We start from the raw sequence: 56,733 nt of genomic DNA, 5'->3' as shown, positions 1-56,733 counted from the left end.
CCCGGGTTCCTGGCCGGCTGGGGATTCGTGGTCGGAAAGACGGCCAGCAGCGCCGCCATGGCGATGACGTTTGCCGCCTACGCCGCGCCTCCGGGATGGGAAAGGCCGGTGGCGATTGCCGCCGTCGTGCTCCTGGTGGCCGTGAACTACCGGGGCGTGACCCGCACGGCGGCGCTGGCCCGGGTCATTGTGGCGGCCGTGCTCGTTGCGCTGGCCGTGGGCGTGTCGGCAGCCTGGGCGGGCGGCCCGTCCGGCGGAGGGGGCCGGTTGTGGGGCGCCGGGGTCCTCTCGCACGGCTGGTACGGGATCCTGCAGTCGGCCGGGCTGCTGTTTTTCGCCTTCGCCGGCTACGCACGGATCGCGACCCTCGGCGAGGAGGTGAAGGACCCGCGCCGGACCATCCCGCGCGCCATCCTCGTGGCCCTGGCCATCGCGGCGGTGGTCTATGCTGCCGTCGCCGCCACGGTCCTGGCCGCCCTGGGGCCCGACGGCGTTGCCGCCGCCCCCGCGCCCCTCGCCCAGGCGGTGGCGGCCGGCGGGTGGGCCTGGGCGGCCCCCGTGGTCCGGGTCGGCGCGGCGCTGGCCTCCCTGGGCGCGCTGCTGGCGCTCGTCGCTGGGCTGGGCCGGACGTCGCTGGCCATGGCGCGTGAATCCGACCTTCCCCGCTGGCTTGCCGCCGTGCACCCCACGTTTCAGGTGCCGCACCATGCCGAGCTGACCCTGGGCGCGGTGATTTGCGTGATCATTGCCGTTGCGGACCTGCGCGGGGCCATCGGATTTTCCTCCTTTGGCGTGTTGGTGTACTACCTGGTGGCCAACGTTTCGGCGTTCACCCAGGACCGGGCGGCCCGCCGCTACCCCCGGTTCCTGCAGCTGCTGGGCGCGGCCGCCTGCCTGGTCCTGGTGGCCACGCTGCCGCTGGAGGCGGTCGTGGCGGGCCTGGTCATGTTTGCCGTGGGAACCGGCTACCGGCTTTTCCGGCTGCGCCGCGCCCGGGGCTGAGGCACGGGCAGCGCGAACGGGCACTTGACAGTGATGTTTGCGGGCATCCGCGTCAGGTGCCGGTTCGCGCTACAGGCTGATGCTGCCCACCGGCATGGAGGAGTCGGGTGCGAACGCGAGGTTGCTGGGCGCCACCCCGTTCATGACCAGCTGGGCGCCAAGGGCCGCCACCATGGCGCCGTTGTCGGTGCACAGGGACAGCTTGGGCACCAGCAGCGCAATGCCCGCCGCCTCGCACCGCTTCCGGGCCAGTTCGCGCAGCCGGGAATTGGCAGCCACGCCGCCGCCCAGCAGCAGCGTGGTGATGCCGTTTTCGCGGCACGCCAGCACCGCCTTGGCAGTGACGACGTCCATCACCGCTTCCTGGAACGACGCCGCCACGTCGGCCACCGGGACGTCCTCACCCCGGGCTTCGTACCCCTCCACGCAGCGGGCCACCGCGGTCTTCAGGCCGGAGAAGGAAAAGTCATAACGGTGCGGTCCGGGGGCTTCGGCGGTGCCCATGTACTTGGGGACGCTCAGCCCCCGGGGAAACCGGATGGCCTTGGGATTGCCCTCCCTGGCCAGCCTGTCGATGGCGGGCCCGCCGGGGTAGCTCAGGCCGAGCAGCCGGGCCACCTTGTCAAAGGCCTCACCGGCGGCGTCATCTATCGTGGCGCCCAGCAATTCCACGTCTGAGGCGATGCTGCGCACCCGCAGGATTTCGGTGTGGCCGCCGGAAACCAGCAGGGCGCCGAGGTTTTCCGGCAGTTTCCCCGCCGTGGACGCGGCGGCGATCGACTCGTCCAGCAGCCCCACGCCCACGTGTGCCACCAGGTGGTTGATGGCGTACAGCGGCTTGCCCGTGGCCAGGGCCAGGGCCTTGGCGGCACTCACGCCCACCATGAGGGCGCCGGCCAGCCCGGGTCCGCTGGTCACCGCGATGGCATCGACGTCGGCCAGCGCCACGCCGGCGTCGGCGAGCGCCTGTTCCAGCGTGGGCACAAACGCGTCCAGGTGCGCCCGCGAGGCGATCTCGGGGATCACGCCGCCAAAGCGCACGTGCTCCTCCATGGAGGAGGACACCGTGTTGGTGAGCAGCTCGACCCCGTGGACCAGCCCCACGCCGGTTTCGTCGCAAGAGGATTCGATCCCCAGGATCAGCGGATTGGCCTGGTTCATGACGGGTCCTTCGTGTCTGTCGTTTCCGCAGCATCGGCGGCTGCCGCGCCGGTCCAGGCGGCCACGGACAGGCGCATGACCAGCCCGTCCGAGCCGTCCCGGTAGTAGCGGCGGCGGGTGTGGATGTGTTCAAAGCCAAAGCGGCGGTAGAGTTCCTGCGCGCGCGGGTTGGTGGCGCTGACCTCCAACATCACGTCCCGGGCGCCGCGCCGCCGCGCCTCCCCGATGAGTTCGGCCAGCATGGCCCGGGCAATGCCGCGTCCCTCAAATTCCGGCAGGACGCCGATGGTCTGGATGTCCCCGATGGGCGGCACGCACATGAGCCCCGCGTACCCCACGGTTTGGGGGCGGCCGTCCCCGCCGGGCACTTCGGCGACGATGTACCGCCTGGTCAGGGGTGCGGCCAACTCGTCTTCAAAGAGCTGGCGCGGCCAGCAGTCCACACCGAACAGCAGGGCGTCCATGGCCGTGATGGGGCCGACGTCGGACGCGGCCATGTCCCGCAGCGTCGCCGGCGCCTGGGGCACCCGGGCGACGTCCGCCTCCTGGCCCGTGACAGCAGGCCCATTCCCGGCCGGCCCATTCGCAGCAGCTCCATTCACAGCCGGTCCATTCACAGCAGGTCCATTCACAGCAGGGCCCGCTTCCGGGGTCCGGGGACCTTCGCGTCGGACTCACGCAGGTACAACGGCGCGCTGCCGGGCAGCTCGATCCCGGCCCGGATCCTGCCCGACGCCATGTGGCCCAAGGAGGCGGCGGTGGGCTGCAGGCCGGCGGTGGCGGGGTCCACGGTGCAGCCGTTCCCCGCAAGCTCCGCAGCGTACAGTCCTGCGCCAGCCCCGTGGACGGGCACGTCCCGGAGGTCCGCAGCCGGGCCCACCACCGGGCCCTCCAACAGTTCGCCGGTGCCGGAGAAGCGCGCCCAGTAGACTTCCTTCCGCCGGGCGTCCGTCGCCACCACAAACTCGCCGGCGGGCCGGCCCGCCGGCCCCTGCGCGGCCTGCCGCAGCGCGAGCACGTCCCAGGCCAGAGCCTCCAGGCTCATGAGCCCGTGCAGAGGCACCTGCCAGGTGAACGCCAGTGTGCGGGCCATGGCAATCCCGGACCGCAGGCCGGTGAACGGGCCGGGGCCCACCCCGACCACGATGGCGTCCAGCGCGGGCCCTTCCGCGACAGGGTCGGTGAACAGGGACCGGATGCCCGGGGCCAGCACCTCGGCGTGGGTGCGGGTGTCGGCCGTGGCAAATTCTGCCTCGACCCGTGCAGGCGCGGCGGACGCTGCGGTCCCGTCGAAGGAAAGCAGGGCCGCGCTGGCCACGGCGGAGGTGTCAATGGTGAGGATGCGCACGCATCCAGCCTATTCCACGGTCCCGCGCGGACCGGCGGGCTGGCGGGTGCCGGTCCCGTCGAGCACGCTGAAGTCAACGCCGTCCCAGCGCGGGCCGACGGCGTTCAGGCGCACGGTCCGGGGTTCATCGGCGTCGTCGGCTTCAAAGGCGCCGGGCGCCACGCCGTCCCCGCCTGATGCCTCGCCGGGGGTCCCGCTGCCTGTGTCCCGGCCGCCCGTGCTGCGGCCCAGCTCGATTTCGAGCCTGTTGGCGGAGAGGTGCTCCACCCGGCCGGCGCCCCATTCCACGACGGTGACGGCCGAGTCCATGGTGTTTTCCAGGTCGATGTCGTCAATTTCGGCCTCGGAGCCAAGCCGGTACGCGTCCACATGGACCAGGTCGGGGCCGCCGGGTCGGGGGCCGTCAGCCAGGTTGTGGTGGATGCGGACCAGCACGAACGTCGGCGAGATGATGCCCTCGCGCACGCCGAGGCTGCGGCCCAGGCCCTGCGTGAACGTGGTTTTGCCGGCCCCCAGCCCGCCGCTGAGGATGACCAGATCGCCGGCCCTGAGCAGGCCGGCGAGGTTTTCGGCCAGCCGCTGGGTTTCCCCGGCCGTGGCGGTGGCAAATTCCCAGGCCATCAGGCGCCGCCCACATAGCTGCGCGGGACGCGCCCGCTGATGCGGGTCACCACCTCGTAGTTGACCGTCCCGGCGGCTTCGGCCCACTGCTCAACGAGGGGACCGCCGTCGGACCCGTCACCAAAGAGGACGGCGGCGCAGCCAAGCGCCGAGCCGGGCACCTCGGCACCGCTGAAGCCTGCACGCCCGTCGGGGCCAAGGTCAATGACCATCTGGTCCATGGCGATCCGGCCCACCACGGGGTAGGTGGTGCCATTGACGCGGACGGGGCCGCCCGTGGCGACGCGCGGAATCCCGTCCGCATACCCCAGCGGGATCAGCCCCAGGGTGGTGGGCCGGTTGCTGACAAAATTCAGCCCGTAGGACACGCCCTGGCCGGCGGGCACGTCCTTGCAGAGGGCCACGCGGGTTTGCAGCGTCATGGCCGGGACCAGGCCCAGCTGGGCGGAGGTGCGGTCCTCAAACGGCGAGAGGCCGTAGATGCCCAGGCCCGTGCGGACCAGGTCAAAGTGTGCGTCCGGGCGGGACAGCGTGGCCGGCGTGTTGGCAATGTGGCGCACTTCCAGGTCCGCGCCGGCGTCCTCGGCAATGGCCACGGCCTCGCGGAACACCTCGAGCTGGGCGTCCGTTTCGGGCCGGTGGGGCTCGTCGGCCACGGCCAGGTGGCTGAAGACGCCCACCACGCGCAGCAGCCCCTCGTCCTGGTAGGCGATGGCGTCGGAGACCAGCGCATCCCACCCGGCCATGGAGCAGCCGTTGCGCCCCAGTCCAGTGTCAATCTTCAGGTGGATGCGTGCCGGGCGTTCCTGCGCGCGCGCGGCGGCGGCAATGTGTTCCAGCTCCCAGCCGGAGCAGCCCACGTCGATGCCGGCGGCGACGGCTGCCGCGAAGTCGGTGGACGGGGTGTGCAGCCAGGCGAGCACCGGCGCGTCAATGCCGGCTGCGCGGAGCTGGAGGGCCTCGGAGACGTGGGCCGTGCCCAGCCAGTCCGCCCCCGCGGCCAGGGCGGTGCGGGCCACGGGCAGCATGCCGTGGCCGTAGGCGTCGGCCTTGACCACGGCCATGAGCTTGGCCGGGGCCGCAATGGAACGCAGCGTCCCGATGTTGTGGGCGATGGCGGAAAGGTTGATGACGGCTTGCCGTTCCGGGACGTGGCCGTGGACGGGCAGGGGCTCAACGGTGGGATTCACAGCTTCATTTTAGGCCTTCGCGCCGCCGACCCCGCGCGGCCGGACGGCCAGGGGGCGGCCCGGCCGCCGGGGCGCGGTGATTCCAGCACCGCAGTGCGAAGATGGAAAGGATAAATTTCCAGGCCCGGCAGGAAAGGCACGCCAGTGCACCAGGTTCGACGCGTTGCCATGCTCTCCCTCCACACCTCCCCCCTGGACCAGCCGGGCGGGGGCGACGCCGGCGGCATGAACGTCTACGTCCGCCAGCTGGCCCTGGAGCTGGCCGCGGCGGGCATCCTGGTTGACATTTATACGCGCCGGACGTCCCTGGAACTGGCGGACACGGTGGCGCTGGCGCCCGGCGTGAACGTCCACCATGTGACGGCGGGCCCCTTCGGCAAGGTGTCCAAGGAGTCGCTGCCGGAGCTGGTCCCCCAGATGGCCGACGCCGTTGCCGCCCACATGCGCCACCTTTCCACCCAGCCGTCCCCGGCCTGGCCGGCGGCCGGTGCGGGCGGCGGCCTTCCCGGGCCCGTCCCCGTCAACGTGGTGCATTCCCATTATTGGGTATCCGGGATGGCCGGCATCCTGGTGGCCCGCGGGCTTGACCTGCCGCTGGTCCACACGATGCACACCATGGCCCGGGTGAAGAACAAGCACCTGCCCTCGGGCCAGGCCGCCGAACCGGGCATCAGGGAAGAGGGCGAACAGCAGATCGTGGCTGCGGCCACGCGCCTGATTGCCAACACGACGGCCGAGGCCGCGGAGCTGGAGGCACATTACGACGGCTGTGAGCAGCGCATTGACGTGGTCTCCCCCGGCGTGGACCTGAAGGTGTTCAAGCCGGCCTTCCGCGACCGTTCACGCCAGCTGCGCGGCATTGCCCCGGCCGACTTCCATGTGGTGTTTGCCGGCCGGCTGCAACGGCTGAAGGGCCCGCATGTGCTGGTCAAGGCGGCGAAGCTGCTGCGCGCCGAACGCCCTGACATTCCGCTGCGGCTGACCTTCCTCGGCGCCCGCAGCGGCAACGACAAGTACGACCTCGGCCAGCTGGTGGCGGAGGCCGGCCTCGCCGGCACCGCCGCCGTGCTCCCGCCCGTCACCGCCGCGGAACTGGCGGACTGGTACCGCAGCGCGGACCTGGTGGCCGTGCCGTCGGCCAGCGAGTCCTTCGGGCTGGTGGCGTTGGAAGCACAGGCGTGCGGGACCGCCGTCGTCGCCACCAACGTGGGCGGACTGCCGCGTGCCGTCAGCGACGGCCGCACGGGGCTGCTGGTGGACGGCCGCTCCTCCAGGCTTTGGGCCGAAGCCATCGCCTCGCTCCACGACTTCCCGCAGACCCGCAAGGACATGGGACGGGCCGCCTCCGTGTTTGCCGAGTCGTTCGGATGGGAAAACACGGCCGCGCAGACCATGGCCAGCTACGACCTTTCGCTGACCTACCAATACGTGGCCCCGCCGGGCTGCTGACCAGCCACTGACGGGCAGGCGTGTCCCCTATCACAAAACCGGGCAACGCTGTAGCGTGTGACAAGTACCCGCATTTAGATGACAACTTTGTCATTTATGGCGCAACGTCAACTGTCCCGGCAAAAACGCCGGGCGGTTCCTGTCGAAAGGTCCACATCACTCGTGAAAACCTTGGGGAGAGCTCTGTTATCCAGGCCGGGATTCAGGAGGGCTGCGGCAATTTCCGCAGGCCTTCCGTTGCTCCTGGCCACCGTGGGGGCGCTGCCGGCCACGGCCGGCCCGCTGCCGGCCACGGCATCCACCGTCCAGGCCAAAAACCCTGGCCCGGCCACCTACCAGGCGGGCCGCTACATTGTGGTCCTGGCCGAAAGGCCGGCCGCGACCTATGCGGGCGGCACTGCCGGGCTGGCCGCAACCAAGCCGGACAAGGGCCGCAAGCTCGATGCCAGCAAGCCGGCCGTGAAGAAGTACCAGGACCACCTGCGCACCAGGCAGTCGGCCGTGGCCAAATCTGAAAATGTCAAGATCAACCGGACGTACACCGCCGCCCTCAACGGCTTCTCGGCGGAACTGTCCGCCGCACAGGCCCTCAAGCTGGCCAGGGACCCGCAAGTCCTGATGGTTGCCCCGGACACGGAGAACGCACCGGACTACTCCACCACCGATTTCCTGGGCCTGAGCGGGCCGAACGGCACCTGGAACTCCGCCTTTGGCGGACAGGGGAACGCCGGCAAGGGCGTCGTGGTGGGCGTGATCGACTCGGGGTATACGCCGTCGAGCCCGTTCTTCGCCGGCGATGACGTCAAGCCGCTGACGGGCACACCGCAGGTGGGGGTCCCCTACCGCACCCCGGACGGCAAGATCGCCATGTTGAAGGCCGACGGCGAAACGTTCCTCGGCGAGTGCCAGCCGGGCACGGGCAGCGGCGCCGCCTTTGACGGCTCCGCCTGCAACTCCAAGGTCCTGGGCGCACGGTACTTCGCCGAAGACTTCCTGAACTACGTGGCACCGGAACACCGGGCGCCACAGGAACTGCTTTCGCCGGTGGACGTGGGCAGCCACGGCACGCACACGGCCAGCACCGCGGCCGGCAACGCCAACATCCATGCCACGGTCGGCGGCAAGGACATGGGCACCACCAGCGGCATTGCCCCGGCGGCGAAGCTGTCCATCTACAAGATCTGCTGGGAGGACGACGACCCCAACACGGGCGGCTGCTACACCTCCGCCTCCGTGGCGGCCATTGACCAGGCCATCCTGGACGGCGTGGACGTGCTCAACTATTCCATCTCCGGCAGCACGGCCACCATCACCGACCCCGTGGCGCTGGCGTTCCTGTCCGCAGCCTCGGCCGGCGTCTTTGTGGCCGCGTCCGCCGGCAACTCCGGCCCCGCCGCAGGCACGGTCAACCACGGCGCCCCGTGGCTGACCACCGTCGCGGCCACCACCTTCAGCTCCGAACTGCAGGGGACGGCGGCATTTTCCGACGGCACCAAGTTCCGCGGTGCCAGCATGATGGACCATGAAGTCCCGGCCAGCCACGTTGTCCTCGCCGCCGATGCGGCAGCAGCGGGCGCGGCCACGCCGGAACTCTGCGGCCCCGATTCGCTGGACGCCGCCAAGGCCGCCGGCAAGGTCGTTGTCTGCGACCGCGGCGTCTTTGACCGGGTGGCCAAGAGCGCCGAAGTGAAGCGGGCGGGCGGGATCGGCATGATCCTGGCCAACATCACCCCCGGGTCCGAGGACCTTGACCTCCACTCGGTGCCCACGGTCCACGTGAACCCGCCGGCCAGCCAGCAGATCAAGGACAAGGTCACGGCCACCCCGGACATCCTGGTGGCCCTGGTCAACAAAGACACGACGGGCCTGCCCGTTGAGCCGCAGCCGCAGATCGCCGGCTTCTCCTCCAGGGGCCCGCTGACGGCCACGGATTCGGACCTGCTCAAGCCCGACGTCGCCGCCCCCGGCGTTGGCGTGCTGGCCGGGGTCTCACCCATCGGTTCCGACGGCGCCCGGTTCGGCATGATGTCCGGAACGTCCATGGCGTCCCCGCATGTTGCCGGCTTCGGGGCCCTCGTCCTGTCCCGGCACCCCACCTGGTCCCCTGCCACGGTCAAGTCGGCCATGATGACGACGGCGTCCGGCGTCGTCAATGCCGACGGCAGCAAAAACACCGACGTCTTCGCAACCGGCGCCGGCCAGGTGGCCGTCGCGAAGGTGCCCGACCCGGGCCTGGTCTACGACGCCGGCACCAACGACTACCTCAGGTTCATCCAGGGCACCGGCCTGGACCTGGGCATCCCGGGGCTCGGCAGCACGGCGCCCCGCGACATGAACCTGGCCTCGTTTGCCCTCGGCAGCCTGGCCGGCAAGGTCACCGTCACCCGTACCGTGACGGCTCTGGCACCGGGCCTGTACCGGGCCACGGCCAAGGTGCCCGGCGTGAACGTCAAGGTCACCCCTTCCGTGCTGAACTTCGCCAAGGCGGGCCAGCAGCAAACCTTCACGGTCACCTTCGAAAACGCCACGGCACCGCTGGGCAAGTTCGCCATGGGCAGCCTGGTCTGGGAGGGTGCCGGCAAGCACGTCGCCTCGCCCGTCGCCGTACGGCCGCTGCCGGTCATCGCGGCCAAGGACGTGGCGTTCACCTCCGCCGGCGGCACCGGCACCGGAAACATCCCGGTCGTGTCCGGCACCAATGCCCCCATCCAGGTGACGCTCGACGGGTTGTCGAAGGCGGATTCCTCGGAGATCTCGCTGGTGCCCGGCCCGCTCGAGGTGGCGGACGGCCCGTCGAACTTCCTCAAGACCGTCCAGGTCCCGGCCGGGGCCAAGCTGGCGAAGTTCTCCGTCATCTCCTCGGATCCGGCGGCCGACTACGACATGGTGGTCTTCAACCCGGCAGGATCGTACTACGACGTCCGAACCGGGTCCTCCAGCGAGACCCTTTCGCTGGCCGACCCGGCGCCCGGCACGTACACGATCCTGGCGAACCTCTACTCCAGCGCCGACGGGGCGGCCGTGAAGGCCACCGTTGACGCCGCTGTGCTGGGCGCGGAGACGGGCAACGCGACCGTGACGCCCAACCCGCTGAAGCTGGCCAACGGCAAGTCGGGGGCGGTGGTCCTGGCCTGGACCGGCCTGGACCCGGGCTCCTACATTGGGCGCGTCTCCTTCGGCGGCACCGGGACCCAGACGTTCGTTTCCGTGGTCGTTTCCCCGGACGGCACCGCAGTGGTGCCGGACCAGGGGACGGGCGGGCCCGGGAAGGACAAACCTTACAAGCAGCACCAGCCGCTGGTGCTGCCCGAGTCACCGGCCCAGCCAAACCCGGAACTCTAGGCAGTCCTGGCCGGGCCGGAACGGCCCATGCATTATCGGCCCAGTCAGGCACCCTGCACTTTAACGGCCGGTCCGGTCCGGCCCGGCGCCGGGCCGGACCGGCTATGTGGCGCCGGTGCCGCCGGCCACGGCGCCGAACAAGGGCGCAAGGGCCTGCCAGCGCGCGGTTTCGCAGCTGTCGGTCCGCTTGAACGTGGAGCGGACGTCACGGCCCTTGAACACGCCGCGCACCACCGCCACCTGCGGGCCGCTGTACACGTCGCTGCACATCCGGGGCGGCCCCGGAACGGGGAAGAAGATGGCCTGCCCGTAGCGCTCCAGCGCCGCCACGGCGGCGGCAGGGTCCGGAACAGTTGTTTCCGGTCCGGGCCTGCCGTTCTCCACCACCAGCCGGTAGTCCAGCGGCTTCGCCCCCGGCGACGCCGTCACGGTGATGGACAGGTCCGTGGCCGCAGCCGGCGGCTGCACCGGCATTCCGGAAGCCGGCGGCCGGCCGCCCGTGCCCGGGAGCGCCGGCACCGGCGCGCACGCCGCCAACCCGGCCGCCAGCAGGACGGCCAGGACCACGCCGGCCCAGGCGGCGGCGTCGAACACCGCGGGGTTCCACAACCGTCCCAGGTCCACCGCCTCCTTGCATTTCTGCCATGGTAGCCCACCGACATGGCGGCGGGCGGGGACACGTTCCCGCCAGGGCGGCGCCGAAGTTGGTAACGTCACGGATACGACGAGAGGAATTCCTGCCATGACCGTTCCCGCATCCCCCTCCACCCATCCGGACGCCGGCTGGTGGCGCCAGGCCGCCGTCTACCAGATCTACCCGCGCAGCTTTTCGGACGCCACCGGCGACGGCATCGGCGACCTGCCCGGGGCCACGGCCCGCATGGGCTACCTCTCGGCGCTGGGCATCGACGCGATCTGGCTGAGCCCGTTCTACCCCTCGGCGCTGGCTGACGGCGGGTACGACGTCGACGACTACCGCAACGTCGATCCCCGCCTGGGCACGCTGGACGACTTCGACGCCATGGTCGCCGCCAGCCACGACGCCGGCATCAAGGTGATCGTGGACGTCGTCCCGAACCATTCCTCCAACCGGCACGTCTGGTTCCAGGCCGCCCTCGGCTCCGCCCCGGGCTCGCCCGAACGCGCGCGGTACCACTTCGCGGACGGGCTGGGGGTCAACGGCGAGCTGCCGCCGTCGGACTGGCCCTCGCACTTTGGCGGCGGGGCCTGGACGCGGGTCGTGGAACAGGCCGGCCCCAACGCGGGCAGGCCGGGCCAGTGGTACCTGCACCTGTTCGCCACCGAGCAGCCCGACTTCAACTGGGACCATCCCGAGGTGCAGGCGGACTTCCACACCACCCTGCGCTTCTGGGCGGACCGCGGCGTGGACGGCTTCCGCGTGGACGTGGCCCACGGGCTGGCGAAGGACATGTCCCTGCCGCTGCGGTCCAAGCCCCAGCTGGAGATCCTCGTGGACGACGGCTCGGACCCGCTTTTTGACCGCGACGCCGTCCACGACATCTTCACCGGCTGGCGCGGCGTCCTGAACGAATACGATCCCCCCAAGGCCGCCGTGGCCGAGGCCTGGGTGCCGTTCACCAACCGCCGCCTCATGTACGCCCGCCCCACCGAACTCGGACAGGCCTTCAACTTCGACCTCCTGCAGGCCCCGTTTGACGCCGCCGAGTTCCGGGCCATCGCCGAGAAGTGCCTCGTGGAGGCCGAGGCGTCCGGGGCGTCCTCGACGTGGGTTTTTTCCAACCACGACGTCGTCCGCCACGCCTCCCGCTACGCCCTGCCGGACGGCAGCACCCTCGAAGACCTCGAGGCCTGGCTGCTGGCCGGCGGCACCGTTCCCCCGGCTGACCTGGGGCGCGGGCTGCGCCGGGCCCGGGCGGCAACGCTGTTCATGTTGGGCCTGCCCGGCTCCGCCTATCTTTACCAGGGCGAGGAGCTGGGGCTGTTCGAGGTGGCCGACCTGCCGGAGGCCTCGCTGCAGGACCCGACCTGGTTCCGCACGCAGCACAAGGTGAAGGGCCGCGACGGTTGCCGGGTGCCCCTGCCGTGGCAGCGGGATGCGGCAAACTTCGGCTTTGGCGGCACCCCGTGGCTGCCGCAGCCGGACTGGTTTGCCGGCCACGCGGCCGACGCACAGGACGGCGTCGAGGGCTCCACCCTGGAAATGTACCGCGCCGCGCTGGGCTGGCGGCGCAAGCTGCAAACCGACGAGTCGCTGGCCTGGCTGAGCGAACCGGCGGCGTCCGTGGTGCACTACCGGCGCCCCAACGGCTGGGAGGTGCTGACCAACTTTGGTGCCGCGCCCGCACTGGTGCCCTCCGGCGTCGACCCTGCCAAGGTGGTGCTCAGCTCCGGCGTGCCGGCCACCGGTACCGTCCCGGCAGAAACCACCCTCTGGCTCGCCCCCTAGGCCAAACGCCCGGTTGCAACCGGGGCACTTTCCGCCAACGCCCGGTTGCAACCGGGGCACTGTTTCCAAACCCTTCCGCAACGTCCGCAACGTCTGCGCCCATGGCCGCTCCAGATGGCGCCGAGCTGTGGATAACTTCTGCGGCGGGTGCCCGGCAGCGGCCATACTGGAGCCATGGACACGCCAGAGGAATCCCGGCTCCCGGACGTACCGTTCACGCTCGGCGAGGCCGAATCGCTGGGCGTCAGCCGGGACCGGCTGCGGGGCTCGAACTTCATGGCCGCAGGGTATGGACTGTACAGGCCGGCGACGTGGGAGTTCACGCTGTCCGAGGCAGCCCGCGCACTTTGTGCCGCCACGCCCGGCGCCTGGATTTCCCATACGACGGCGGCACAACTGCACGGACTCATCCTCCCGCCCTGGCTCCAGGACGCTGCGGAATTGCATGTGAGCAAGCCCCGGAAACTGCCCGAAACCCGCCGCAGGGGCATCACCGGCCATACACTTCTCGCCTACGATGACGAGGTGGAAACTGTCAATGGGCTGCGGATCAGCACCCGCGCCCGCACCTGGCTGGACTTGGCCCGCCACCTCCCCCTGCCCAACCTTGTGTGCATGGGCGACCAGCTGATCCGGGTCCCCCGCGCCGTGTTTGAGGGGCGCACCGGTCCCTACGCCACCCCCGCCTCACTGCGCGCCATGACCGCCAGGCACAAAAACCTCCAGGGGATCGTCCGCGCGAGGGATGCACTGGGGCTGATGCGGGTGGGCGCCGATTCCGCGCCGGAGACGCTGCTGCGGCTGGCCATGCTCGACGCCGGCCTGCCGGAGCCGGAACTGCAGCTGTCCCTGTGGCCGACGCCGAGCGCCCCGTCCGCCGACCTCGGCTACAGGCGGCGGAGGATCGCCATCCAGTACGACGGCGGCACCCACGACGACCCCTTCCAGGCCAAACGCGACCAACGCCGCGATGCAGCGTTCCGCAACGCCGGCTGGACCGTCCTGGTCCTTGACAACCATGACCTTGCCGACGGCTACGACGGCGCCGTCCGGCGGATCAAGGCGGCCCTGCGGAACGCGTGGACGGACCCGGCCATCGTCGCCGGCTTCGCCACGGGCAGCTGAACCGGTCCCACATCAAAAAAGGGCGCATGCCCCCCTCACAAAAGTGAGGGAGCATCCGCCCTTTTCGACCCGGTTGCAACCGGGCGTCGGGGAAAAGTGCCCCGGTTGCAACCGAGCGTCGGTGTCAGCGCTCGATGTCTCCGCGGATGAACGCTTCGACCAGCTCGTGGGCCTCGTCGTCGGGGTGCTGGACGGGCGGGGACTTCATGAAGTAGCTCGCGGCGGAGAGGATGGGGCCGCCGATGCCGCGGTCCAGGGCGATCTTGGCGGCGCGGATCGCGTCGATGATCACGCCGGCGGAGTTCGGGGAATCCCACACTTCCAGCTTGTATTCCAGGGATACGGGCGCGTCACCGAAGTTGCGGCCTTCCAGGCGGACGAAGGCCCACTTGCGGTCGTCGAGCCACGCAACGTAGTCGGACGGGCCGATGTGGACGTCGTCCGCGCCCAGCACGGCCGAGGTGTTGGAGGTGACGGCCTGGGTCTTGGAAATCTTCTTGGACTCGAGGCGGTCGCGTTCCAGCATGTTCTTGAAGTCCATGTTGCCGCCGACGTTCAGCTGGTAGGTGCGGTCCAGGATCACGCCGCGGTCCTCAAACAGCTTGGCCATGACACGGTGGGTGATGGTTGCGCCGATCTGGCTCTTGATGTCATCGCCGATGATCGGCACGCCGGCGGCGGTGAACTTGTCGGCCCATTCCTTGGTGCCGGCAATGAACACCGGCAGGGCGTTGACAAAGGCGACCCCGGCGTCGATGGCGCACTGGGCGTAGAACTTGGCGGCGGCGTCGGAGCCCACCGGCAGGTAGCACACCATGACGTCGACCTTGGCTTCCTTGAGGGTCGCCACCACGTCCACGGCCTCGGCGTCGGACTCCACGATGGTCTCGCGGTAGTACTTGCCCAGGCCGTCGAGGGTCTGTCCGCGCAGGACGGGGACGTCGAGCACGGGCACATCAGCGAGCTTGATGGTGTTGTTCTCGCTGGCGCCGATGGCCTCGGAGAGGTCCAGCCCCACCTTCTTGCCGTCCACGTCGAACGCGGCCACGAACGTCACGTCATTGACGTGGTACGGCCCGAACTCGACGTGCATCAGGCCCGGAACCTTCGCGGACGGATCGGCATCCTTGTAGTACTGGACGCCCTGGACCAGCGACGAGGCACAGTTTCCCACACCGACAATGGCAACCCGAATAGGATGATTGGACACGGAACTCCTTCATAAAAAATATCCCGGTCCGGACCCATTTCAGGGCGATCGGTCGGCGCACGGCTGCACGGAATTCTCGTGAGCTCAGGCGGACGGCTGGTCGAACCGGACCCGGCGCCACCACGGCGCCCTAACCATACTAAGCAACGTACCGCGCCTTGGCATTGTTCCCCACGTCACGAAAGATCTTCGTGGCCGCCCTCATGGGGCCGCCGGCCGGTGGCGGCCCCATGAGGGCCCCGGGGCGACCCCGGGGCATCTTAACGCAGCTACTTTTGGGCCCACTTGTTGATGTCGGATTCGACGGCGAACTCGTCGATGGCGGTGAGTTCACGGTCCGTAAACGCCAGGTTGTTGATGGCGGCGACATTGTTTTCAAGCTGCCGGACGCTGGAGGCACCCACCAGGGCGGACGTCACGGCGCTGCCCTTGGCCTGCGGGCGCAGGATCCAGGCGATGGCCATTTGCGCCAGCGACTGGCCGCGCGCGGCAGCGATGCCGTTCAACGCGCGCACCCGGGCCATCTTTTCCTCGGTGAGGTCGTTTTCGTGCAGGAAGCGTTCCTTGGCGGCCCGCGAGTCGGCGGGGACCCCGTTGAGGTAGCGGTCCGTGAGCATGCCCTGGGCCAGCGGCGAGAACGCTATCGACCCCGCGCCAACCTCGTCAAGGGCCTCGTACAGGTTTGGTTCGCCGTTTTCCGTCCACCGGTTCAGCATGGAGTAGGAGGGCTGGTGGATCAACAGCGGCGTACCCATTTCCTTCAGGATCCGTGCCGCCTCGAGCGTCTGGGCGGGCGTGTACGACGAAATGCCCGCGTACAGTGCCTTGCCGGAACGAACGGCCGTGTCCAGGGCGCCCATGGTCTCCTCCATGGGCGTTTCCGGGTCTGGCCGGTGGCTGTAGAAGATGTCCACGTAGTCAAGGCCCATGCGTCCCAACGACGCATCCAGGCTGGACAGCAGGTACTTGCGGGAGCCCCACTCGCCGTACGGCCCGGGCCACATGTAGTAGCCGGCCTTGGTGGAGATGACCAGTTCGTCGCGGTGGGCGGCAAAGTCATCCTTGAGGTGGCGGCCAAAGTTGGTTTCGGCGCTGCCGTCCGGCGGGCCGTAGTTGTTGGCCAGGTCAAAGTGGGTGACGCCCAGGTCGAAGGCGCGGCGCAGGATGGCACGCTGGACCTCGAACGGCTTGTCATCGCCAAAGTTGTGCCACAGGCCCAGCGAGACGGCGGGCAGTTTCAGTCCGCTGCGTCCGACGCGGCGGTAGGGCATGGTCTCATAGCGGTTTTCCGCAGCATGAAATGTCATGTCCCCATCCTGCCACCCCCGGCGCACCGCGGGCGGCTTTTGCCGCGCCGGCCCCGCGCCTCAGTCCCGGCCGGGCGCGCGCAGCACCAGCGTGGACCGTCCGGCCACGCCCACCACCTGCCCGGCCGCGAATTCCTCAGCACTGACGCCGTCGGTGTGGATTTCCACCACCCAGCTGTCCGCGTAGCCCCCATCCGGCAGCGTAAAGTCCACCACGTCGTCCCCGGCGTTGAACAGCATCAGGAAGCAGTCGTCCACCACGGGCCGGCCGCGTTCGTCGCAGTCCGGGAGTCCGTCACCGTTGAGGAACACCCCGATGCTGCGCCCGAACCCGCTTTCCCAGTCGGCCTCGGTCATGGCGGCGGCGTCGGGGCGCAGCCACACGATGTCCGGCAGGGCGCCGTCGTCCCCGCGGTCCACGGGGTGCCCGTTAAAGAAGCGCCGGCGCCGGAACACCGGGTGCGCTGCCCGCAGTGCGCCCAGTCGGGAGGCAAAGTCAACCAGGGCGGTGTCGGCGCCGGACCAGTCGATCCAGGTCAGGGGCGAGTCCTGGGCGTAGCCGTTGTTGTTGCCGCCCTGCGTGCGGCCCAGCTCGTCGCCGTGGGAGATCATGGGCACGCCCTGGGCCAGCAGCAAGGTGGTGAGGAAGTTGCGCTGCTGCCGGGCGCGGAGGCTGTTGACGGCGGGGTCGTCGGTGGGGCCCTCCACGCCGCAGTTCCAGGAACGGTTGGTGGATTCGCCGTCGCGGTTCTCCTCCCCGTTGGCGTCGTTGTGCTTGTCGTTGTAGCTGACCAGGTCGGCGAGGGTGAAGCCGTCGTGGGCCGTCACGAAGTTGATGGACGCCACGGGGCGGCGGCCGGAGTGGCCGTACAGGTCCGAGGAGCCCGTCAGCCGGGAGGCAAACTCCCCCAGCGTGGCCGGTTCCCCTCGCCAGAAGTCGCGCACGGTGTCGCGGAACTTGCCGTTCCACTCGGTCCACTGCGGCGGGAAGTTGCCCACCTGGTAGCCGCCGGGGCCCAGGTCCCAGGGTTCGGCGATGAGCTTGACGCGGGAGATCACCGGATCCTGCTGCACCATTTCGAAGAACGTGGAGAGCTTGTCCACTTCGTAGAATTCGCGGGCCAGTGTGGCGGCCAGGTCAAAGCGGAAGCCGTCCACGTGCATCTCGGTGACCCAGTACCGCAGGGAGTCCATGATCAGCGCCAGGGGGTGCGGCTGGCGGACGTTGAAGGAATTCCCGGTCCCGGTGTAGTCCAGGTAGTGGGCCGCGTCGCCCTCGACCAGGCGGTAGTAGCCGTCGTTGTCGATCCCGCGGAAGGAAAGCGTGGGTCCCAGGTCGCTGCCTTCGGCCGTGTGGTTGTACACGACGTCCAGGATCACCTCGAGCCCGTTGCGGTGCAGTTCCTTGACCATCTCCTTGAACTCGCGCACCTGCCCGCAGGGGTCCGTGTCGGCCGCATATTCGTTGTGCGGGGCAAAGAAGCCGATGGTGTTGTAGCCCCAATAGTTGCGCAGTCCACGGCTTTCCAGCGCGTCGTCCTGGACAAATTGCTGTACCGGCATGAGTTCGACGGCGGTCACGCCCAGCTTCTTCAGGTGCCCGACGACGGCGGGGTGCGCCACCCCTGCATAACGGCCCCGCTGGTGTTCCGGCACGTCAGGATGCTGCCGGGTCAGGCCCTTGACGTGGGCCTCGTAGATGACGGTGCGGTGGTAGGGGGTGTCCGGCCGGGCCACCTCCCGGCCGTCATCGCCGCTCCAGTCGAAGCCCGCATCGACCACCACCGAGCGGTAGGTGTGGGCGGCGGAGTCCTCGTCGTTGCGGGTGAGCGGCTCGCCGAAGGTGTATGCGTAGACCGGCTGGCCCCACGTCACCTGGCCGGCAATGGCCCGGGCATAGGGGTCCAGCAGCAGCTTGTGGACGTTGAACCGTTTCCCGTTGGCAGGGTCCCAGGACCCGTCAACGCGGAAGCCGTAGTGCTGGCCGGGCTTCACCCCGGGCACATACCCGTGCCACACGTACGCGTCGACTTCGGTGAGGCGGATGCGTTCCTCGTTCCCGCCGTCATCAAACAGGCACAGGTACACGGCCTCGGCACTGTCGCTGAACAGGGCGAAGTTGGTGCCGTCGGCGTCGGCCTCGGCGCCGAGCGGATACGGTTTTCCGGGCCAAGGTTCCACGGGTTCCCCCTTGCGGTTGGTGCGTTGGTTGGTCAGCAGGCTCCGGACAGCCCTTTCCACACGGCCGGGATGCGCCCCGCCAGCATGCCGGCATTCAGCGGCGCCCCGGTGCCGTACCGCCCCAGTCTGCCATGGAATGCCGCCGCCAACGCGGCAGTTGCGGCCAAGGCGTCGGGCGGGTCCGCGCCGGCTGCCTGGCCGCGCCCGGTGTCCATGGCCAGCAGTGCCACCAGGATGCCGGCCAGGGTGTCGCCGCTGCCTGCCGTGGCCAACGACGGCGTGCCGTCGCCCTGGCTGTACGTCCTCCCGCCGGGGGACGCCACGAAGGTGGTCGGCCCCTTGAGCAGGACCGTGGCCCCTGTCAGCGCGGCGGCATCGCGGGCGGCAGCCAGCGGGGCCGCTTCCACCTCCGCCCGCTCGGTCTCCTTACCCAGCCTGGTCAGGAGTGCGGCCAGCTCGCCGGCATGCGGGGTCAGGACCAGGTGCGACTGCTCCGCCCCGGCCGCCCGGGACACGAGTTCCAGCGCCCCGGCGTCAACCACCGTTGGCAGGCCGGAGGCCAGCGCCTGGCGGGCCCGGGCCAGTTGTTCCCGGTCGCCGTCAATGCCGGGACCGGCAAGCCAGGCCTGCACGCGGACGCTGTCCGGGGGACCTTCGGTGCATACGGCCTCCGGGTTGCGCACATGCAGGGCGGCAGCCACCGCGCCCGGTCCCAGGTAGCGCACCATGCCCGGTCCGCAGGCCGACGCCGCGGCCACTGCCAGCAGCGCCGCCCCCGGATAGTCTGCGGACCCGGCCACGATCCCCGCCACCCCGCGCGTATATTTCTGGTCGGCCGCTTCCGGCCGTGGCAGCAGCGCCGCCAGGTCCGCCGTTTGCAGGCGGAGCACATCCGGCGTCCCCAGCCCGTCCTCAATGCCCAGCCCGACGACGGTGGCCCCACCGCTGAGCTGCTCCCCCGGCGCCGCAAGCAGCCCTGTCTTGGCGGCACCGAAGGTCACGGTGAGCGTTGCCGGCAGCACGGGCCCGTGCACTTCCCCGGTGGTGGCGTCCACGCCGCTGGGCAGGTCGCATGCCACCACTGCGGGGGCGGAGGTGGCCGCCGGCCCCGGACCGGGGCCGGCCGGGTTGTTCGGGATTATTTTGCACAACCGTGCCACAATGCTTGCTGCGGGCTCCCGCAGGCCGCCATGCCCGCCGGTGCCCAGAAGTCCGTCCACAATCACGTCGGCGGCTGCGGCCTGGGCGCAAAAGCGGTCGCTGCCCTCCGGGACGCTGAGGATCAGGCCGCCGGCCTTCGTGAAGGCGGCCAGCGCCCCAGGGTGGGTGCGGGTGCTGGTGAGCAGCGCCATCGCGCGGGCCCCGCGTCCGGCCAGCCAGGCTCCGGCAAACAACGCGTCACCACCGTTGTTGCCCGAACCGACGAGCAGGGCAACGTGCGATCCGTAGACGCCGCAGCCGCGTCCCCGCAGCACGGAAACCACGCCCATCGCCAGGCCGTACGCGGCGCGCTGCATCAATTCCGGCCCGCCCCCGGCCTCGAGCAGCGGCTGTTCGGCAGCGCGCACGGCTGCGGCGGTGTAGGCGGGGAGCACGTCAGCCCTCGGCAATCACCATGGCCGTGGAAATGCCGCCGTCGTGGCTCATGGACAGGTGCCAGCGCTTGATGCCCTTGGCCTTGGCGACGGCGGCCACAGTGTCCTTGACGTTGATGGTGGGGCCGTGCTCGTCCAGGCCGATCCAGCAGTCCTGCCAGTTCATGCCGGCCGGCGCGCCGAGGGCCTTGGCCACGGATTCCTTGGCGGCAAAGCGCGCTGCGAGCGACTGGGTGTTCAGGCCGCGCTCGGCGGGCACAAACAACCTGTCCCGCAGCCCGGGCGTACGCTCCAGCTGCCGGCCAAAGCGTTCTATGTCAACGACGTCCACACCAATGCCAATAATCATGCTCCCAGCCTATTCCCCAGAAGCTCCCACCGCGGGGACCCCGGCGGTCGAGCCCGTCGAGACCTTGATTTCGACAGGCCCGATCACCGGCAAGCCCAACCACCGGCCGGCGGCGAAAATCTACTCGACGGTGACGGACTTTGCCAGGTTGCGCGGCTGGTCCACGTCGTAGCCCTTGGCCATGGCCAGCTCGCAGGCGAAGATCTGCAGCGGCACGGTGGCCAGCAGCGGCGCCAGCAGCGTGGTGGTCTCCGGGATGTAGAAAACGTGCTCGGCGTGGGCGCGCACGGACTCGTCGCCTTCCTCGGCAATCACAATGGTCTTCGCACCGCGGGCGCGCACCTCCTGGATGTTGGAGACGACCTTCGAATGCAGGGAGTCCCGGCCACGGGGCGAGGGGACCACCACGATGACGGGCTGGCCCTCCTCGATCAGGGCGATGGGGCCGTGCTTGAGTTCGCCGGCGGCAAATCCTTCGGCGTGGATGTAGGCGAGCTCCTTGAGCTTGAGCGCCCCTTCCATGGCCACGGGGAAGCCGACGTGGCGGCCCAGGAACAGCACCGAGCTGGTGTCGGCCATGCTGCGGGCCAGGTCCTTGATCTGCTGGTCGTTTTCCAGGACCTGCGCGATCTTTGCCGGCACCTTGGCCAGGTCGGCCAGCACATCCTTGATCTGCCCCTGGAACAGGTTGCCGCGCAGCTGTGCCAAATACAGGCCCAGCAGGTAGGCGGCCGTGATCTGGGCGAGGAACGCCTTGGTCGAGGCCACGGCGATCTCCGGTCCGGCGTGCGTGTACAGCACGGCGTCGGATTCGCGCGGGATGGTGGAGCCGTTCGTGTTGCAAATGGCGACGGTCTTGGCGCCCTGCTCGCGGGCGTAGCGCACGGCCATCAGCGTGTCCATGGTTTCACCGGACTGGGACAGCGAGACGATCAGCGTCTTGTCATCCACGATCGGGTCACGGTAGCGGAATTCATGGGACAGTTCCACCTCGGTGGGGATCCGGCACCAGTGCTCGATGGCGTACTTGGCCACCTGGCCGGCGTAGGCGGACGTGCCGCAGGCGAGCACGATGATCTTGTTGACGGTTTTCAGCACGTCGGCGTCGATGCGCATTTCATCCAGCGTCAGCTTGCCGTCGATGTCCGAACGGCCCAGCAGGGTCTGGGCCACGGCCTCAGGCTGGTCATGGATTTCCTTCTCCATGAAGGACGGGAAGCCGTCCTTCTCGGCGGCGGCGGCATCCCAGTCGACCAGGTACTCGCGGCCCTCGGCGGGTTCACCGCGGAAATCGGTGATGGCCACGGTCGCCGCGGTGATGGTGACCACCTGGTCCTGGCCCAGCTCCACGGCCCGGCGCGTGTAGTCAATGAAGCCGGATACGTCCGAGCCGAGGAAGTTCTCGCCGTCGCCCAGCCCCACCACCAGGGGTGAATTGCGGCGCGAGGCCACCACGGTGCCGGGGTGGGCCGCATGGGCGGCGAGGAGGGTGAAGGCCCCCTCAAGGCGCTGGGAGGCAAGCTGCATGGCCCGGGTGAGGCGGGCGCCGTCGGCGGATTCATCGGCCGGAAGCGAGCGGTAGATCTCCCCCAGCAGGACCGCCGCCACTTCGGTGTCGGTGTCGGAGATGAAGGTGTGCCCCTGGTAGACGAGCTCGGCCTTCAGGGGTGCATAGTTTTCAATGATCCCGTTGTGGATCACGGCCAGCCGGCCGTCGTCCACCACATGCGGGTGGGCGTTCTTGTCCGTGGGACCGCCGTGGGTGGCCCAGCGGGTGTGGCCGATCCCGGTCATGGAATCCGGCAGCGGGCTCGCGGCGAGCTCCGCCGTCAGGTTGGCCAGCTTTCCCGCCTTTTTGCGCATGGCGATTTCGCCGTTGGCCACCACTGCCACCCCGGCTGAGTCGTAGCCGCGGTACTCAAGGCGCCGCAGGCCCTCCATGAGCACGTCCAGGGCCTGGTGCCCGGCTGCAGTCGACGTTCCATTGGCCGGGGCGGTTCCGGCATAACCAACAATTCCACACATGAAAACCAATCATAATCGCTGATTGATTTGTAGTACGTCCTACGTTAGGGGCGGAAAACGCACCGCAGTCCCGCCCCACCGTGACGTCCCGTATTTCGCGCTGCACCACAAACAAGGCAGAATCAACAGCGTGACATCGCAAAAATCCGAGTCCAGCAACGGCGACGGCGCCTCCCCCTTTGTGGAGCTGGACCGCCAGACGTGGTCGCGGCTTGCCAATAAAATCGAGCAGCCACTCAACGAAGAGGACCTCGCACGCATCCGCGGCCTGGGTGACCAGCTCGACATGCGTGAGATTCGCGACGTCTACCTCCCGCTGTCCCGGCTCCTGAACCTCTACGTGGCCGCGGCGGGGCACCTGCACAGCGCCACCACCACCTTCCTGGGCGAACGCGGCAGCCGGACGCCGTTCGTCATTGGTGTCGCCGGTTCCGTGGCCGTGGGCAAGTCCACCACGGCACGTGTGCTGCGCGAGATGCTGCGCCGCTGGCCGGACACACCCAACGTGGAACTCGTGACCACTGACGGCTTCCTCTATCCCAACGCCGAACTGGAGCGCCGCGGGCTGATGTCCCGCAAGGGCTTCCCGGAATCCTATGACCGCCGCGCCCTGCTCCGCTTTGTCAGCGCCGTCAAGAGCGGCGCCGAGGAAGTCCGAGCCCCGATGTACTCGCACCTGACGTACGACATCATGCCCGGCCGGGAAGTGGTGGTCCACCGCCCCGACGTGCTCATCGTGGAGGGCCTGAACGTCCTGGCCGCCGCCCGGCCGCGCCCGGACGGCCGGTCCGGCCTGGCCGTCAGCGACTTCTTCGACTTTTCCATCTACGTGGACGCGAAAACGCAATACATCGAACAGTGGTACATCGACCGCTTCCGCTCCCTGCGCAGCGGGGCGTTCTCCAACCCGGAATCGTATTTCCGCCGGTACGCGGCCCTGTCCGACGCCGAGGCCGTGGAAACCGCCACCCACATCTGGAAAACCATCAACGAACCGAACCTGCTCCAAAACGTGCTCCCCACCCGCGGCCGGGCCCAGCTGGTGCTCACCAAGGACTCCGACCACTCCATCCGCCGGATGCTGCTGAGGAAGGTCTAGCCGGTCATGGCCGGAAGCCACCAGGCCCCCGGCAATGCCCCGGGAACTCGCCGGGCCCGCCCGGGCGCCGTCCTGACAGCATTCCTTGCCGTGCCGCTCCTTGCCGTCCTGGCCTTCTCCCTGGGCGGCTGCTTCCCCCGTCCGACGCCGGGGCCCTCCCGGGCGGGCGCCGCACCTTCCGTTTCCCCCTCCACGGCGCCGGGCCCGGCATCGGCCAAAACCCAGCGGCCGGCGTCGTCCTCCCCCGCTTCGGCGGCGAAACCCCCGGTCGCCGGCGCGCCTGCCGGGGCACCCATCCAGCAGCTGTTCGCCGCCGGCGGCAATTCCCTGCCCGACCGGGCGCTGTGGGACATCACCGACCCGTCCAGTGTGCTCGTGCTGGTGAACAAGCACCATGCACTCGTGCCGCGGAACTACATGCCACCGTTCCTGGTGACGCCCGCCGTTCCCACGGGTTCGGGCGAGCCCGCCCTCCTGCGGCGGGCAGCGGCAGCGGCTGTCGGGCAAATGTTTGCCGCGGCCGCAGCAGACGGCGTCAACATGACGGTGATGAGCAGCTTCCGCTCCTACGCCACGCAGGTGTCCCTCTACAACAGTTACGCGGCACAAAGGGGCGCCGAAGCGGCGGACACGGCCTCGGCCCGGCCGGGATACTCCGAGCACCAGACCGGCTTTGCCCTCGATATCGGGGACGCCGCCGTCCCGGCGTCGTGCGCGTTCACGTGGTGCATGGCGTCAAGCCCGGCTGGCCTGTGGGTGGCCGGACACGCCGCGAAATACGGCTTTGTGGTCCGCTACCAACTTGGCCTGGAGGGCACCACCGGATACCTCGCCGAACCCTGGCACCTGCGCTTTGTGGGTGCTGCCGTTGCCCAGGACATGTCCAGGCGCGGAATCCTGACGTACGAACAATATTTGGGGCTGCCCGGCGCACCGGGTTATGAATAGGCCGCGTGGAGGCATTTGTGAAAATGCCGTCCATGAGGTGCCTGGCGCGCTCCTGCGCCATTCCGGGAAGCTGCCGCGCGTCCACGTTTTTGGGCCGGCTGCATTGAGCGGGACAATTCCCTTTTGGTCTCAATGCAACCGGCCCAAATCCGCTGGCACCGACCTGCGGACATCAAATTTTCATTCCCAGGAACGCCTTCAAGGGCGCCCCGGCGGAAACTGCGGTTTTAGACGCTCACGACAGGCTGCTCGGTCCCGCAATACTTGCATTTGCTTGCTGCGACCGGCAGGTCGTCGGAAAGGCAGGCGGGGCAGGCCTTGGTCGGCGCCGGGTCACCAAACGCCGTGATGCCACGGCGGGCCTGGATCGCCTTGTAAGGAACGACAATAACGAAGTACACGACTGCCATGAAGATGATGAAATAGATGATGGCGGAAATAAAGGACCCGATATCGAGGTAGGTCGCCTTGTTGCCAGCCGCTCCCAGCTGCCAGCCAAGGCCCAGTGACTGGCCACCCTGAAGTGCGGCAATGAGGGGATTGATGACGAAATCCGTAAAGGCCTTCACCAAGGTGCTGAAGGCCAGGGCAACAACCAAACCGATTGCCACGGTAATTACGTCACCACGCATTAGAAAATTCTTAAATCCACGAATCATCATTACTCCTCACCAATCAACAACAATTTACTGTCGGTTGTCACGCTAAGGGAAGAATACGGCGAGGTCAAGCGCTTACGCAGGGCAGCGTGTTGGCTGTGAGCCGGACCACCAAGGCCCGCTCCGGTGCCACTTCCGGGCACCTGCTACAGGGCAAGTTCCTGGCGCACCACGTCGACCAGGCCGTCGCAGATGCGCTGTGCCGTCGCGGTGTCGGCCGCCTCAACCATGACCCGGACCAGCTGCTCGGTCCCCGACGGGCGCAGCAGCACGCGGCCGGTGTCGCCGAGCTCGGCCTCGGCCTTGGCCACGGCGGCCTTGACCGCGGGGACGATCGCGGCACGGGACTTGTCCACGTCCTTGACGTTGATCATGACCTGGGGCAGCTTGTGCATGGCGCCGGCCAGGTCCTTGAGGGTCCTGCCCGTCTTGGCAACCTGGGCAGCGAGCTGCAGGCCGGTCAGGAGGCCGTCGCCCGTGGTGGCGTAGTCGGAGAAAATGACGTGTCCGGACTGTTCCCCGCCCAGCGAGTAGTCTCCGCGGCGCATTTCCTCCAGCACATAGCGGTCGCCAACAGCGGTTTCGCGGATGGTGATGCCGGCATCGCGCAGCGCGATCTTCAGGCCCAGGTTGCTCATGACGGTGGCGACCAGGACGTTGCCCTTAAGTTCGCCGGCTTCCTTTTGTGCCAGGGCCAGCACGGCCATGATCTGGTCGCCGTCCACAACCTGCCCCTCGTGGTCCACGGCAAGGCACCGGTCGGCGTCGCCGTCGTGGGCAATGCCCAGGTCCGCACCGGTGGACAGGACCCTGTCCTGCAACTTTTCAAGGTGTGTGGAACCCACGCCGTCATTGATGTTCAGCCCGTCCGGGTCCGCGCCAATGACGGTCACTGTTGCACCGGCGTCGGTGAAGACCTGCGGGGAGCAGCCGCTGGCGGCGCCGTTGGCGCAGTCCAGGACAATCTTCAACCCGTCGAGGCGGTGGGGCATGGTGCCGAGCAGGTGGACGATGTAGCGGTCCTCGGCGTCTGAGAAACGCTGGATGCGTCCGACGTCGACGCCAACGGGGCGGAAGGCATCGCGCTGGAGCTGGTCCTCGATGGCATCCTCCACCGCGTCGTCCAGCTTCTGGCCGCCGCGGGCAAAGAACTTGATGCCGTTGTCCGGGGCAGGATTGTGGGAGGCGGAGATCATCACGCCAAAGTCTGCGCCTAAGTCTGCGATGAGGAATGCGGTGGCCGGCGTCGGCAGGACACCGGCGTCGTAGACGTCGACTCCCGCGCTGGCCAGGCCGGCCGCCACTGCGGCGCCGATGAATTCGCCGCTCGCGCGCGGATCACGGGCGAGCACCGCACGTGGCCGCTTTCCTTCGCTCATCTGGTCGTGTCCCAGCACCACGGCAGCGGCCTGCGCCAGTGACAATGCGAGCTCTGCCGTCAGGAGGCCATTGGCCAATCCGCGGACACCGTCGGTTCCAAATAATCTAGACATCCCGTCCAGTCTAATTCATCTCCGGCCCCAACGCCGCCGCGGGACCCGGAACCAGCCCGCCCGGAGACATAAAAATCCCCGGCCGCGCGGCGGCCGGGGATTTTTATGGGAGCGCGGAAATTAGCGCTTGGAGTACTGCGAAGCCTTGCGGGCCTTCTTCAGACCAGCCTTCTTGCGCTCGATGACGCGGGCGTCACGGGTCAGGAAGCCGGCCTTCTTCAGGGTGGCCCGGTTGTTCTCAACGTCGATCTCGTTCAGGGAACGGGCAACGCCCAGGCGCAGTGCACCGGCCTGGCCGGAGGGGCCGCCGCCGTGGATGCGGGCGATGACGTCGTAGGCGCCGTCGAGGTCCAGGATGCGGAACGGGTCGTTGACTTCCTGCTGGTGCAGCTTGTTCGGGAAGTAGTCAGCCAGTTCGCGGCCGTTGACAACCCACTTGCCGGTGCCGGGGACAACACGCACGCGGGCAATGGCCTGCTTGCGGCGGCCGACTGCAGCACCGGAAACGGTCAGCGCGGGGCGTTCCTTCTTCGGGGCGGCGTCGGCGGCGGGGGCGCTTTCGCTGGTGTAGCTGGTCAAAACTTCTTCCTCGGCCGCAACGGCGTCGGTGTTCAGCTCTTCAGTATTCTGAGCCACGATTCTCCTTGATAAGTAAATTTAGGTGGTGGCCAGGACTACTGGGCGACCTGGGTGATTTCAAACGTCTTGGGCTGCTGGGCGGCGTGCGGGTGCTCGGCACCGCGGTACACCTTCAGCTTGCCAATCTGGGCGTTGCCCAGCTTGGTCTTCGGGAGCATGCCGGCAACGGCCTTTTCCACGGCGCGAACCGGGTTCTTTTCCAGCAGTTCTGCATAGTTCATGCTTGACAGGCCGCCCGGGTAACCGGAGTGGCGGTAAGCGCGCTTCTGCTCGAGCTTGGCGCCGGTCAGGGCAACCTTCTCGGCGTTGATGATGATGACGAAATCGCCCATGTCCATGTGGGGAGCGAAGGTCGGCTTGTGCTTTCCACGCAGCAGTGTTGCGGTCTGGCTGGCAAGACGGCCCAAGACAACGTCATTGGCATCAATGATGTGCCACTGACGGTTGATATCGCCGGGCTTCGGGGTATACGTACGCACGGTTTTTGCCTTCGTTTCTTGTTCTTGGTTGGTGTCACAGATGGTTGACACCTGCTATCTATGCGTTTACCGGAACAGAGGTGAGGGCTCTAACACCAGTCATCCATACACTTCCCGATCACGCCTGCCGGGTGGCAGTCCTGCAACCGGACCTCCAGCGGGCGTGTGGCATCGGGATAGGACACGCACAACGACTACCAACGATACCGTTAATCCTGCCCGCCGGTCAAAGCGGGGCCGGGGTCCCCCGCCGTGCCCGGGTCAGCACCGCACGCCCCGACAGTTCCGAGTCCGCCGGGTAGTGGACTTCCTCCAGGACCAGCGGGTGCGGGGCGGCCAGGACGGACTTTGCGTCCCTGACGCCCGCCAGCAGCCGGCGGTGCATCCATTCCGGGTCCTCGCGCCCCTCCCCCACCCGGAGCGCAGCCCCCATCAGGGCGCGGACCATGTTGTGGCAAAAGGCGTCGGCCTGGACATTGACATTAATCACACCGTCGGCTCCGCGCACATAGTCCAGCCGCTGGAGCGTGCGCACGGTGGTGGACCCCTCCCGGGGCTTGGCGAAGGCCTTGAAGTCCTGCAGGCCCAGCAGCGGCCCGGCAGCCTGGTTCATCAGGTCCACGTCCAGCCCATGCTTGTGCCACAGCGTCACGGCACGCTGGAGCGGATCACGCCGCGTCGGGGCGTCGGCAATCCGGTAGCTGTAGCGCCGCCACAGGGCGGAGAAGCGTGCGTCGAAGCCCTCGGGCGCGGGCCCCGCCGCCACGACCTCCACGGCACCGTGGAGGTCTTCAAGGATCCTGGCAAGCGCCCCGTTGAGCCGGCGTTTCAGCGATTCCTGGGGCACGGCGTCGTGCCCGCGCCGCAGCCCGGTCCACTCCTCCTGCGTGACGTCCAGGTGGGCGACCTGGCCGCGGGCGTGCACGCCCGCGTCCGTGCGTCCGGCGACAGTGAGGCGCACCGGCCGCCGCAGGATCAAGGCGAGGGACCCCTCGAGCACGCCCTGGACCGTGCGCCGCCCCGGCTGGACTGCCCACCCGCTGAACGGGCCGCCGTCGTAGGCGATGTCCAGCCGGACACGCAACAACCCGCCGCCCCCGGGAAGGGGGACGACGGGTTGTTGATGGTTCATGGCCACAAGTCTACCGTGGCGCTGAAGCGTGGCTACTCAGCTTCAACTTCCTGGGCAGCCTCGCCGCCGGCAGGCGCGAAGCCTGCAGCCGCAGCCGACTCGGCAGAGTCGAACCAGACTTCAGCGACCGTGGCGTCGTACCAGCGCGAGCCGGGAACGTGGAACTTCATGGAGTCCTCGTTGCCCTTGACGGGGAAGCCCTCGGGGGCTTCGTTGTCCTCGGTGGCGGCGTGGGCGCCGGCGTACTTGGCCTCGGCAGCTTCAGCCGGGGCTGCAGCTTCCTCAACCGGTGCAGCAGCTTCCTCAACCAGCGCGGCAGCGGCGGCAGCGGTGGCGGCTTCCTTCACAACGGCCTGCTTGGCGCTCAGCGGCTCCAGGACCAGTTCGATGACGGCCATGGGGGCGTTGTCGCCCTTGCGGTTGCCGATCTTCGTGATGCGCGTGTAGCCGCCATCGCGGTTCTCCACTGCCTTGGCGATGTCGGTGAACAGCTCGTGGACAACGCCCTTGTCGCTGATCAGGCCGAGGACGCGGCGGCGTGAGGACAGGTCCCCACGCTTGGCGAAGGTGACCAGACGCTCAGCGTAGGGGCTCAGGCGCTTGGCCTTGGTCAGGGTGGTGGTGATCCGCTTGTGCTCGAACAGGGCAGCGGACAGGTTCGCGAGCATCAGGCGCTCGTGAGCCGCGCCGCCTCCGAGGCGGGGACCCTTGGCGGGTGTAGGCATGGTGTTTCTCCTCAAGTATCAGCCGCACCGGGCCGGCCACATCAAGCGTGGCCGGAGGTGCCGGCTAAAAGAATGGTTGTTCGTCTTTAGAGTTCGTCGTCGCCGTAGGCGTCGTCGTTCTCGTCAATGGCTGCGGCACGGGCGGCCAGGTCAAATCCTGGAGGGGAATCCTTCAGGGACAGGCCCAGTTCAACCAGCTTTGCCTTTACCTCGTCAATGGACTTCGCACCAAAGTTGCGGATGTCCATCAGGTCAGCCTCGGAGCGAGCAACGAGTTCACCCACGGAGTGGATGCCCTCACGCTTGAGGCAGTTGTAGGAACGCACCGTCAGGTCCAGGTCCTCGATCGGCAGTGCCATGTCGGCGGCGAGGGCGGCATCCGTCGGGGACGGGCCGATCTCGATGCCTTCAGCAGCGGTGTTCAGCTCGCGGGCCAGGCCGAAGAGCTCAACCAGCGTGGTGCCGGCGGAAGCGATGGCATCCCGGGGGGAGATGGCCTGCTTCGTCTCAACGTCAACAATCAGCTTGTCGAAGTCGGTGCGCTGCTCAACACGGGTGGCCTCCACGCGGAAGGTCACCTTCAGGACGGGCGAGTAGATCGAGTCGACCGGGATCCGGCCGATCTCGGAGTCCGCGCTCTTGTTCTGGGCTGCCGAAACGTAGCCGCGGCCGCGCTCGATGGTCAATTCGAGTTCGAACTTGCCCTTCGAGTTCAGCGTGGCAATGTGCATGTCCGGGTTGTGGAATTCCACCCCGGCCGGCGGGGCGATGTCCGCAGCCGTGACGACGCCGGGACCCTGCTTGCGCAGGTAGGCCACGACGGGCTCGTCATGCTCGCTGGACACGGACAGGCCCTTGATGTTCAGGATGATCTCGGTGACATCTTCCTTCACACCGGGAACCGTGGTGAACTCGTGCAGCACGCCATCAATGCGGATGCTGGTGACAGCAGCGCCGGGGATGGAGGACAGCAGGGTCCGACGGAGGGAGTTTCCCAGGGTGTAGCCGAAGCCGGGCTCCAACGGTTCAATGACGAACCGGGAGCGGTTTTCGGAAACAACTTCTTCAGATAGGGTGGGGCGCTGTGCAATGAGCACTGGGGGTTTCCTTTCAGCGAGCATCCGCTATATGACGCAACACAGGTAGTGGAAAAGGCGGCTGGCGACTTAACGGCGGCGGAGTTGGCCCTCCCCGGAAGCCCCTGGATTGGATCCGGGGGCTTTTCGGGAAAGGCCAACTCACACTGCGGCGGTGTGTCGTTAGACGCGGCGGCGCTTGGGCGGACGACAGCCGTTGTGCGCGCTGGGGGTGACATCCTGGATGGAGCCAACCTCAAGACCAGCGGCCTGCAGCGAACGGATAGCCGTTTCGCGGCCCGAGCCCGGACCCTTTACAAAAACGTCAACCTTGCGCAGGCCGTGCTCCTGGGCGCGCTTGGCAGCAGCTTCTGCAGCCATCTGCGCGGCGTACGGAGTCGACTTGCGGGAGCCCTTGAAGCCAACCTCGCCGGCGGAAGCCCACGAGATGACGGCACCGGACGGATCCGTGATGGAAACGATGGTGTTGTTAAAGGTGCTCTTGATGTGCGCCTGGCCCAGCGCAATATTCTTTTTATCCTTGCGACGCGGCTTACGAACCGCTCCACGAGTCTTTGGGGGCATTTTATTCTCCTACGAAAGTTTTTTTGAGGGGATGGCGCCGACGTATGTCAGCGGCCGGCCTTCTTCTTGCCTGCGACGGTGCGCTTCGGGCCCTTGCGGGTGCGAGCGTTGGTCTTCGTGCGCTGGCCATGCACAGGCATGCCGCGACGGTGACGGATGCCCTGGTAGCTGCCGATCTCCACCTTGCGGCGGATGTCTGCTGCGACCTCGCGGCGAAGGTCACCCTCAACCTTGTAGTTGCCCTCGATGTTGTCACGCAGCTGAACGAGTTCAGCGTCGGAAAGGTCCTTGACGCGGACGTCCGGGGAGATCCCCGTGTCTGCCAGGACTTTCTTTGCACGGGTCTTGCCCACGCCGTAGATGTATGTAAGCGCTACTTCCAACCGCTTTTCGCGGGGAAGGTCTACGCCAGCGAGACGTGCCATGGTGGCTGCTCCTTGGTGTTTACCGGAGGTCGTAGACAGTACACCCGCACTATTCCCAGTGCGGCCCCGGCCTCCGACCGGGGGTCCGTTGGCCGGTTGCGGATCGCTCCGCCTTCGTCCAACTTGTGCTGCCTTATGTATTTAATTGCGTGAGCGGCTGCCCGGCTTCTTCCCGATGTGGGAAGGATTAGCCCTGGCGCTGCTTGTGGCGCGGGTTCTCGCAGATCACCATGACCCGCCCGTTACGGCGGATCACCTTGCACTTGTCGCAGATCTGCTTGACGCTCGGCTTGACCTTCATGGCATTCCTTTGCGTGATTGCAGTTGTAGTTATTTGTAGCGGTAGACGATGCGACCACGGGTGAGGTCGTAAGGACTCAGCTCCACCACAACCCGGTCCTCAGGAAGGATACGAATGTAGTGCTGGCGCATTTTTCCTGAGATATGGGCAAGAACGATGTGCTTGTTCGTCAGCTCAACACGAAACATCGCGTTGGGCAGCGCTTCAGTCACAACGCCCTCGATCTCAATGACCCCGTCTTTCTTGGCCATATCCTCCGCTAACTTTGTTGCGCCGGCCCGCCCCTGGCCCGGAATGGGCACAACACGGGTCGACTTTGGGTTTACTACTGATGTTTGTTCGTCTGCGTTCACGGCGGGCGTCCGGATTGAACCGGGCTTCCGCAGCACACCCCAAATGACAGCAGGCACAGACAACCAACAACCCACTCTACGGCAAAGTGGCAAATAAGTTAAATTGCCAAGGCCCTGTGCGGCTGTGGTGTTAAGCGCTTTTGGCCGGGTACGCCGGCCAGCTGCCGGCCGGCGTCGTGACCGCTTCCGCGGCTGCCACGCCGTCCAGGACCGCCAGTCGGACGGCCTCGGCCGCTGCGCTTTGGAGCTCGATCAACGCGGCGGCGGGCAGTTGCGGAGGGGGCACCAGCGCCGCGGCCCCCGTTGCCAGCGTGAAAATGGTGTCGCCGTCGGCCAGCGTGTGGACTGGGTTCAGCGCGCGGGCCATGCCGGCGTGTGCGGCGGTGGCCGTCCGCCGCGCCTCCGCCGTCGTGAGCGCCGCGTTCGTGGCCACCACCACCAGGGTGGTGTTAAGCCCTTGGCCGTTCGACGGCGGCACGGCACCCGGGTGCCAGGGCACACCGGCGGCGTTGACCACGGCGAGGGCGCCGACCACCACGGTGCTGTTTTCCCCCGCAAGCCGCAGCGACGCCGTGCCCAGGCCGCCCTTGTACCTCCCGGCCCCGAGGGCGGCGCCCGTCCCGGCACCGGAGTTGCCGCAGTCGACGGCGGCCCCATCTGCCGAGCCTGCCGCGTCGAGGGCGGCCTCGTACCCCATGGCGGCGTCGGGGCGTGCCCCGAAGTCCCCGCCACGGCCCAGGTCAAAGATCGCGGCCGCCGGCACGATCGGCACCACTCCCCCGGGCACGGGGAAGCCGCGGCCGTTTTCCTCACACCAGCGCTGCACGCCGCCGGCGGCCGCCAGCCCATACGCGCTGCCTCCCGTGAGCACCACGGCATCCACGGTGGGGACCAGGGTGGTGGGGTCCAGCGCGTCGGTCTCGTGGGTGCCGGGCCCGCCGCCGCGGACGTCGACCGATCCGATGGTGCCCGGTGGCGGCAAAACGACCGTGACGCCGGTGAGCCAGCCGTCCCCACGCCGCTGCGCCTGCCCCACCCGGATGCCGGGAACGTCTGTGATGGAACCGTTGGTCATGGCCTGTCCTCCTGGACGTGCGGGCGGTTGCAGGGTGCGTCCGGCCGGCTCGCGGCCGGCACCGGAAGGGCGCCGTCCCCGCAGGGGAATGGATGGCCGCACCCTTGGCAACATGGTTGCACGGTCGGGCCCGGCTCCGCCAGGGGCGGGCCGCGGGTCTCAGCCCAGGGGCGCGGGCGTGACGCCCAACGGCGCGAGCCGCTCCGCACCGCCGTCGGCCGCCGTCAAAACCCAGATGCCCTTGGCATGGACGGCCACGGAGTGCTCCCAGTGTGCGGCGCGCGCCTTGTCCTCCGTGACCACCGTCCAGTCGTCGGCGAGGGTCTTGGTCGCCAGCCCGCCACGCACCAGCATGGGTTCAATGGCCAGGCACATGCCGGGCTTCAGCTTGGGGCCGCGGTGCTTGGAGCTGTAGTTGAGCACGTCGGGCGCCATGTGCATGGCGGAGCCGATCCCGTGGCCCACGTAGTCTTCCAGGATGCCCAGGGGCTGGCCGGGCTGGGCGGTGACGTAGTCGTCAATCGCGTCGCCGATGTCGCCCACATACTTGGCCGTCGCCATGGCGGCGATGCCGCGCCACATGGATTCCTCGGTGATGTCACTCAGGCGCCGGTCCGCCGGGTCCTCGGCGGCGGGGCCGCCCACAATCACCGTGCGGGCGGAGTCGGAGTGCCAGCCCTCAACGACGGCGCCGCCATCGATGGACAGCACGTCCCCGGCCTTGAGCTCCCGCCCGCCCGGGATGCCGTGGACCACCACCTCGTTGACGGACGTGCAGATCGTGGCCGGGTAGTCGTAGTAGCCCAGGAAGTTGGACGTGGCCCCTGCCTTCTTGAGCAGGCCGGCAAAAAGCGTGTCCAGCTCGGACGTGGTGACACCGGGCGCGGCGGCGGCCACCACCTGGTTCAGGGCGTCGTCAAGGATCAGCCCGCTGCGATGCATGACGCGCATCTGTTCGATGGTCTTGTACTCAATCCGTTGCTGGCCGAATGCCATGGCAGGGTCCCTTCGCTGGAAAAATGTGAGGGCCCCCTCCCGCCACGGGGAAGGAGCCCTCCTCTCGTTGGTGGCCCCCTTGGGCTGCCCGAGAGGCAAATCTGTTTGGACTAGACGCCCTTGATCGCGTCCATGATGCGGGTGGTGACGTCGTCGATGTGGCCGAGGCCGTCGACCTTGGCCAGGATGCCGCGCTCCGCATAACGGGCCACCACGGGTTCGGTCTGCTCGCGGTAGAGGTCCAGGCGGTGGCGGATGACGGCCTCGTTGTCATCGCTGCGGCCGGTTTCCTGGGCCCGGCCCAGCAGGCGCTTGACGAGTTCGGCGTCGTCGGCGGTCAGCTGGACCACCACGTCGAGCTTGACGCCGGCCGCGGCGAGGATGTCGTCGAGCTCGTCAACCTGTGCCGTGGTGCGGGGGTAGCCGTCCAGCAGGAAGCCGTCCGTGACGTCGTCCTGCGCGAGCCGGTCACGGACCATCCGGTTGGTGACGCTGTCCGGAACGAAGTCACCGTTGTCGATGTACTTCTTCGCTTCCAGTCCCAACGGGGTTTCGCCCCTGACGTTGGCGCGGAAGATGTCGCCGGTGGAGATGGCGACAATGCCAAGCTCTACACAGATGCGTTCCGCCTGCGTGCCTTTTCCTGACCCGGGAGGTCCAATGATCAGCATTCTTGTCATCGCAATAACCCTTCATAGTGGCGCTGTTGGAGCTGTGCATCAATCTGCTTGACCGTCTCCAGCCCGACACCGACAACAATCAACAGCGAAGTGCCGCCGAACGGGAAGTTCTGGTTTGCCCCGATCATGACCAGGGCAATCAGCGGGATCAGGGCAACGATGCCCAGGTACAGCGATCCCGGCAGGGTGACGCGTGATATTACGTACTGCAGGTAGTCCTGCGTCGGCTTGCCGGCACGAATGCCGGGAATGAAGCCGCCGTACTTCTTCATGTTGTCAGAGACTTCTTCCGGGTTGAAAGTTATCGCGACATAGAAGTACGTAAACCCGATCGTAAGCAGGAAGTACATCAGCATGTAGAACGGGTGGTCGCCACGTGTGAGGTAGTTGTTGATCCACTGGATCCAGCCCGGGACGTTGGCGCTGTTCTTGGGCGTGGCGAACTGGGCAAGCAGTGCCGGCAGGTACAGCATTGACGAGGCAAAGATGACAGGTATGACGCCGGCCATGTTGACCTTGATCGGGATGTAGGTGCTGGTGCCGCCCATGGTGCGCCGGCCAATCATGCGCTTGGCATATTGGACGGGGACGCGGCGCTGCGACTGTTCAACGAACACGACCAGCCCCACGATCACCAGGCCCAGGAGCATGACGATCAGGAAGGTGCCCCAGCCCTGGGTCTTGAGGATCGCGCCCAGGGAGGTCGGGAACTGTGCGGCGATGGCCACGAAGATCAGCAGGGACATGCCGTTGCCGACGCCCTTTTCGGTGACGAGCTCGCCCATCCACATGATCAGCCCGGATCCGGCGGTCAGGGTCAGGATAAGCAGCCCAATGACGACCAGGCTGTCGTCCGGAATCAGCGGGGTGGCGCTTCCGGCGGCCCCGCAGCCGGCGAAGAGCTGGCCGGAACGGGCCAGGGTCACCAGCGTGGTGGCGTTGAGCAGGCCGAGGGCGATGGTCAGGTAGCGCGTGTACTGCGTGAGCTGGCCCTGTCCCTGTGCACCTTCCAGGTGGAGTTCCTGGAAGCGGGGAATGACCACGCGCAGGAGCTGGACGATGATGCTCGCGGTGATGTACGGCATGATGCCCAGGGCAAAAATGGACACTTGAAGCAGGGCGCCGCCACTGAACAGGTTGACCAGCTGGTAAATGCCTCCGGTGGTGTTCGCGGAATTTACGCACTGTTGGACATTGCGGTAGTCAACTCCGGGCGAGGGGATGAATGCACCCAAGCGGAAGATGGCGAGGATTCCCAGCGTGAACAACAACTTGCGTCGCAGATCAGGCGTGCGAAAGGCGCGGCCAAATGCGGTAAGCAAGCGTCCTCCTGACATGTAGAGAGAAAAGTCGGGTTCGCAAGTGAACCCAAGGAAAGATTCTAGTGGGTGACGTGGCTCGCACTGAAACCGGCCGTGCCACCCGGGCTGTTACGGCAGCCGTTGCGGCACATAGGCAAAAGACTCCCGGGGGCGGAACGTAAGCCCCGCCCACCAGGAGTCTAGTCGCCAGATGTGCGCATTTTGAACTGGTTACAGTTCCGTGGTCGAGCCACCTGCAGCAGAGATCTTTTCCGCTGCGCTGGTCGAAAACGCGTGGGCGGTGACGTCAACCTTGACGGTGATGTCGCCGGTGCCCAGCACCTTCACGGGCTGGTTCTTGCGAACCGCACCCTTTTCAACCAGCGTCTCGACGGTGACAACGCCACCCTCGGGGAAGAGCTCGTTCAGCTTGTCCAGGTTGACAACCTGGAACTCGACGCGGAACGGGTTCTTGAAGCCGCGCAGCTTCGGCAGGCGCATGTGCAGCGGCAGCTGGCCACCGGCAAAGCCGGCCTTGACCTGGTAGCGTGCCTTGGTGCCCTTGGTGCCGCGGCCTGCGGTCTTGCCCTTGGATCCTTCACCGCGGCCAACACGGGTTTTAGCCGTCTTGGCACCCGGCGCCGGGCGCAGGTGGTGGACCTTCAGTGCGTTCTGCTTCTCAGCAGTTTCTGCAGTCTTTTCAGTAGCCACTTTACTTAGCCTCCTCAACCTTGATCAGGTGCGGGACCGTGTTGATCATGCCAGCGGTCACTGCGTCAGCCGTGCGGACAACAGTGTGACCGATGCGCTTGAGACCCAGCGAGCGAAGGGTGTCCTTCTGGAACTGCCGGGCGCCAACGACGCCCCTGACCTGCGTGATTTCCAGCTTCTTTTCGGAAGGCTGAATGTTCTTCGGTGTAGTCATTACAGACCTGCCTTTTGCATGTTGCGCAGCAGCACATCCGGAGCGACCTCGTCCAAGGGCAGTCCGCGGCGGGCCGCGACTGACTTGGGGTCTTCCAGGCGCTTGAGTGCATCAACGGTTGCGTGAACAATGTTGATGGCATTGGAGGAGCCGAGCGACTTGGACAGAACGTCGTGGATGCCAACGCATTCCAATACGGCGCGCACCGGACCACCGGCGATAACACCGGTACCGGCGGCAGCCGGGCGCAGCAGGACGACGCCGGCAGCGGCTTCACCCTGGACGCGGTGCGGAACAGTCTTGCCGATGAGCGGAACGCGGAAGAAGGACTTCTTGGCTTCTTCAACGCCCTTGGCGATGGCCGCGGGAACTTCCTTGGCCTTGCCGTAGCCGACGCCAACGAGTCCGTTGCCGTCGCCGACGATCACGAGGGCGGTGAAGCTGAAGCGACGGCCACCCTTGACCACCTTTGCAACGCGGTTGATGTTGACGACGCGCTCGATGAACTGGTTCTTCTCAGCCTCGCGGCCACCGTCGCGACCGCGGCCACGGCCACCGTCACGACCGCCGTCGCGGCCTCCACGTCCACCGTCGCGACCGCCGCGGCCACGGCCGCCGTCGGTTGCTGGTGCAGACTCAGTCTTGGCAGCCGCACCGTCAGCTGCAGTTGCTTCTGACACAGTGTTCTCCTTGTTAATGTTTTCGGTCACAGTGCCAGACCACCTTCACGTGCACCGTCGGCCACAGCGGCGACCCGGCCGTGGTAGCGGTTGCCGCCACGGTCGAACACAACAGCGGCAATGCCGGCAGCCTTGGCGCGCTCGGCAACGAGCTCACCGACACGCTTGGCCTTGGCGGTCTTGTCGCCGTCGAACGAGCGCAGGTCGGCTTCGAGGGTCGAGGCGGACGCCAGGGTCAGGCCCTGGGAGTCGTCGATGACCTGGACGAAGATGTGACGTGCGGAGCGGTTGACCACCAGACGCGGACGGACAGTGCTGCCCGTGACGCGCTTGCGCACGCGCAGGTGGCGACGGCCGCGTGCTGCGGCCTTGGACTTTCCTCTTACGGACAGTGCCATGGTTACTTACCAGCCTTTCCGACCTTGCGGCGGATGATCTCGCCTGCGTAGCGAACGCCCTTGCCCTTGTACGGGTCGGGCTTGCGCAGCTTGCGGATGTTGGCAGCAACTTCGCCCACCTGCTGCTTGTCAATGCCTGCCACCGAGAGCTTGGTGGGGCCCTCAACCGTCAGGGTGATGCCAACCGGTGCCTCAACGACAACGGGGTGGCTGTAGCCGAGGGCAAACTCAAGGTTTGCGCCCTTGGCGACGACGCGGTAACCGGTACCAACAATTTCCAGCTTCTTCTCGTAGCCCTGGGTGACACCGACGATCAGGTTGTCAATGAGGGTGCGGGTCAGGCCGTGGAGTGAGCGTGATGCGCGCTCATCGTTGGGGCGGGTCACCGTGATGGTGTTCTCTTCGAGAGCAACGGCGATGGGGCTGGCAACAGTGTGCTCCAGCGTTCCCTTCGGGCCCTTGACGGAAACGAGGTTGTTGTCAATCTTGACCTCGACGCCGGCAGGCACGGAAATGGGGAGACGTCCAATACGTGACATTATTCTTTCCCTTCCCTACTACCAGACGTAGGCGAGGACTTCCCCACCCACGCCCTTCTTGGCGGCCTGGCGGTCGGTCAACAGACCGGATGAGGTGGACAGGATGGCGACACCCAAACCGCCCAACACGTTGGGGAGGTTGGTGGACTTTGCGTAAACGCGCAGGCCCGGCTTGGAAATACGGCGCAGGCCGGCGATTGAACGCTCGCGGCTGGGGCCGTATTTGAGGTCGATGGTCATCTTCTTGCCAACTTCGGCGTCTTCAACCTTCCAGGCAGCGATGTAGCCCTGTGCCTTGAGGATGTCGGCGATGTGGCCCTTGAGCTTGCTGAACGGCATGGACACGGAATCGTGGTGTGCCGAGTTTGCGTTGCGCAGACGCGTAAGCATGTCTGCGACAGGATCTGTCATTGTCATTTGGGCGCTTGCCCTTCCTCGTAACGGTTTCCTCCGCGTCGAAGGAGCTTCCCGAAATCAGCTTTCGGGCGGCTCGTCCAACGGAACGGACCTGTTACGTAGATTATTTATCTTCGGATTTGAACGGGAAGCCAAGCGCCTTGAGCAGCGCGCGGCCTTCGTCGTCGGTCTTGGCGGTGGTCACGACGGTGATGTCCATGCCGCGTACGCGGTCAATGGCATCCTGGTCGATCTCGTGGAACATGACCTGCTCGGTCAGACCGAAGGTGTAGTTGCCGTTGCCGTCGAACTGCTTGCCGCTGAGGCCGCGGAAGTCGCGGATACGGGGCAGTGCCAGTGTGACCAGGCGGTCCAGGAATTCCCACATGCGGTCCCCACGCAGCGTGGCGTGGCAGCCGATCGGCATGCCTTCGCGCAGCTTGAACTGTGCGATCGACTTGCGGGCCTTGGAAACCTGGGGCTTCTGGCCGGTGATGGCGGTGAGGTCGCGGACGGCGCCGTCGATGATCTTGGAGTCCTTGGCGGCATCTCCAACACCCATGTTGACAACGACCTTGACCAGGCGCGGAACCTGGTTGACGTTCGCGTACTTGAATTCCTCCGTCAGCGTCGCCTTGATTTCCGCAGCGTAGCGGGTCTTCAGGCGAGGCGAGACCTTGGGCGTGTTCTCTGCAACTTCGGCGCTCATGCCAGGTCCTTCCCCGAGGCCTTGGCAACGCGGATGCGTACTTGACGCTCGCGGCCATCGCGCTCAACGGTTTCGATGCGGTAGCCAACGCGGGTCGGCTTCTTGGTGGACGGGTCCACCACGGCAACGTTGGAGATGTGAATGGGTGCCTCGACGATTTCAATGCCACCGGTCTTGGTGCCACGTTCCGTCTGGCCGGCCTTGGTGTGCCGGGTGACGCGGTTGACGCCTTCCACCAACACGCGGTTGGTCTCGGGGAAAACCTTCAGGACCTTGCCCTGCTTGCCACGGTCGCCGCCACGTTCGGCCTTGCCGCCAGTGATGACCTGAACCAGGTCACCCTTCTTGATCTTTGCCATAAGTTACAGCACCTCCGGAGCCAACGAGATGATCTTCATGAACTTCTTGTCACGAAGCTCACGGCCAACCGGGCCGAAGATACGGGTACCGCGGGGGTCCCCGTCGTTCTTGAGAAGCACAGCGGCGTTCTCGTCGAACTTGATGTAGGAACCATCCGCACGGCGGCGTTCCTTCTTGGTGCGAACGATGACAGCCTTGACGACGTCACCCTTCTTGACGTTTCCGCCGGGAATTGCGTCCTTGACGGTAGCGACAATGGTGTCGCCAATGCCTGCGTAGCGGCGCCCGGATCCACCGAGAACGCGGATGGTCAAGATTTCCTTGGCACCCGTGTTGTCGGCGACCTTAAGCCGCGACTCCTGCTGAATCACTAGTGTCTCCTGTTCGTCGCGCCGGTTCTTGGCCACAATCCATCTGTGGACAAGCCTTGCGGAACGTATTGTTCGGGATGTCTCTCGACGTGCCTGGATTTTGCCAGCACACGCCTAAATGCGTCATGCCAACTGCACTTTCCGCACCGGACGCGGTGGATTTCTCCACCAGCCGGAGGGCAGTTTGTAGTGGCACGGGCATTTACGAGGTAATTGCGCACCCACTGCCGCTACCGAAATCGGCGGCACAGAAAAGGCGCAGCAATAGATAATCCTAGCACGGCGCCGGAACCCCGGCTCCCGCCGCAGGCCCGCCGCCGGCGTTGCCTTGCGCACACTCCGGGCGTCCTCGGCAGCAGTGTGCGCATCCCCCGCGGCCATCGCGCACGCGTCCGCCGTCGGGGGTTAAACGCACGTTGGGCCCGCCACCGTAAACGGTGACGGGCCCAACGCCTCGGTAATCAATCAGCACAGGGCCGAAAGGTTACTTGGCCTTTTCGACGATCTCGACGAGGCGGAACCGCTTCGTCGCAGACAGCGGGCGGGTCTCGCTGATGATGACCAGGTCGCCGATGCCGGCGCTGTTCTCTTCATCATGGGCCTTGACCTTCTTGTTGCGGCGAAGGACCTTGCCGTACAAGGCGTGCTTTACGCGGTCTTCGACCTCAACAACGATGGTCTTGTCCATCTTGTCGGAGACGACATAGCCGCGCATCTTCTTGCGCTCGTTGCGGACCACTGCGGCGGAGCCGGTTTCAGTGTTGTTTACAGAATCGCTCACTTGGCGACCTCCTCAGTTTCTTCAGCCTTCTTGGAGGCCTTCTTGGCTTCCTTGTCAGCCTTCTTGGAGGCCTTCTCCACCGGGGCGGCGGCAACAACATCCGGGCGAATGCCCAGCTCGCGCTCGCGCAGCACCGTGTAGATGCGGGCGATATCGCGCTTTACCACGCGCAGACGCCCGTGGCTTTCCAGCTGACCGGTGGCGGACTGGAAGCGCAGGTTGAACAGTTCCTCCTTGGCCTTCCGGAGTTCTTCAACAAGACGCTCGTTGTCGAACCCGTCAAGCTGTGCGGGGGCCAGATCCTTGGATCCAACTGACATCTCTACTCACCACCTTCGCGACGCACGATGCGTGCTTTCAACGGCAGCTTGTGGATTGCCAGGCGCAGGGCCTCGCGAGCTACCTCTTCTGATACACCGGAGAGTTCAAAGAGAACGCGGCCGGGCTTGACATTCGCAATCCACCACTCGGGCGAACCCTTACCGGAACCCATGCGGGTTTCGGCCGGCTTCTTCGTCAACGGACGGTCAGGGTAGATGTTGATCCACACCTTTCCGCCACGCTTGATGTGACGCGTCATGGCGATACGTGCGGATTCAATCTGGCGGTTGGTGACGTAGGCGGGCGTCAGGGCCTGAATGCCCCACTCACCAAACGTGACCGTGGTGCCGCCCGTAGCCTGCCCGGAGCGACCCGGGTGGTGCTGCTTGCGGAACTTTACTCGACGTGGGATAAGCATTTAAGCCTGTCCTCCTTCTGCTGCCGGAGCTGCAGCCTCTGCAGCTGCAGGAGCCGGGGCCGCGGCAGCAGCCTCGGTGCGCTCGGGGCGGTCGTTGCGACGGCGGTCGCCACCGGAGCGGGGGCCGCGGGGTCCGCGGTCATCGCCGTCACGGCGGGGGCCACGGCCACGGGCAGGGGCGGCAGCTGCCTGGGCAGCCAGTTCCTTGCTCGTGACATCGCCCTTGTAGATCCAGACCTTGACACCGATGCGGCCGAACACGGTCTTGGCCTCGAAGAAGCCGTAGTCGATGTTGGCGCGCAGGGTGTGCAGGGGCACACGGCCTTCGCGGTAGAACTCGGTGCGCGACATTTCAGCGCCACCCAGACGGCCGGCGCAAGCGACACGGATGCCCTTGACGCTGCCGGTGCGCTGTGCGGACTGCATGGCCTTCTTCATCGCGCGGCGGAAAGCCACACGGGAAGTCAGCTGCTCAGCGATGCCCTGGGCCACCAGCTGTGCGTCGGCTTCCGGGTTCTTCACTTCCAGGATGTTCAGCTGGACCTGCTTGCCGGTGAGCTTTTCGAGCTCGCCGCGGATGCGGTCTGCTTCAGCCCCACGGCGGCCGATCACAATGCCGGGACGTGCGGTGTGGATGTCCACACGTACACGGTCACGGGTGCGCTCGATCTCAACCTTGGAAATGCCGGCGCGGTCCATGCCCGTGGACATGAGCGCGCGGATCTTGATGTCTTCTTTTACGAAGTCCTTGTAACGCTGTCCGGGCTTGTTGCTGTCCGCGAACCAGTGTGAACGGTGGTCCGTGGTGATCCCGAGACGGAACCCGTGCGGGTTTACTTTCTGTCCCACTTAGCGAGCCTCCTCTTTCTCGGGGGTAGCGACAACCACGGTGACGTGGCTGGTGCGCTTCTTGATCTGGTAGGCACGACCCTGGGCGCGCGGCTGGAACCGCTTCATGGTCGGGCCCTCATCAACGAAGATTTCGCTGATGTACAGGTCATTTTCATTGAACGCGACGCTGTCGCGATCAGCCAGAACGCGGGCGTTGGCCACTGCGGACTGGACTACCTTGAATACCGGCTCAGAAGCTGCCTGGGGGGCAAACTTCAGAATCGCCAATGCCTCATTCGCCTGCTTGCCACGAATCAGGTTGACGACGCGCCGGGCCTTCATAGGCGTGACGCGCAGATGACGCGCACTTGCCTTGGCTTCCATTGCTATCCTTCTCTCGTCTTAGCCGTAAAGCCAAGCGCCTAGCGGCGCTTGCCCTTGCGGTCGTCCTTGACATGGCCGCGGAATGTCCGCGTGGGGGCGAATTCGCCGAGCTTGTGCCCGACCATCGACTCGGTGACAAACACGGGGATGTGCTTGCGACCATCGTGCACGGCGATCGTGTGACCCAGCATGTCCGGGATGATCATCGAGCGGCGGGACCAGGTCTTGATGACGTTCTTGGTGCCCTTTTCGTTTTCCCTAGCGACCTTGACAAAGAGGTGCTGGTCTACGAAGGGACCCTTCTTCAGGCTACGTGGCATGTCTCCAGGCTCCTATCGCTTGTTCTTGCCAGTACGACGGCGACGAACGATGAGTTTGTCGCTCTCTTTGTTGGGACGGCGGGTACGGCCTTCCGGCTTGCCGTTCGGGTTGACCGGGTGGCGTCCACCGGAGGTCTTGCCTTCACCACCACCATGCGGGTGGTCGACCGGGTTCATGACAACACCGCGGACGGTCGGGCGGACGCCCTTCCAGCGCATGCGCCCTGCCTTGCCCCAGTTGATGTTGGACTGCTCGGCGTTTCCGACTTCGCCGATGGTGGCGCGGCAGCGCGCATCAACGTTGCGGATTTCACCGGAGGGCAGCCGCAGCTGGGCGAACTTGCCTTCCTTGGCGACCAGCTGAACGGAAGCACCGGCGGAACGGGCCATCTTGGCACCGCCACCGGGACGCAGCTCCACGGCGTGGATAACGGTACCCACCGGGATGTTGCGCAGCGGCAGGTTGTTGCCAGGCTTGATGTCGGCCGCGGGGCCGGCTTCAACAAAGTCGCCCTGCTTGAGCTTGTTCGGCGCGATGATGTAACGCTTGGTGCCATCAACGTAGTGCAGGAGGGCAATGCGTGCCGTGCGGTTGGGATCGTATTCGATCTCGGCCACACGTGCGTTGACGCCGTCCTTGTCGTGGCGACGGAAGTCAATCAGGCGGTACTGGCGCTTGTGGCCACCACCCTTGTGACGCGTCGTGATACGACCGGTGTTGTTGCGGCCACCCTTTTTGGGCAGGGGACGGACCAGAGACTTCTCCGGCGTCGACCGCGTGATTTCGGTGAAGTCGGCAACGCTCGAGCCGCGACGGCCCGGGGTTGTCGGCTTGTATTTACGGATTCCCATAGTTTATTTCCTCGTTAAAGTGGTCTCCGCTTAGGAAAGCGGACCGCCGAAGATGTCGATTGTGCCTTCTTTGAGGGAGACAATGGCGCGCTTGGTGCTCTTGCGCTGCCCCCATCCGAAGCGGGTGCGCTTGCGCTTGCCGGCACGGTTGATGGTGTTGATCGAGTCGACCTTGACGGAGAAAATCTTCTCCACGGCCAGCTTGATCTCGGTCTTGTTCGAGCGGGGGTCGACCAGGAAGGTGTATTTGCCTTCGTCGATCAGGCCGTAGCTCTTTTCCGAGACGACGGGTGCAAGCACGACGTCGCGCGGATCCTTGATGGTGACGGCGCTCACTTGGCGTCCTCCTCAATCGTCTGGGCAGCTTCGCCGCCGGCGGGGACAAAGCCTGCGGCCTTGGCGTCCTCAACGGTTGCGAACCAAACCTCGGCCACAGTGGCGTCATACCAGCGTGAACCAGGCACGTGGTACTTCATGGAGTCCTTGTTGCCCTTGATGGTGCCTTCGGCAGCATCTGCGGAAACCTCTTCCTCAACCAGCACCAAGCTGGAGGCGAATGCCTCGGCAGCGGCGCGGCCGGAGATGAAGATCTCGTAGGCGGCTTCGGTGAAGACCACGTCATCGGCAACGAGCACGTCGTAGGTGTTGAGCTGGTCAACGTACAGCACGTGGATGTTGGTGATGTTGCGGACACTCAGGGCGGCAACGTCGTTGCTGCGCTCGATGACGACCAGCAGGTTCTTGCGCTCGGAAACCGTGGCCAGCAGTGCCTTGGCCGACTTGGTCGACGGCTTGGTGCCGGAAACCAGTTCGGAAACAACGTGGATGCGGCCGTTGCGTGCCCGGTCGGAGAGGGCACCGCGCAGGGCTGCAGCCTTCATCTTCTTGGGGGTGCGTTGGCTGTAGTCACGCGGGGTCGGACCGTGGACAATGCCACCGCCGGTCATGTGAGGGGCGCGGATGGAACCCTGGCGGGCGCGGCCGGTGCCCTTCTGGGCGAACGGCTTGCGGCCGGCACCGGAAACTTCGGCGCGGGTCTTGGTCTTGTGGGTACCCTGGCGTGCAGCAGCGAGCTGTGCAACAACGACCTGGTGCAGCAGCGGCACGTTGGTCTGCACGTCGAAGATCTCTGCAGGCAGGTCAACCTTTACAGTTGCCATTTTACTTATGCTCCCTTCACGGCGGTGCGTACCAGGACGACCGAGCCGCGGGCGCCGGGGACGGCACCCTTGATCAGCAGCAGCGACTTCTCGGCGTCGACACCGTGAACGGTCAGGTTCATGGTCGTGACACGCTCGGCGCCCATGCGGCCAGCCATGCGGACACCCTTGAAGACGCGGCCAGGGGTGGACGCGCCACCGATGGAACCGGGCTTGCGGTGGTTCTTGTGGGCACCGTGCGATGCCGGGGCTCCGTGGAAGCCGTGGCGCTTCATGACACCGGCGAAGCCCTTGCCCTTGGAAGTGCCGACGACGTCGACCTTCTGGCCGGCTTCGAAGATCTCAACGGAGATTTCCTGGCCGAGGGCGTAGGAGTCGGCATCTGCAGTGCGCAGCTCGACGATGTGGCGGCGCGGGGTGACGCCTGCCTTTTCAAAGTGGCCGGCCAGCGGCTTGGTCACCTTGCGCGGGTCGATCTGGCCGTAGCCGATCTGAACAGCGGTGTAGCCATCAACGTCTGCGTTGCGCAGCTGGGTGATGACGTTCGAGTCGGCCTGGACGACGGTTACAGGAACAAGCTTGTTGTTCTCGTCCCAGACCTGGGTCATGCCGAGCTTCGTGCCCAGGATGCCCTTAGTGTTTCGGGTCGCGGTCATAGTTTCTCAGCACCTCCCTACAGTTTGATTTCGATGTTCACGTCGGCCGGCAGGTCGAGACGCATGAGCGAATCCACCGCCTTGGGCGTGGGGTCGATGATGTCGATCAGACGCTTGTGCGTGCGCATTTCAAAGTGCTCGCGGCTGTCCTTGTACTTGTGAGGCGAACGGATAACGCAGTACACGTTCTTCTCGGTGGGCAGCGGCACGGGGCCGACTACCGTTGCGCCTGCGCGCGTGACCGTCTCAACGATCTTCCGGGCTGAAACATCAATGACCTCGTGGTCATATGACTTCAGCCGGATGCGGATTTTTTGTCCCGCCATGGCGTCGTGACTCTCTTCCTGTAACGAAGCATCCTGTGCGAGCAATGCTGTTGACGTAAACGCTGTTTACTTTTCCTGTGCACTGTGGCGATCCCGCCACGCTCCCAACGAACTGAATCCGGACATTTCCGGGTTCCTCAATCCGCCGAAGCTCCGACCCCCGCGGTCGGGCGTGTCGCGATCAACTCGCGCACGTACCCGCAATAATTTGCGAAGGTGGGTTATGTTTGGTCCTCAGCTTGGACCCTGCGCCGAGCATTATCTCGGCCGGGACACGAAAAGGCACTTGAACAACTCAATAAGTATGCCGGAATTGGGCGGCAAACGCCAACCGGCACCCTGCCCCCGGGGCCGGGCACGCAACGGCCCGATCCGGCACTTTCCCGCCGCGGCACCGCCCTGCGGGCCCGGCCCCCCTCCGGATGCCCCGGTTTGGTGGGCAAAATCACCCCGCCACACGGCGCCGCAGGCCGAAAGCGTTCCGACCCCCCCTCCCCCGCCCGGGGGGGGTGTCCCTATGTTTTTCGTCAAGGGGTGGGGCCGATTTTCTTTCAAGTTTTTGGGGCTCTGTTTCTGGGCAGGTGTTATTGGCTGGCGAGGTGTGCCTGCCAGCTCGTGGGTGATGGGATTTAGGCGGTCTTGGCTGCTGGTGCCTCGTAGAAGGTGCCGTCGCGGAGCATGGCGAACAGCACGTCGCAGCGCCTGCGGGAGAGGGCGATCAGGGCCTGGTTGTGCCGCTTGCCCTCGGCGCGTTTCCGGTCGTAGTAGGCCCGTGAGAGCGGGTCTTTGAGCGCCGCGAACGCGGAGAGGAAGAACGCCCGTTTGAGGGCCTTGTTGCCTTTCTTGGACGGGTGGTCGCCACGGATTGACGTCCCGGAGCGCCACGTCACCGGGGCCAGTCCGGCGTAGGAGGCCAGATGCCCGGCGGTCTTGAATTCCTTGCCGGCAACCTCGGTGATGAGGCGGGCTTCGGTCCTGACTCCGACCGCCGGCATGGACGTCAGGACCTCGTGAAGAGGGTGGGCCTCCACGAGGGCCTCGATCTGGGCGAGGATGTCCTCCCGGGCCGCGCGCAGCTGCTTGAGCATGGCTGCGAGCTGGGGCAGGACGATGCCGGCGGCATTGGTGCCGGCGACCACGACGGTCTGCTCGCCCAGGGCGGTGAACACCTCTGCTGCCCAGCTTTTCCCGGCCCGCGGTGCGTGGCGGGAGAGCAGCATGGCGACACGGTTCTGGCCGGCCCTGTGCAGCTTTTCCGGGGTCGGGTACTTGACCAGCAGCTCGGCCATGGCGGGGTGGTCCAGGTGCTTGCCAACGACCCGTTCCAGGGCCGGGTGGACCTGTGTCAGCAGCCCGCGGATCCGGTTCGACGTCGCTGTGGCCTGCTTGGCCAGGTCGTCGTCGAAACCGCACAGCATGGACAGTTCGGCGGCCTGCTCGTCGGCGAGGACGATGGAGCGCAGCGTGTGCGGCAGAGTGCGGGCGGCTTCGGCAATGATGGCCGCGTCTCGGGCGTCCGTTTTGGCCTCGCCGGGGTGCAGGTCGGCGATGCGTCGCATCGCCAGTCCGGGCAGATAGCCGACCATGATGCCCTCCGCCTGGGCGTCCGCGACGGGCAGCGCGCCGATGGTCGAGGGCTGGTCCACGACCAGCAACACGGTACCTTTGCCAGCGACGGCCTTGATGATGGAGCGCAGTTTGGCCTCGTCCTGGGGCAGTGCCCGGTCGAGGAGTTTCTTGCCATTGCGGTCGATGGCGACTGCGTGGTGATTGCTCTTGCCAACGTCAACACCAATGAAGATGTCGACTTGTTCATGGTCCTTGATCAACGCAAACCTCCCAGAATTTGTGTCGTGCAATTTGGTGTTGGCATGTCCTGCGGCGGCAAGGCTCGGCATCCACGTTACGGCTGACCTACACGTTCATTCATTGTGCTGGTCCGGTCCCCATTAGCGATCCCTTGGCGCCTATCGAATCCCGGTGACAACACCCCCCGGATCATTGATGACTGGGGGCTTCAATCATGCCGGGACCGACAGGCCAACAACCCCAATTCTTACTCTTTATGGGGCTACTAAAAAGGTAACGGGGGGGAAATTCCACTACTTCCCGGCCAACACGGGACTGCCCACGGCGTTCCCTGCCTGTTCCACGGCTGGTGACAAGGTGTCCGCGTGCGCCGGACGACGCAAGGGCACGGCCGACGTCGCCATGGGCCCACCAGGCCGCCGGCACCGCCGTCCAGGGAAACACACAAGGGCGGCCGCCTGCACGGAAGCCGCCCGGCAGGCCTGTGAGGGCGGTGAGGGCGTACCAAAAAGGAGGGCCCGGCCGAAGCCGGGGCCCTCCTTTTTCAGATCTTCGTTACTTGGAGTGCAAGTTACTTGATGATCTTGGTGACACGGCCTGAACCAACGGTGCGGCCACCTTCACGGATGGCGAAGCCGAGGCCTTCTTCCATGGCGATGGGCTGGATCAGCTCAACGGACATTTCGGTGTTGTCGCCAGGCATGACCATTTCCGTGCCTTCGGGCAGGGTGATGACGCCGGTAACATCCGTGGTGCGGAAGTAGAACTGCGGGCGGTAGTTGGAGTAGAACGGGTTGTGACGCCCACCCTCATCCTTGGCCAGGATGTAGACGTTGCCTTCGAAGTTCGTGTGCGGGGTGATGGAGCCCGGCTTCACGATGACCTGGCCACGCTCAACATCTTCGCGCTTGATGCCGCGGAGCAGCAGGCCACAGTTCTCGCCGGCCCATGCCTCGTCGAGCTGCTTGTGGAACATCTCGATACCGGTGACCGTGGTCTTCTGGATCGGGCGGATGCCGACGATCTCAACCTCGGAGTTCAGGGCAAGGGTTCCACGCTCGGCGCGGCCCGTCACAACGGTGCCGCGGCCGGTGATGGTGAAGACGTCTTCAACCGGCATCAGGAACGGCTTGTCGCGGTCACGGATGGGGTCCGGGACGTTGTTGTCAACGGCGTCCATCAGGTCCTCAACGGACTTGACCCACTTGGGGTCGCCTTCCAGTGCCTTCAGGCCGGAGACGCGGACAACAGGTGCCTCGTCGCCGTCGAAACCCTGCGAGGAGAGGAGTTCGCGAACTTCCATTTCGACCAGGTCGAGGAGTTCTTCGTCATCAACCATGTCGGACTTGTTCAGAGCCACCAGCAGGTAGGGAACGCCCACCTGGCGGGCGAGCAGGACGTGCTCGCGGGTCTGGGCCATCGGGCCGTCAGTCGCAGCAACCACCAGGATTGCGCCGTCCATCTGGGCGGCACCGGTGATCATGTTCTTGATGTAGTCAGCGTGGCCGGGAGCGTCAACGTGTGCGTAGTGGCGCTTCTCGGTCTGGTACTCAACGTGGGAGATGTTGATGGTGATGCCGCGCTGCTTCTCCTCGGGGGCCGAGTCGATGGAGCTGAAATCACGCTGCTCGTTGAGTGTGGGGTACTTGTCGTACAGCACCTTGGAAATGGCAGCCGTCAACGTCGTCTTTCCATGGTCAACGTGACCGATGGTGCCGATGTTAACGTGCGGCTTAGTCCGCTCGAACTTTGCCTTCGCCACGGGTTCCTCCTAGAACGTTTTCGTTGACTTACTCTCGGCGACGCTTTTCGTCACCGAAATCGATAGCAAGTCTACTGGGGGCTTTTGATTTTTAAGAAATTACTGCTTGCTTGGGTCCGTACCAGCATAAAGTGCGGGAACGGACCCAAGCAAAAGTACGGTTATTCGCCGCGGGACTTCTGGATGATCTCGTCGGCAACTGCCTTCGGGACCTCCGCGTAGCTGTCAAACTTCATCGAGTACACGGCGCGGCCCTGGGTCTTGGACCGCAGGTCGCCGATGTAGCCGAACATGCCGGACAGGGGCACCAGGGCACGAATGACCTTGACGCCGCTGGCATCCTCCATGGACTGCATCTGGCCACGGCGGGAGTTGATGTCACCGATAACTTCACCCATGTATTCCTCAGGGGTGCGGACTTCAACTTCCATCAGCGGTTCAAGCAGGACCGGGTTGGCCATCCGCGCAGCTTCCTTGAACGCCATGCGGCCGGCGATCTTGAACGCCATTTCCGACGAGTCAACATCGTGGGACGCGCCGTCAAGCAGCGTGGCCTTGATGCCAACCATCGGGTAGCCGGCCAGCACGCCGTCAGGCATGGCGGACTGGATGCCCTGGTCAACGCTGGGGATGTATTCACGGGGAACACGGCCACCGGTGACCTTGTTGTCGAACTCGTACATGGCACCTTCGGCAGTGTCCAGCGGCTCGATCGCGATCTGGATCTTGGCGAACTGGCCGGAACCACCGGTCTGCTTCTTGTGCGTGTAGTCGTGCTTGGCAACAGCCCGCTTGATGGTTTCGCGGTACGCAACCTGCGGCTTGCCAACGTTGGCTTCGACGTTGAACTCGCGGCGCATGCGGTCCACCAGGATGTCCAGGTGGAGCTCGCCCATGCCGCCAATTTCGGTCTGGCCGGTGTCTTCGTTGAGGTTGACGGTGAACGTCGGGTCCTCAGCGGAGAGTTTCTGGATGGCCGTGGAAAGCTTCTCCTGGTCGCCCTTGGTCTTCGGCTCGATGGCAACGAAGATCACGGGCTCGGGGAAGGTCATCGACTCAAGCACAATCGGGTTTGCCGGGTCGCACAGGGTGTCACCGGTCGTGGTGTCCTTCAGGCCGATCACCGCGTAGATGTGGCCTGCGTGGATCTCGTCAACCGGCATTTCCTTGTTGGCGTGCATCTGGAAGAGCTTTCCGATGCGCTCCTTCTTTTGCTTGGTCGAGTTCAGCAGCTGCGTTCCGGACGTTGCACGGCCGGAGTACACGCGGATGAAGTTCAACTGTCCGAAGAACGGGTGCGTGGCAATCTTGAAGGCCAGGGCCGAGAACGGCTCCGTCTCGCTGGGCTCGCGCTTGAGCTCGACGGTCTCGTCCTTGGGGTCGTGGCCCACCATGGCGCCAACGTCCAGCGGGTTCGGCAGGTAGTCGATGACAGCATCGAGCATCGGCTGCACGCCGCGGTTCTTGAACGCGGAACCACAGAACACGGGGTAGATCTCGGAGTTGACGGTCAGCGTGCGGATGCCGGCCTTCAGTTCCTCGATGGACGGCTCTTCGCCTTCGAGGTACTTCTCCATGAGCTCTTCGGAGGACTCTGCAACGGCCTCTACGAGGGCTGCACGGTACTCTTCAGCCTTTTCCTGCAGGTCTGCAGGGATGTCCAGGATCTCGTAGGCGGCACCCATGGTGACGTCACCCTTGGAGTCGCCGGCCCAGACGAGTGCCTTCATGGTCAGCAGGTCAACGACGCCGGTGAATTCGCTCTCAGCACCGATCGGCAGCTGCATGACGAGCGGCTTCGCGCCCAGGCGGTTGATGATGGTGTCGACAGTGAAGTAGAAGTCGGCGCCGAGCTTGTCCATCTTGTTGACGAAGCAGATGCGCGGGACGTTGTACTTGTCGGCCTGGCGCCACACGGTCTCCGACTGCGGCTCCACGCCTTCCTTGCCATCGAAGACGGCAACGGCGCCATCGAGCACACGCAGGGAGCGCTCAACCTCAACCGTGAAGTCAACGTGGCCGGGGGTGTCAATGATGTTGATCTGGTTGTTGTTCCAGAAACAGGTCACCGCGGCGGAGGTGATGGTGATGCCGCGTTCCTTTTCCTGTTCCATCCAGTCAGTCGTCGAGGCACCGTCGTGGGTTTCGCCAAGCTTGTGGTTCACACCCGTGTAGAACAGGATGCGCTCGGTAGTAGTGGTCTTGCCGGCATCAATGTGGGCCATGATGCCGATGTTGCGGACCTTGTTAAGGTCTGTAAGCACGTCCTGTGCCACGGTTTCTCCCTTTTCTAGAGATGAGCTTGCGGGTGGTTCCGCACGGCGCCAAGGCCGTCCGGAACCACCCTCACGGCTCTAGTTACCAGCGGTAATGGGCGAATGCCTTGTTGGACTCGGCCATCTTGTGGGTGTCTTCGCGACGCTTGACGGCGGCACCAAGCCCGTTCGAGGCATCCAGGACCTCGTTGCGCAGGCGTTCGGTCATGGTCTTCTCGCGGCGGGCCTTCGAGTAGCCGACCAGCCAACGCAGGGCCAGGGCGGTCTGGCGACCGGGCTTGACCTCAACGGGAACCTGGTAGGTGGCGCCACCAACGCGGCGGGACTTCACCTCGAGGCTCGGCTTGATGTTTTCCATGGCCTTCTTCAGGGCTGCAACGGGGTCGCCGCCCGTCTTCTCGCGAACACCTTCGAGTGCACCGTAGACAATGCGCTCCGCGGTGGACTTCTTGCCGTCAACCAGAACCTTGTTGATCAGCTGCGTGACCAGGGGGGAACCGTATACGGGATCTACAACTAGCGGCCGCTTGGGGGCCGGACCCTTGCGAGGCATATTACTTCTTCTCCATCTTTGCACCGTAGCGGCTGCGGGCCTGCTTGCGGTTCTTGACGCCCTGGGTATCCAATGCGCCGCGGACGATCTTGTAACGAACACCGGGAAGGTCCTTCACGCGGCCGCCGCGGACCAGCACGATGGAGTGTTCCTGGAGGTTGTGGCCAACACCGGGGATGTAGGCGGTAACTTCCACGCCACCGTTGAGGCGCACGCGGGCAACCTTGCGAAGGGCCGAGTTCGGCTTCTTCGGGGTGGTCGTGTAAACGCGCGTGCAAACGCCGCGGCGCATGGGGCTGCCCTTCAGTGCGGGAGCCTTGGTCTTGGTGACCTTGGGTGACCGGCCCTTCCGGACCAGCTGGTTAATCGTAGGCACTTTCGTGTTCTCCGTTGTTTTCTCGAGATGCTTCTCGTGTCGCTTTCCCCGGCCGTCAAGCACCTGGGAAGAGCCTTTTACTGGTAGTCGCAGACTTGGGCGACTTCACAGCGCCTAGGCATGCAAAAATGTGGCATTCGCTGTACAAGAACCGTACAACCCGGACCCGCGAACCGCGTCCCCTGGAAATCCAAGGGAACCGGGCGCTCTTATCCACTGCCACACTAACAATTACCACTACGTTACCATGCCGTGGGCACGGTCCTGAAATCACGGTCCGTTAATCCTTGACAGGACGGACTGGCGCGCGCACTCTCGAAGGTACTCCACGCCGCACGCTGGCCGGTCTCCCACTTGCAGCACCCGATGTGGAGCGGATTTTCGGCGGATTGCAGGTGTGCCATGGCAGATGCAGATTTGGTGCTGGAAGGCGGCGGCGTCAAGGGGTCCGGCCTGGTGGGGGCGGTGACGGCCCTGGCCGAACACGCCGACCCCTACACCTTCCACCGGGTGGCCGGCACCTCGGCAGGGGCCATCGTGGCAGGCCTGCTGGCCTCCGGCATGTCCGTTTCCCAGGTCAAGGGCGTCATGGATGACCTGGACTTTGCCCGCTTCGAGGACGAGTCGGGCTTCCTGGCCCACGTGCCCGGCCTGGGTGCATCCGCCGGGCTGCTCCTCCACGAGGGGCTCTTCGCCGGCGGCTTCCTGCACGACTGGATTTCCGAGACGCTGGCCGGCCAGGGCGTCTACACCTGGGCGGACCTGAAGCAGGATGATCCCGGCAGCGCCCTCCCGCCAGCGCACCGGTACCGGCTGGTGGTGATCGTCTCCGACGTTTCGCGTGGCCTCATGCTCCGACTCCCTTGGGACTATGAATCCCTGTTGGGCCTTGACCCCGACAGGGTGTCCGTGGCGGATGCCATCCGGGCATCCGCCTCCATCCCGTTTTTCTTCCGGCCCTGGATGATGCCCGCCAACACCTCCCTGATCGGACACGACCACATTGTGTGTGCCGACGGCGGCCTGCTCTCCAACTTTCCCATGGCGATCTTTGACAGGCATGACGGCCAGCCGTCGCGGTGGCCCACCCTCGGCGTCAAGCTTTCCGGGCAGACCAGCATCCGCACCGAGGACTGGGCGCCGAACAACAGCAACCTGCAACTGGCCAAGTCCTTGCTGAGCACCATGGTTGGTGCGCACGACCGCAGCTACGTCAACGACCCGCAGGCGGTTTCCCGGACCATCTTCGTCGACACCTCCAACTACCGGGCCACCGACTTCCACCTGACCCCGGCGGACAAGGAGGCACTTTTCGCCAAGGGCAGGGCGAGCGGGCAGAAGTTCCTCGCCGGCTGGGACTGGGGCACCTGGAAGGCCGGGGACTACACCAAGTAGGCAATTTGCCTGCCCAACGCACGACGGCGGTTGGCGGGCTTCACAGGGAAGCCCGCCAACCGCCGTCGTACTTCTTGGCCGAATGCTAGCCGGAGAAGTTGGTGCCCAGGTCGTAGTCATCCAGGGGGATGGCACGGAACTCTGCACCGAGGTCGCCCACGCCGCCCACGTAGTCAAAGTCGCTGAACGCGCTCGGACCGGTGAACAGGTTGGCCTTGGCCTCTTCCGTCGGCTCCACCGTGACGTTGGTGTAGCGAGGCAGTCCGGTGCCGGCCGGGATGAGCTTGCCGATGATGACATTCTCCTTCAGGCCCAGCAGGGGGTCGGACTTGCCTTCCATGGCCGCCTGCGTCAGGACGCGGGTGGTTTCCTGGAAGGAAGCGGCGGAGAGCCAGGACTCGGTGGCCAGCGAGGCCTTGGTGATGCCCATGAGCTCGTTACGGCCCGAGGCCGGCTTCTTGCCCTCGGACACCACGCGGCGGTTTTCCGTCTCGAAGCGCCCGCGCTCGGCAAGCTCGCCGGGCAGCAGGTTGGAGTCGCCGGACTCGATGACCGTCACGCGGCGGAGCATCTGGCGGACGATGACTTCCACGTGCTTGTCGTGGATGCCCACACCCTGGCTGCGGTACACGCCCTGGACTTCCTCAACGAGGTGCTTCTGGGCGGCACGCGGGCCGAGGATGCGCAGGACCTGCTTCGGGTCCACGGCACCGACAATCAGCTTCTGGCCAACCACCACGTGCTCGCCGTCTGCGACCAGCAGGCGGGCACGGCGCAGGACCGGGTAGGCGATCTCTTCGGTTCCGTCGTCCGGGGTGAGGATCAAACGCATGGTGCGCTCGGACTCATCAATGTTGATGCGGCCGGCGGCCTCTGCGATCGGTGCCACACCCTTCGGGGTACGGGCCTCGAAGAGCTCCTGGATACGCGGCAGACCCTGGGTGATGTCCTCCCCGCGGCTGGCCGAAACGGCACCACCGGTGTGGAAGGTACGCATGGTCAGCTGCGTGCCGGGCTCACCGATGGACTGTGCGGCGATGATGCCCACGGCCTCACCGATGTCCACGGTCTTGCCGGTGGCCAGCGAACGGCCGTAGCACAGGGCACAGGTGCCCACCGTGGATTCACAGGTCAGCACGGAGCGGACCTTGATCTCTTCAATGCCGGCCGCGAACAGCTTGGCGATGAGGACATCGCCGACGTCGTCGCCGGCATTTGCCAGCACGGTGCCGGAGGAATCCACCACGTCGGCAGCCAAGGTGCGTGCGTACACGCTGTTCTCGACTTCCTCGTGCAGCTTGATCTCGCCGTTTTCGGTGACCACTGCGATGGGCAGGGTCAGGCCGCGCTCGGTGCCGCAGTCGTCTTCACGGACAATGACATCCTGCGAAACGTCCACGAGGCGACGGGTCAGGTAGCCCGAGTTTGCCGTACGGAGGGCCGTGTCGGCCAGACCCTTGCGGGCACCGTGCGTGGCGATGAAGTACTCCAGGACCGACAGTCCCTCCCGGTAGGAGGACTTGATCGGGCGCGGAATGATTTCACCCTTCGGGTTGGCCACCAGGCCGCGGATACCGGCAATCTGGCGAACCTGCATCCAGTTACCACGGGCGCCGGAGGAGACCATCCGGTTGATCGTGTTGGAGGCGGACAGCGACGCACGCATCGCCTCGGCGATCTCGTTCGTTGCCTGGTTCCAGATGTCGATGAGCTCCTGGCGGCGCTCGTCGTCGGCGATCAGGCCCTTGTCGAACTGTGCCTGGACCTTGGCGGCCTTGGTCTCGTAGCTTTCCAGGATGGCCGGCTTGGCCTTGGGCACCTCGATGTCGGAGATGG

61 protein-coding genes (2 of these 61 running past the window's edge) are annotated in these 56,733 nt (G+C 66.0%); 8 read left to right on the top strand and 53 right to left on the bottom strand.

Translation table 11 applies throughout. From position 1 onward, the window contains the following. Positions 1-1,002, top strand: the 3' portion of a protein-coding gene (locus G6035_RS00845; RefSeq protein ID WP_176615165.1) for an APC family permease. 258 nt of this gene lie to the left of the window's left edge; the window shows 1,002 of its 1,260 coding nt (coding positions 259-1,260); the start codon falls outside the window, past its left edge; its stop codon occupies positions 1,000-1,002. A gap of 69 nt (positions 1,003-1,071) precedes the next feature. Here the strand turns inward: G6035_RS00845 and tsaD are convergent, their stop codons facing one another. From tsaD to alr, 5 genes are all read right to left on the bottom strand, one after another. Then, on the bottom strand, positions 1,072-2,163 hold the full coding sequence (tsaD, locus tag G6035_RS00840) for a tRNA (adenosine(37)-N6)-threonylcarbamoyltransferase complex transferase subunit TsaD (RefSeq protein WP_176615164.1): 1,092 nt from the start codon (positions 2,161-2,163) through the stop codon (positions 1,072-1,074). Then, complete coding sequence (gene rimI / locus G6035_RS00835) at positions 2,160-2,660, bottom strand: ribosomal protein S18-alanine N-acetyltransferase (RefSeq protein WP_176615163.1); 501 nt, start codon at positions 2,658-2,660, stop codon at positions 2,160-2,162. The genes tsaD and rimI overlap by 4 nt, the downstream gene beginning before the upstream one ends. Before the next feature lie 131 nt (positions 2,661-2,791). Further along, complete coding sequence (gene tsaB, locus G6035_RS00830) at positions 2,792-3,511, bottom strand: tRNA (adenosine(37)-N6)-threonylcarbamoyltransferase complex dimerization subunit type 1 TsaB (protein ID WP_176615162.1); 720 nt, start codon at positions 3,509-3,511, stop codon at positions 2,792-2,794. A 9-nt stretch (positions 3,512-3,520) separates the two neighbouring features. After that, entirely contained in the window at positions 3,521-4,132 is a 612-nt protein-coding gene (gene tsaE / locus G6035_RS00825) for a tRNA (adenosine(37)-N6)-threonylcarbamoyltransferase complex ATPase subunit type 1 TsaE (RefSeq protein ID WP_176615161.1), read from the bottom strand. After that, positions 4,132-5,322 (bottom strand): alanine racemase, encoded by a 1,191-nt coding sequence (alr, locus tag G6035_RS00820; protein ID WP_176615160.1) that lies wholly within the window; start codon positions 5,320-5,322, stop codon positions 4,132-4,134. The genes tsaE and alr overlap by 1 nt, the downstream gene beginning before the upstream one ends. A gap of 144 nt (positions 5,323-5,466) precedes the next feature. Between alr and G6035_RS00815 the strand changes: the two genes are divergently transcribed. Both G6035_RS00815 and G6035_RS00810 read left to right on the top strand, forming a co-directional pair. Continuing rightward, complete coding sequence (locus G6035_RS00815) at positions 5,467-6,771, top strand: glycosyltransferase (protein WP_176615159.1); 1,305 nt, start codon at positions 5,467-5,469, stop codon at positions 6,769-6,771. A gap of 237 nt (positions 6,772-7,008) precedes the next feature. Next, positions 7,009-10,113, top strand: a complete 3,105-nt coding sequence (locus tag G6035_RS00810; protein WP_256127639.1) for a S8 family serine peptidase — start codon at positions 7,009-7,011, stop codon at positions 10,111-10,113. A gap of 102 nt (positions 10,114-10,215) precedes the next feature. Here G6035_RS00810 and G6035_RS00805 read toward each other — a convergent pair whose 3' ends face one another. Then, the gene (locus G6035_RS00805; protein ID WP_306295850.1) at positions 10,216-10,737 is read right to left on the bottom strand and encodes a serine protease inhibitor; all 522 of its coding nucleotides are present in this window, start codon (positions 10,735-10,737) and stop codon (positions 10,216-10,218) included. Positions 10,738-10,855: 118 nt separating this feature from the next. Here G6035_RS00805 and G6035_RS00800 point away from each other — a divergent pair, with 118 nt between their 5' ends. Both G6035_RS00800 and G6035_RS00795 read left to right on the top strand, forming a co-directional pair. Further along, the gene (locus G6035_RS00800) at positions 10,856-12,541 is read left to right on the top strand and encodes a glycoside hydrolase family 13 protein (protein ID WP_176615157.1); all 1,686 of its coding nucleotides are present in this window, start codon (positions 10,856-10,858) and stop codon (positions 12,539-12,541) included. A 174-nt stretch (positions 12,542-12,715) separates the two neighbouring features. After that, positions 12,716-13,666, top strand: a complete 951-nt coding sequence (locus tag G6035_RS00795; RefSeq protein ID WP_176615156.1) for a DUF559 domain-containing protein — start codon at positions 12,716-12,718, stop codon at positions 13,664-13,666. Positions 13,667-13,790: 124 nt separating this feature from the next. Here the strand turns inward: G6035_RS00795 and G6035_RS00790 are convergent, their stop codons facing one another. The 6 genes from G6035_RS00790 to glmS form a co-directional block, all read right to left on the bottom strand. Continuing rightward, positions 13,791-14,876 (bottom strand): inositol-3-phosphate synthase, encoded by a 1,086-nt coding sequence (locus G6035_RS00790; protein WP_176615155.1) that lies wholly within the window; start codon positions 14,874-14,876, stop codon positions 13,791-13,793. Between the two features lie 269 nt (positions 14,877-15,145). Continuing rightward, a complete protein-coding gene (gene mgrA, locus G6035_RS00785) occupies positions 15,146-16,183 on the bottom strand; it encodes an L-glyceraldehyde 3-phosphate reductase (RefSeq protein ID WP_176615154.1) in 1,038 nt (345 codons plus the stop codon). A gap of 60 nt (positions 16,184-16,243) precedes the next feature. After that, positions 16,244-18,364: a glycogen debranching protein GlgX gene (glgX, locus tag G6035_RS00780; protein ID WP_176615153.1), complete on the bottom strand. Its 2,121-nt coding sequence runs from the start codon at positions 18,362-18,364 to the stop codon at positions 16,244-16,246. Positions 18,365-18,396: 32 nt separating this feature from the next. Further along, positions 18,397-19,974 carry a bifunctional ADP-dependent NAD(P)H-hydrate dehydratase/NAD(P)H-hydrate epimerase gene (locus G6035_RS00775; RefSeq protein WP_256127638.1) on the bottom strand — a complete coding sequence of 526 codons (1,578 nt, stop codon included), beginning with the start codon at positions 19,972-19,974 and terminating at the stop codon, positions 18,397-18,399. Next, a complete protein-coding gene (locus G6035_RS00770; RefSeq protein ID WP_113719140.1) occupies positions 19,961-20,308 on the bottom strand; it encodes a holo-ACP synthase in 348 nt (115 codons plus the stop codon). The genes G6035_RS00775 and G6035_RS00770 overlap by 14 nt, the downstream gene beginning before the upstream one ends. 120 nt (positions 20,309-20,428) lie before the next feature. Further along, positions 20,429-22,333 (bottom strand): glutamine--fructose-6-phosphate transaminase (isomerizing), encoded by a 1,905-nt coding sequence (glmS, locus tag G6035_RS00765; RefSeq protein WP_176615152.1) that lies wholly within the window; start codon positions 22,331-22,333, stop codon positions 20,429-20,431. 121 nt (positions 22,334-22,454) lie between these two features. On the opposite strand from glmS, the gene coaA reads away from it, so the two are divergent. Further along, positions 22,455-23,432, top strand: a complete 978-nt coding sequence (gene coaA / locus G6035_RS00760) for a type I pantothenate kinase (protein ID WP_256883602.1) — start codon at positions 22,455-22,457, stop codon at positions 23,430-23,432. A 6-nt stretch (positions 23,433-23,438) separates the two neighbouring features. Continuing rightward, positions 23,439-24,380, top strand: a complete 942-nt coding sequence (locus tag G6035_RS19865; protein WP_256127637.1) for a D-alanyl-D-alanine carboxypeptidase family protein — start codon at positions 23,439-23,441, stop codon at positions 24,378-24,380. 227 nt (positions 24,381-24,607) lie between these two features. On the opposite strand, the gene G6035_RS00750 is transcribed toward G6035_RS19865, so the two are convergent. From G6035_RS00750 to rpsL, 40 genes are all read right to left on the bottom strand, one after another. After that, a complete protein-coding gene (locus tag G6035_RS00750) occupies positions 24,608-25,042 on the bottom strand; it encodes an MscL family protein (RefSeq protein WP_218062843.1) in 435 nt (144 codons plus the stop codon). 143 nt (positions 25,043-25,185) lie between these two features. Continuing rightward, entirely contained in the window at positions 25,186-26,532 is a 1,347-nt protein-coding gene (gene glmM, locus G6035_RS00745) for a phosphoglucosamine mutase (protein ID WP_176615150.1), read from the bottom strand. Between the two features lie 120 nt (positions 26,533-26,652). Further along, a complete protein-coding gene (gene rpsI / locus G6035_RS00740) occupies positions 26,653-27,168 on the bottom strand; it encodes a 30S ribosomal protein S9 (RefSeq protein ID WP_176615149.1) in 516 nt (171 codons plus the stop codon). Between the two features lie 38 nt (positions 27,169-27,206). Then, positions 27,207-27,650, bottom strand: coding sequence for a 50S ribosomal protein L13 (rplM, locus tag G6035_RS00735; RefSeq protein ID WP_176615148.1), 444 nt, complete (start codon positions 27,648-27,650; stop codon positions 27,207-27,209). Positions 27,651-27,876: 226 nt separating this feature from the next. Then, positions 27,877-28,782, bottom strand: a complete 906-nt coding sequence (locus G6035_RS00730) for a tRNA pseudouridine(38-40) synthase TruA (protein ID WP_176615147.1) — start codon at positions 28,780-28,782, stop codon at positions 27,877-27,879. A 32-nt stretch (positions 28,783-28,814) separates the two neighbouring features. Further along, positions 28,815-29,507, bottom strand: a complete 693-nt coding sequence (rplQ, locus tag G6035_RS00725) for a 50S ribosomal protein L17 (RefSeq protein ID WP_176615146.1) — start codon at positions 29,505-29,507, stop codon at positions 28,815-28,817. A gap of 86 nt (positions 29,508-29,593) precedes the next feature. Further along, positions 29,594-30,604, bottom strand: a complete 1,011-nt coding sequence (locus tag G6035_RS00720) for a DNA-directed RNA polymerase subunit alpha (protein WP_176615145.1) — start codon at positions 30,602-30,604, stop codon at positions 29,594-29,596. A 162-nt stretch (positions 30,605-30,766) separates the two neighbouring features. Continuing rightward, positions 30,767-31,168, bottom strand: a complete 402-nt coding sequence (gene rpsK / locus G6035_RS00715; RefSeq protein ID WP_131394219.1) for a 30S ribosomal protein S11 — start codon at positions 31,166-31,168, stop codon at positions 30,767-30,769. A 47-nt stretch (positions 31,169-31,215) separates the two neighbouring features. After that, complete coding sequence (gene rpsM, locus G6035_RS00710) at positions 31,216-31,593, bottom strand: 30S ribosomal protein S13 (RefSeq protein ID WP_038464651.1); 378 nt, start codon at positions 31,591-31,593, stop codon at positions 31,216-31,218. Between the two features lie 187 nt (positions 31,594-31,780). Continuing rightward, positions 31,781-31,894, bottom strand: coding sequence for a 50S ribosomal protein L36 (gene rpmJ / locus G6035_RS00705; RefSeq protein WP_011775570.1), 114 nt, complete (start codon positions 31,892-31,894; stop codon positions 31,781-31,783). Positions 31,895-31,923: 29 nt separating this feature from the next. After that, positions 31,924-32,145, bottom strand: coding sequence for a translation initiation factor IF-1 (gene infA, locus G6035_RS00700; RefSeq protein WP_009358723.1), 222 nt, complete (start codon positions 32,143-32,145; stop codon positions 31,924-31,926). A gap of 232 nt (positions 32,146-32,377) precedes the next feature. Further along, complete coding sequence (locus G6035_RS00695; protein ID WP_176615144.1) at positions 32,378-33,322, bottom strand: P1 family peptidase; 945 nt, start codon at positions 33,320-33,322, stop codon at positions 32,378-32,380. Positions 33,323-33,481: 159 nt separating this feature from the next. Next, positions 33,482-34,318, bottom strand: a complete 837-nt coding sequence (gene map / locus G6035_RS00690; protein ID WP_176615143.1) for a type I methionyl aminopeptidase — start codon at positions 34,316-34,318, stop codon at positions 33,482-33,484. A 110-nt stretch (positions 34,319-34,428) separates the two neighbouring features. Beyond that, positions 34,429-34,989: an adenylate kinase gene (locus G6035_RS00685; RefSeq protein ID WP_176615202.1), complete on the bottom strand. Its 561-nt coding sequence runs from the start codon at positions 34,987-34,989 to the stop codon at positions 34,429-34,431. A 5-nt stretch (positions 34,990-34,994) separates the two neighbouring features. Continuing rightward, positions 34,995-36,320, bottom strand: a complete 1,326-nt coding sequence (secY, locus tag G6035_RS00680; RefSeq protein WP_176615142.1) for a preprotein translocase subunit SecY — start codon at positions 36,318-36,320, stop codon at positions 34,995-34,997. 210 nt (positions 36,321-36,530) lie between these two features. Then, entirely contained in the window at positions 36,531-37,010 is a 480-nt protein-coding gene (gene rplO, locus G6035_RS00675) for a 50S ribosomal protein L15 (protein WP_256883579.1), read from the bottom strand. A gap of 1 nt (position 37,011) precedes the next feature. Beyond that, the gene (rpmD, locus tag G6035_RS00670; RefSeq protein WP_176615141.1) at positions 37,012-37,224 is read right to left on the bottom strand and encodes a 50S ribosomal protein L30; all 213 of its coding nucleotides are present in this window, start codon (positions 37,222-37,224) and stop codon (positions 37,012-37,014) included. Next, entirely contained in the window at positions 37,224-37,904 is a 681-nt protein-coding gene (rpsE, locus tag G6035_RS00665) for a 30S ribosomal protein S5 (protein ID WP_176615140.1), read from the bottom strand. Before rpsE ends, rpmD begins: the two co-directional genes overlap by 1 nt. A 26-nt stretch (positions 37,905-37,930) precedes the next feature. Then, a complete protein-coding gene (rplR, locus tag G6035_RS00660; RefSeq protein ID WP_176615139.1) occupies positions 37,931-38,302 on the bottom strand; it encodes a 50S ribosomal protein L18 in 372 nt (123 codons plus the stop codon). Positions 38,303-38,304: 2 nt separating this feature from the next. Further along, positions 38,305-38,841 carry a 50S ribosomal protein L6 gene (rplF, locus tag G6035_RS00655; RefSeq protein WP_176615138.1) on the bottom strand — a complete coding sequence of 179 codons (537 nt, stop codon included), beginning with the start codon at positions 38,839-38,841 and terminating at the stop codon, positions 38,305-38,307. A gap of 18 nt (positions 38,842-38,859) precedes the next feature. Next, complete coding sequence (gene rpsH / locus G6035_RS00650; protein ID WP_176615137.1) at positions 38,860-39,258, bottom strand: 30S ribosomal protein S8; 399 nt, start codon at positions 39,256-39,258, stop codon at positions 38,860-38,862. Positions 39,259-39,361: 103 nt separating this feature from the next. Further along, positions 39,362-39,946, bottom strand: a complete 585-nt coding sequence (gene rplE / locus G6035_RS00645; RefSeq protein ID WP_176615136.1) for a 50S ribosomal protein L5 — start codon at positions 39,944-39,946, stop codon at positions 39,362-39,364. Beyond that, positions 39,943-40,305 carry a 50S ribosomal protein L24 gene (rplX, locus tag G6035_RS00640; protein ID WP_176615135.1) on the bottom strand — a complete coding sequence of 121 codons (363 nt, stop codon included), beginning with the start codon at positions 40,303-40,305 and terminating at the stop codon, positions 39,943-39,945. The genes rplE and rplX overlap by 4 nt, the downstream gene beginning before the upstream one ends. A gap of 3 nt (positions 40,306-40,308) precedes the next feature. Continuing rightward, a complete protein-coding gene (rplN, locus tag G6035_RS00635) occupies positions 40,309-40,677 on the bottom strand; it encodes a 50S ribosomal protein L14 (protein WP_054013196.1) in 369 nt (122 codons plus the stop codon). Positions 40,678-41,161: 484 nt separating this feature from the next. Then, complete coding sequence (rpsQ, locus tag G6035_RS00630) at positions 41,162-41,392, bottom strand: 30S ribosomal protein S17 (protein ID WP_082000545.1); 231 nt, start codon at positions 41,390-41,392, stop codon at positions 41,162-41,164. Positions 41,393-41,454: 62 nt separating this feature from the next. Beyond that, a complete protein-coding gene (gene rpmC / locus G6035_RS00625; RefSeq protein ID WP_176615134.1) occupies positions 41,455-41,778 on the bottom strand; it encodes a 50S ribosomal protein L29 in 324 nt (107 codons plus the stop codon). Between the two features lie 2 nt (positions 41,779-41,780). Beyond that, positions 41,781-42,197 carry a 50S ribosomal protein L16 gene (gene rplP, locus G6035_RS00620; RefSeq protein WP_165183260.1) on the bottom strand — a complete coding sequence of 139 codons (417 nt, stop codon included), beginning with the start codon at positions 42,195-42,197 and terminating at the stop codon, positions 41,781-41,783. After that, positions 42,198-43,046, bottom strand: a complete 849-nt coding sequence (gene rpsC, locus G6035_RS00615) for a 30S ribosomal protein S3 (protein ID WP_176615133.1) — start codon at positions 43,044-43,046, stop codon at positions 42,198-42,200. Continuing rightward, positions 43,047-43,412, bottom strand: coding sequence for a 50S ribosomal protein L22 (gene rplV, locus G6035_RS00610; RefSeq protein WP_125610316.1), 366 nt, complete (start codon positions 43,410-43,412; stop codon positions 43,047-43,049). Positions 43,413-43,450: 38 nt separating this feature from the next. Further along, on the bottom strand, positions 43,451-43,732 hold the full coding sequence (gene rpsS, locus G6035_RS00605; RefSeq protein ID WP_003803803.1) for a 30S ribosomal protein S19: 282 nt from the start codon (positions 43,730-43,732) through the stop codon (positions 43,451-43,453). 12 nt (positions 43,733-43,744) lie between these two features. After that, entirely contained in the window at positions 43,745-44,584 is an 840-nt protein-coding gene (gene rplB / locus G6035_RS00600; RefSeq protein WP_165183262.1) for a 50S ribosomal protein L2, read from the bottom strand. 30 nt (positions 44,585-44,614) lie between these two features. Next, the gene (gene rplW / locus G6035_RS00595) at positions 44,615-44,920 is read right to left on the bottom strand and encodes a 50S ribosomal protein L23 (protein WP_113719165.1); all 306 of its coding nucleotides are present in this window, start codon (positions 44,918-44,920) and stop codon (positions 44,615-44,617) included. Continuing rightward, positions 44,917-45,744 (bottom strand): 50S ribosomal protein L4, encoded by an 828-nt coding sequence (gene rplD / locus G6035_RS00590; protein WP_176615132.1) that lies wholly within the window; start codon positions 45,742-45,744, stop codon positions 44,917-44,919. The genes rplW and rplD overlap by 4 nt, the downstream gene beginning before the upstream one ends. 5 nt (positions 45,745-45,749) lie before the next feature. Continuing rightward, on the bottom strand, positions 45,750-46,400 hold the full coding sequence (gene rplC, locus G6035_RS00585) for a 50S ribosomal protein L3 (RefSeq protein ID WP_176615131.1): 651 nt from the start codon (positions 46,398-46,400) through the stop codon (positions 45,750-45,752). Between the two features lie 17 nt (positions 46,401-46,417). Beyond that, the gene (rpsJ, locus tag G6035_RS00580) at positions 46,418-46,726 is read right to left on the bottom strand and encodes a 30S ribosomal protein S10 (protein WP_003803825.1); all 309 of its coding nucleotides are present in this window, start codon (positions 46,724-46,726) and stop codon (positions 46,418-46,420) included. 629 nt (positions 46,727-47,355) lie between these two features. Continuing rightward, complete coding sequence (locus tag G6035_RS00575) at positions 47,356-48,624, bottom strand: IS110 family transposase (protein WP_371130748.1); 1,269 nt, start codon at positions 48,622-48,624, stop codon at positions 47,356-47,358. A gap of 482 nt (positions 48,625-49,106) precedes the next feature. Further along, entirely contained in the window at positions 49,107-50,297 is a 1,191-nt protein-coding gene (gene tuf, locus G6035_RS00570) for an elongation factor Tu (RefSeq protein WP_176615130.1), read from the bottom strand. A gap of 161 nt (positions 50,298-50,458) precedes the next feature. Beyond that, on the bottom strand, positions 50,459-52,573 hold the full coding sequence (gene fusA / locus G6035_RS00565) for an elongation factor G (RefSeq protein ID WP_176615129.1): 2,115 nt from the start codon (positions 52,571-52,573) through the stop codon (positions 50,459-50,461). 82 nt (positions 52,574-52,655) lie between these two features. After that, entirely contained in the window at positions 52,656-53,126 is a 471-nt protein-coding gene (gene rpsG, locus G6035_RS00560) for a 30S ribosomal protein S7 (RefSeq protein ID WP_054012305.1), read from the bottom strand. 1 nt (position 53,127) lies between these two features. After that, positions 53,128-53,502, bottom strand: a complete 375-nt coding sequence (gene rpsL, locus G6035_RS00555; protein ID WP_176615128.1) for a 30S ribosomal protein S12 — start codon at positions 53,500-53,502, stop codon at positions 53,128-53,130. Between the two features lie 402 nt (positions 53,503-53,904). Between rpsL and G6035_RS00550 the strand changes: the two genes are divergently transcribed. Continuing rightward, positions 53,905-54,897, top strand: a complete 993-nt coding sequence (locus G6035_RS00550; protein ID WP_176615127.1) for a patatin-like phospholipase family protein — start codon at positions 53,905-53,907, stop codon at positions 54,895-54,897. 85 nt (positions 54,898-54,982) lie between these two features. On the opposite strand, the gene G6035_RS00545 is transcribed toward G6035_RS00550, so the two are convergent. Beyond that, on the bottom strand, positions 54,983-56,733 hold the end of the coding sequence (locus G6035_RS00545) for a DNA-directed RNA polymerase subunit beta' (RefSeq protein WP_176615126.1). It continues 2,152 nt past the right edge of the window; 1,751 of the gene's 3,903 nt are visible here — the last part of the coding sequence; its start codon lies beyond the right edge, outside the window; the stop codon is at positions 54,983-54,985.

Source organism: Arthrobacter sp. SDTb3-6, from assembly GCF_013376095.1.
Classification (GTDB): domain Bacteria; phylum Actinomycetota; class Actinomycetes; order Actinomycetales; family Micrococcaceae; genus Specibacter.
The sequence above is the reverse complement of the archived record's forward strand: the minus strand, read 5'-3'. Positions and strand labels throughout refer to the sequence as shown.

Coding starts and splice junctions, on each gene's coding strand:
- G6035_RS00550 (WP_176615127.1), top strand. CDS start 53,905: ATGGCAGATGCAGATTTGGTGCTGGAAGGCGGCGGCGTCAAGGGGTCC.
- rpmJ (WP_011775570.1), bottom strand. CDS start 31,894: ATGAAGGTCAAGCCGAGCGTCAAGCAGATCTGCGACAAGTGCAAGGTG.
- G6035_RS00695 (WP_176615144.1), bottom strand. CDS start 33,322: ATGACCAACGGTTCCATCACAGACGTTCCCGGCATCCGGGTGGGGCAG.
- rpsS (WP_003803803.1), bottom strand. CDS start 43,732: ATGCCACGTAGCCTGAAGAAGGGTCCCTTCGTAGACCAGCACCTCTTT.
- rpsQ (WP_082000545.1), bottom strand. CDS start 41,392: ATGCGCGGCTATGTCGTCTCCGACAAGATGGACAAGACCATCGTTGTT.
- glmM (WP_176615150.1), bottom strand. CDS start 26,532: ATGTCTAGATTATTTGGAACCGACGGTGTCCGCGGATTGGCCAATGGC.
- rplB (WP_165183262.1), bottom strand. CDS start 44,584: ATGGGAATCCGTAAATACAAGCCGACAACCCCGGGCCGTCGCGGCTCG.
- rplP (WP_165183260.1), bottom strand. CDS start 42,197: ATGCTTATCCCACGTCGAGTAAAGTTCCGCAAGCAGCACCACCCGGGT.
- G6035_RS00685 (WP_176615202.1), bottom strand. CDS start 34,989: ATGCTGATCATTGGACCTCCCGGGTCAGGAAAAGGCACGCAGGCGGAA.
- tsaE (WP_176615161.1), bottom strand. CDS start 4,132: ATGGCCTGGGAATTTGCCACCGCCACGGCCGGGGAAACCCAGCGGCTG.
- rpmC (WP_176615134.1), bottom strand. CDS start 41,778: ATGTCAGTTGGATCCAAGGATCTGGCCCCCGCACAGCTTGACGGGTTC.
- G6035_RS00575 (WP_371130748.1), bottom strand. CDS start 48,624: ATGCCGAGCCTTGCCGCCGCAGGACATGCCAACACCAAATTGCACGAC.
- rplR (WP_176615139.1), bottom strand. CDS start 38,302: ATGGCACTGTCCGTAAGAGGAAAGTCCAAGGCCGCAGCACGCGGCCGT.
- rplX (WP_176615135.1), bottom strand. CDS start 40,305: ATGGCAAAGATCAAGAAGGGTGACCTGGTTCAGGTCATCACTGGCGGC.
- rpsG (WP_054012305.1), bottom strand. CDS start 53,126: ATGCCTCGCAAGGGTCCGGCCCCCAAGCGGCCGCTAGTTGTAGATCCC.
- G6035_RS00750 (WP_218062843.1), bottom strand. CDS start 25,042: ATGATGATTCGTGGATTTAAGAATTTTCTAATGCGTGGTGACGTAATT.
- glmS (WP_176615152.1), bottom strand. CDS start 22,333: ATGTGTGGAATTGTTGGTTATGCCGGAACCGCCCCGGCCAATGGAACG.
- infA (WP_009358723.1), bottom strand. CDS start 32,145: ATGGCCAAGAAAGACGGGGTCATTGAGATCGAGGGCGTTGTGACTGAA.
- rpmD (WP_176615141.1), bottom strand. CDS start 37,224: ATGACTACACCGAAGAACATTCAGCCTTCCGAAAAGAAGCTGGAAATC.
- rplD (WP_176615132.1), bottom strand. CDS start 45,744: ATGGCAACTGTAAAGGTTGACCTGCCTGCAGAGATCTTCGACGTGCAG.
- G6035_RS00770 (WP_113719140.1), bottom strand. CDS start 20,308: ATGATTATTGGCATTGGTGTGGACGTCGTTGACATAGAACGCTTTGGC.
- G6035_RS00795 (WP_176615156.1), top strand. CDS start 12,716: ATGGACACGCCAGAGGAATCCCGGCTCCCGGACGTACCGTTCACGCTC.
- rplQ (WP_176615146.1), bottom strand. CDS start 29,507: ATGCCTACACCCGCCAAGGGTCCCCGCCTCGGAGGCGGCGCGGCTCAC.
- rplF (WP_176615138.1), bottom strand. CDS start 38,841: ATGTCACGTATTGGACGTCTCCCCATTTCCGTGCCTGCCGGCGTCGAG.
- rplE (WP_176615136.1), bottom strand. CDS start 39,946: ATGAGCGCCGAAGTTGCAGAGAACACGCCCAAGGTCTCGCCTCGCCTG.
- rpsM (WP_038464651.1), bottom strand. CDS start 31,593: ATGGCACGTCTCGCTGGCGTAGACCTTCCCCGCGAAAAGCGGTTGGAA.
- rpsJ (WP_003803825.1), bottom strand. CDS start 46,726: ATGGCGGGACAAAAAATCCGCATCCGGCTGAAGTCATATGACCACGAG.
- rplV (WP_125610316.1), bottom strand. CDS start 43,412: ATGGAAGCCAAGGCAAGTGCGCGTCATCTGCGCGTCACGCCTATGAAG.
- map (WP_176615143.1), bottom strand. CDS start 34,318: ATGGCATTCGGCCAGCAACGGATTGAGTACAAGACCATCGAACAGATG.
- G6035_RS00800 (WP_176615157.1), top strand. CDS start 10,856: ATGACCGTTCCCGCATCCCCCTCCACCCATCCGGACGCCGGCTGGTGG.
- rpsK (WP_131394219.1), bottom strand. CDS start 31,168: ATGCCCCCAAAGACTCGTGGAGCGGTTCGTAAGCCGCGTCGCAAGGAT.
- tsaD (WP_176615164.1), bottom strand. CDS start 2,163: ATGAACCAGGCCAATCCGCTGATCCTGGGGATCGAATCCTCTTGCGAC.
- rplC (WP_176615131.1), bottom strand. CDS start 46,400: ATGACCGCGACCCGAAACACTAAGGGCATCCTGGGCACGAAGCTCGGC.
- rimI (WP_176615163.1), bottom strand. CDS start 2,660: ATGGCCGCGTCCGACGTCGGCCCCATCACGGCCATGGACGCCCTGCTG.
- rpsH (WP_176615137.1), bottom strand. CDS start 39,258: ATGACAATGACAGATCCTGTCGCAGACATGCTTACGCGTCTGCGCAAC.
- mgrA (WP_176615154.1), bottom strand. CDS start 16,183: ATGACATTTCATGCTGCGGAAAACCGCTATGAGACCATGCCCTACCGC.
- G6035_RS00730 (WP_176615147.1), bottom strand. CDS start 28,782: ATGAACCATCAACAACCCGTCGTCCCCCTTCCCGGGGGCGGCGGGTTG.
- G6035_RS19865 (WP_256127637.1), top strand. CDS start 23,439: ATGGCCGGAAGCCACCAGGCCCCCGGCAATGCCCCGGGAACTCGCCGG.